Origin of the sequence: Mycobacterium sp. E3198, from assembly GCF_001667015.1 — a bacterium.
Lineage (GTDB): Bacteria > Actinomycetota > Actinomycetes > Mycobacteriales > Mycobacteriaceae > Mycobacterium.
Genome location: NZ_LZIS01000155.1, coordinates 55,486 through 100,210, shown reverse-complemented (window position 1 = coordinate 100,210; position 44,725 = coordinate 55,486). Strand labels below are relative to the sequence as shown.

The 44,725-nt window shown below is 69.7% G+C and carries 42 protein-coding genes (1 of these 42 cut by a window edge); 20 read left to right on the top strand and 22 right to left on the bottom strand.

Annotated features, from left to right (window positions below; genetic code table 11):
- Together A5673_RS17225 and A5673_RS17220 are read right to left on the bottom strand one after the other, a co-directional pair.
- Positions 1 to 969: AraC family transcriptional regulator (locus A5673_RS17225; RefSeq protein ID WP_068234786.1), on the bottom strand; the 969-nt coding region annotated here is incomplete at its 3' end.
- Positions 970 to 985: 16 nt separating this feature from the next.
- Positions 986 to 2,116, bottom strand: coding sequence for a glycosyltransferase (locus A5673_RS17220; protein WP_068234781.1), 1,131 nt, complete (start codon positions 2,114 to 2,116; stop codon positions 986 to 988).
- 169 nt (positions 2,117 to 2,285) lie between these two features.
- Here A5673_RS17220 and A5673_RS17215 point away from each other — a divergent pair, with 169 nt between their 5' ends.
- Positions 2,286 to 3,152 (top strand): chemotaxis protein CheB, encoded by an 867-nt coding sequence (locus tag A5673_RS17215; RefSeq protein ID WP_068234780.1) that lies wholly within the window; start codon positions 2,286 to 2,288, stop codon positions 3,150 to 3,152.
- A 1-nt stretch (position 3,153) separates the two neighbouring features.
- Here A5673_RS17215 and A5673_RS17210 read toward each other — a convergent pair whose 3' ends face one another.
- Genes A5673_RS17210 through A5673_RS17200 form a run of 3 tightly spaced genes read right to left on the bottom strand, consistent with a single transcriptional unit; the run spans position 3,154 to position 6,820 of the window.
- On the bottom strand, positions 3,154 to 4,995 hold the full coding sequence (locus tag A5673_RS17210) for a CheR family methyltransferase (RefSeq protein ID WP_068234776.1): 1,842 nt from the start codon (positions 4,993 to 4,995) through the stop codon (positions 3,154 to 3,156).
- A 54-nt stretch (positions 4,996 to 5,049) separates the two neighbouring features.
- Positions 5,050 to 5,811 carry an STAS domain-containing protein gene (locus A5673_RS17205; protein ID WP_068234829.1) on the bottom strand — a complete coding sequence of 254 codons (762 nt, stop codon included), beginning with the start codon at positions 5,809 to 5,811 and terminating at the stop codon, positions 5,050 to 5,052.
- Complete coding sequence (locus tag A5673_RS17200; protein ID WP_068234773.1) at positions 5,804 to 6,820, bottom strand: chemotaxis protein CheB; 1,017 nt, start codon at positions 6,818 to 6,820, stop codon at positions 5,804 to 5,806. The genes A5673_RS17205 and A5673_RS17200 overlap by 8 nt, the downstream gene beginning before the upstream one ends.
- 96 nt (positions 6,821 to 6,916) lie before the next feature.
- On the opposite strand from A5673_RS17200, the gene A5673_RS17195 reads away from it, so the two are divergent.
- Complete coding sequence (locus A5673_RS17195; RefSeq protein ID WP_068234770.1) at positions 6,917 to 9,037, top strand: catalase; 2,121 nt, start codon at positions 6,917 to 6,919, stop codon at positions 9,035 to 9,037.
- Positions 9,038 to 9,066: 29 nt separating this feature from the next.
- Positions 9,067 to 9,324, top strand: a complete 258-nt coding sequence (locus tag A5673_RS17190) for a Rho termination factor (protein WP_068234765.1) — start codon at positions 9,067 to 9,069, stop codon at positions 9,322 to 9,324.
- A gap of 7 nt (positions 9,325 to 9,331) precedes the next feature.
- Here A5673_RS17190 and A5673_RS17185 read toward each other — a convergent pair whose 3' ends face one another.
- Positions 9,332 to 9,919 carry a nucleotidyltransferase gene (locus A5673_RS17185; RefSeq protein ID WP_068234761.1) on the bottom strand — a complete coding sequence of 196 codons (588 nt, stop codon included), beginning with the start codon at positions 9,917 to 9,919 and terminating at the stop codon, positions 9,332 to 9,334.
- A gap of 178 nt (positions 9,920 to 10,097) precedes the next feature.
- On the opposite strand from A5673_RS17185, the gene A5673_RS17180 reads away from it, so the two are divergent.
- The 3 genes from A5673_RS17180 to A5673_RS17170 are packed head-to-tail and all read left to right on the top strand — an operon-like array spanning position 10,098 to position 12,601.
- The gene (locus A5673_RS17180) at positions 10,098 to 11,042 is read left to right on the top strand and encodes an acyl-CoA dehydrogenase family protein (RefSeq protein WP_068234759.1); all 945 of its coding nucleotides are present in this window, start codon (positions 10,098 to 10,100) and stop codon (positions 11,040 to 11,042) included.
- Positions 11,039 to 11,833: a PIG-L deacetylase family protein gene (locus A5673_RS17175; protein WP_068234757.1), complete on the top strand. Its 795-nt coding sequence runs from the start codon at positions 11,039 to 11,041 to the stop codon at positions 11,831 to 11,833. Before A5673_RS17180 ends, A5673_RS17175 begins: the two co-directional genes overlap by 4 nt.
- A 3-nt stretch (positions 11,834 to 11,836) precedes the next feature.
- Positions 11,837 to 12,601: an endonuclease/exonuclease/phosphatase family protein gene (locus A5673_RS17170; protein WP_068234754.1), complete on the top strand. Its 765-nt coding sequence runs from the start codon at positions 11,837 to 11,839 to the stop codon at positions 12,599 to 12,601.
- A gap of 9 nt (positions 12,602 to 12,610) precedes the next feature.
- Here A5673_RS17170 and A5673_RS17165 read toward each other — a convergent pair whose 3' ends face one another.
- Both A5673_RS17165 and A5673_RS17160 read right to left on the bottom strand, forming a co-directional pair.
- The gene (locus A5673_RS17165) at positions 12,611 to 12,898 is read right to left on the bottom strand and encodes a DUF3349 domain-containing protein (protein WP_068234752.1); all 288 of its coding nucleotides are present in this window, start codon (positions 12,896 to 12,898) and stop codon (positions 12,611 to 12,613) included.
- A 112-nt stretch (positions 12,899 to 13,010) separates the two neighbouring features.
- On the bottom strand, positions 13,011 to 13,247 hold the full coding sequence (locus A5673_RS17160; RefSeq protein WP_068234749.1) for a general stress protein CsbD: 237 nt from the start codon (positions 13,245 to 13,247) through the stop codon (positions 13,011 to 13,013).
- A gap of 176 nt (positions 13,248 to 13,423) precedes the next feature.
- On the opposite strand from A5673_RS17160, the gene A5673_RS17155 reads away from it, so the two are divergent.
- The 6 genes from A5673_RS17155 to A5673_RS17130 all read left to right on the top strand — a co-directional run bounded on the left by A5673_RS17155 (position 13,424) and on the right by A5673_RS17130 (position 21,763).
- Entirely contained in the window at positions 13,424 to 14,254 is an 831-nt protein-coding gene (locus A5673_RS17155) for an SDR family oxidoreductase (RefSeq protein ID WP_068234747.1), read from the top strand.
- Positions 14,255 to 14,443: 189 nt separating this feature from the next.
- The gene (locus A5673_RS17150; protein ID WP_082958793.1) at positions 14,444 to 14,917 is read left to right on the top strand and encodes an STAS domain-containing protein; all 474 of its coding nucleotides are present in this window, start codon (positions 14,444 to 14,446) and stop codon (positions 14,915 to 14,917) included.
- Positions 14,918 to 15,198: 281 nt separating this feature from the next.
- Positions 15,199 to 15,597, top strand: a complete 399-nt coding sequence (locus tag A5673_RS17145) for a heme-binding protein (protein ID WP_068234741.1) — start codon at positions 15,199 to 15,201, stop codon at positions 15,595 to 15,597.
- Positions 15,598 to 15,705: 108 nt separating this feature from the next.
- Positions 15,706 to 16,761 (top strand): DNA topoisomerase IB, encoded by a 1,056-nt coding sequence (locus tag A5673_RS17140; protein WP_068234737.1) that lies wholly within the window; start codon positions 15,706 to 15,708, stop codon positions 16,759 to 16,761.
- Between the two features lie 250 nt (positions 16,762 to 17,011).
- Positions 17,012 to 18,805 (top strand): thiamine pyrophosphate-requiring protein, encoded by a 1,794-nt coding sequence (locus tag A5673_RS17135; RefSeq protein WP_068234734.1) that lies wholly within the window; start codon positions 17,012 to 17,014, stop codon positions 18,803 to 18,805.
- Positions 18,806 to 18,811: 6 nt separating this feature from the next.
- Entirely contained in the window at positions 18,812 to 21,763 is a 2,952-nt protein-coding gene (locus tag A5673_RS17130) for an FAD-binding and (Fe-S)-binding domain-containing protein (RefSeq protein ID WP_068234731.1), read from the top strand.
- Here A5673_RS17130 and A5673_RS17125 read toward each other — a convergent pair.
- Positions 21,716 to 22,375 (bottom strand): UdgX family uracil-DNA binding protein, encoded by a 660-nt coding sequence (locus tag A5673_RS17125; protein WP_068234728.1) that lies wholly within the window; start codon positions 22,373 to 22,375, stop codon positions 21,716 to 21,718. The two genes, A5673_RS17130 and A5673_RS17125, sit on opposite strands and share 48 nt — an antisense overlap.
- A gap of 90 nt (positions 22,376 to 22,465) precedes the next feature.
- Positions 22,466 to 23,026 carry a hemerythrin domain-containing protein gene (locus A5673_RS17120; RefSeq protein WP_068234723.1) on the bottom strand — a complete coding sequence of 187 codons (561 nt, stop codon included), beginning with the start codon at positions 23,024 to 23,026 and terminating at the stop codon, positions 22,466 to 22,468.
- A gap of 189 nt (positions 23,027 to 23,215) precedes the next feature.
- Here A5673_RS17120 and A5673_RS17115 point away from each other — a divergent pair, with 189 nt between their 5' ends.
- Both A5673_RS17115 and A5673_RS17110 read left to right on the top strand, forming a co-directional pair.
- Complete coding sequence (locus tag A5673_RS17115) at positions 23,216 to 24,253, top strand: hypothetical protein (RefSeq protein ID WP_068234721.1); 1,038 nt, start codon at positions 23,216 to 23,218, stop codon at positions 24,251 to 24,253.
- Positions 24,254 to 24,280: 27 nt separating this feature from the next.
- Positions 24,281 to 24,643, top strand: a complete 363-nt coding sequence (locus tag A5673_RS17110) for a hypothetical protein (RefSeq protein ID WP_068234719.1) — start codon at positions 24,281 to 24,283, stop codon at positions 24,641 to 24,643.
- Between the two features lie 15 nt (positions 24,644 to 24,658).
- Here the strand turns inward: A5673_RS17110 and A5673_RS17105 are convergent, their stop codons facing one another.
- The gene (locus A5673_RS17105; protein ID WP_231971120.1) at positions 24,659 to 25,201 is read right to left on the bottom strand and encodes an oxidoreductase; all 543 of its coding nucleotides are present in this window, start codon (positions 25,199 to 25,201) and stop codon (positions 24,659 to 24,661) included.
- 95 nt (positions 25,202 to 25,296) lie between these two features.
- Here A5673_RS17105 and A5673_RS17100 point away from each other — a divergent pair, with 95 nt between their 5' ends.
- Both A5673_RS17100 and A5673_RS17095 read left to right on the top strand, forming a co-directional pair.
- Positions 25,297 to 26,292: a sensor domain-containing protein gene (locus A5673_RS17100; RefSeq protein WP_068234715.1), complete on the top strand. Its 996-nt coding sequence runs from the start codon at positions 25,297 to 25,299 to the stop codon at positions 26,290 to 26,292.
- A 23-nt stretch (positions 26,293 to 26,315) separates the two neighbouring features.
- A complete protein-coding gene (locus tag A5673_RS17095; RefSeq protein ID WP_068234821.1) occupies positions 26,316 to 27,287 on the top strand; it encodes an aldo/keto reductase in 972 nt (323 codons plus the stop codon).
- Between the two features lies 1 nt (position 27,288).
- Here A5673_RS17095 and A5673_RS17090 read toward each other — a convergent pair whose 3' ends face one another.
- The 5 genes from A5673_RS17090 to A5673_RS17070 form a co-directional block, all read right to left on the bottom strand.
- On the bottom strand, positions 27,289 to 28,059 hold the full coding sequence (locus A5673_RS17090) for an SDR family oxidoreductase (protein WP_082958792.1): 771 nt from the start codon (positions 28,057 to 28,059) through the stop codon (positions 27,289 to 27,291).
- Positions 28,060 to 28,150: 91 nt separating this feature from the next.
- Positions 28,151 to 29,905, bottom strand: a complete 1,755-nt coding sequence (locus tag A5673_RS17085; protein WP_156748317.1) for a GGDEF domain-containing protein — start codon at positions 29,903 to 29,905, stop codon at positions 28,151 to 28,153.
- 133 nt (positions 29,906 to 30,038) lie between these two features.
- Entirely contained in the window at positions 30,039 to 32,189 is a 2,151-nt protein-coding gene (glgX, locus tag A5673_RS17080) for a glycogen debranching protein GlgX (protein ID WP_068234819.1), read from the bottom strand.
- 69 nt (positions 32,190 to 32,258) lie between these two features.
- Positions 32,259 to 33,440, bottom strand: coding sequence for a zinc-dependent alcohol dehydrogenase (locus A5673_RS17075; protein ID WP_068234705.1), 1,182 nt, complete (start codon positions 33,438 to 33,440; stop codon positions 32,259 to 32,261).
- Positions 33,441 to 33,490: 50 nt separating this feature from the next.
- Positions 33,491 to 34,213: a GAF and ANTAR domain-containing protein gene (locus A5673_RS17070; RefSeq protein ID WP_068234703.1), complete on the bottom strand. Its 723-nt coding sequence runs from the start codon at positions 34,211 to 34,213 to the stop codon at positions 33,491 to 33,493.
- Positions 34,214 to 34,526: 313 nt separating this feature from the next.
- Between A5673_RS17070 and A5673_RS17065 the strand changes: the two genes are divergently transcribed.
- The gene (locus A5673_RS17065; protein WP_068234698.1) at positions 34,527 to 35,843 is read left to right on the top strand and encodes an NAD(P)/FAD-dependent oxidoreductase; all 1,317 of its coding nucleotides are present in this window, start codon (positions 34,527 to 34,529) and stop codon (positions 35,841 to 35,843) included.
- Here A5673_RS17065 and A5673_RS17060 read toward each other — a convergent pair.
- Positions 35,840 to 36,163 (bottom strand): helix-turn-helix transcriptional regulator, encoded by a 324-nt coding sequence (locus A5673_RS17060; RefSeq protein WP_068234695.1) that lies wholly within the window; start codon positions 36,161 to 36,163, stop codon positions 35,840 to 35,842. The genes A5673_RS17065 and A5673_RS17060 overlap by 4 nt on opposite strands.
- 144 nt (positions 36,164 to 36,307) lie before the next feature.
- On the opposite strand from A5673_RS17060, the gene A5673_RS17055 reads away from it, so the two are divergent.
- Both A5673_RS17055 and A5673_RS17050 read left to right on the top strand, forming a co-directional pair.
- Positions 36,308 to 36,757 (top strand): Hsp20/alpha crystallin family protein, encoded by a 450-nt coding sequence (locus tag A5673_RS17055; RefSeq protein WP_068234817.1) that lies wholly within the window; start codon positions 36,308 to 36,310, stop codon positions 36,755 to 36,757.
- Between the two features lie 59 nt (positions 36,758 to 36,816).
- Complete coding sequence (locus A5673_RS17050; RefSeq protein WP_068234691.1) at positions 36,817 to 37,509, top strand: PAS and ANTAR domain-containing protein; 693 nt, start codon at positions 36,817 to 36,819, stop codon at positions 37,507 to 37,509.
- On the opposite strand, the gene A5673_RS17045 is transcribed toward A5673_RS17050, so the two are convergent.
- Positions 37,499 to 38,902: a wax ester/triacylglycerol synthase family O-acyltransferase gene (locus A5673_RS17045; protein ID WP_068234688.1), complete on the bottom strand. Its 1,404-nt coding sequence runs from the start codon at positions 38,900 to 38,902 to the stop codon at positions 37,499 to 37,501. The genes A5673_RS17050 and A5673_RS17045 overlap by 11 nt on opposite strands.
- A 110-nt stretch (positions 38,903 to 39,012) precedes the next feature.
- Between A5673_RS17045 and ppsA the strand changes: the two genes are divergently transcribed.
- Positions 39,013 to 41,409, top strand: coding sequence for a phosphoenolpyruvate synthase (ppsA, locus tag A5673_RS17040; RefSeq protein WP_068234685.1), 2,397 nt, complete (start codon positions 39,013 to 39,015; stop codon positions 41,407 to 41,409).
- Between the two features lie 89 nt (positions 41,410 to 41,498).
- On the opposite strand, the gene A5673_RS17035 is transcribed toward ppsA, so the two are convergent.
- The 4 genes from A5673_RS17035 to A5673_RS17020 all read right to left on the bottom strand — a co-directional run.
- Entirely contained in the window at positions 41,499 to 42,386 is an 888-nt protein-coding gene (locus A5673_RS17035) for a 3-oxoacyl-[acyl-carrier-protein] synthase III C-terminal domain-containing protein (protein WP_068234682.1), read from the bottom strand.
- Complete coding sequence (locus A5673_RS17030) at positions 42,370 to 43,473, bottom strand: 3-oxoacyl-ACP synthase III family protein (RefSeq protein ID WP_068234814.1); 1,104 nt, start codon at positions 43,471 to 43,473, stop codon at positions 42,370 to 42,372. Before A5673_RS17030 ends, A5673_RS17035 begins: the two co-directional genes overlap by 17 nt.
- A 34-nt stretch (positions 43,474 to 43,507) precedes the next feature.
- Positions 43,508 to 44,497: an NAD(P)H nitroreductase gene (locus A5673_RS17025; protein ID WP_068234679.1), complete on the bottom strand. Its 990-nt coding sequence runs from the start codon at positions 44,495 to 44,497 to the stop codon at positions 43,508 to 43,510.
- Positions 44,498 to 44,592: 95 nt separating this feature from the next.
- On the bottom strand, positions 44,593 to 44,725 hold the end of the coding sequence (locus A5673_RS17020) for a bifunctional aminoglycoside phosphotransferase/ATP-binding protein (protein ID WP_082958794.1). Its footprint extends 1,277 nt past the window's final position; 133 of the gene's 1,410 nt are visible here — the last part of the coding sequence; the start codon falls outside the window, past its right edge; it ends in the stop codon at positions 44,593 to 44,595.

Sequence of the window (44,725 nt, the reverse complement as noted above, 5' to 3'; positions counted from 1 at the left end):
GACCTGCGCGACGGTCGTATGCGCCCGGTTGGCGGCGATCAGCTCGTCGTGCGCGCGGTGCAGCCGGACGCGCCGCACGTATTCGGTGGGCGTGGTGTCGAGCTGGCGCCGGAAGAGGTACTGCACCGCCCTGGGGGTGAGGTGGACGGCGGCGGCGATGTCGTTGATGCTCACGTCGCCGGCGGCATGCCGGTGGATGAAGGCCACGGCCTCCTTCAGCGCTGCCGGGAGCGCCGGATCACCGGCCAGGTCCTGCTCGGTGGCGTTGGAGGGGTAGCACTCGAGCAGCGCGCCGGCCAGCAGCGGGGCGAGCGCGGCCACGATCAGCGGCTGTTGCGCGGTGTCCGGCGCGGCCAGCGTCGCGGTCACGTAGTCCAGCGCGCGATGCCAGGCCCGCACGGCGCCGCGCGAGCGTGGCCGCCAGTTCAGGAACCGCACCTGGTGCGACAGCGGGGCATGCCCGTCCGCGGCGACCCTGTGCAGCGCGTCGGCGGCGACGGTCACCACATCGAACCGCGCGCCGCTCACCCGCAGCGCGCACGACATGCCGTGGGCGACCAGGATCGGGCAATCGACGTCGGGGAACGGGCCCCCCGTCACGGTGAGAGATCCCGCCCGGGGCTGGATCACGACGACGGTGTCGGCGGGCGGGATCTCGAAGTTCAGCTGGCCCTGGATGGACACCTCGTCGAGGACCATCGAAGCCGCTGCGCAGCGCCGGTGGGTGACGGCCGAGCGGCTCGTGATCCCGCTGACGCGCCAGCCCGGCGGGTAGGCGCCGGCATAGAACCGGCGGATCGCGTCGGGCTCGACGATGCGGAATTGCTCGTACCGAACCGCGGCGGGGCTCTGGGCGGGACCCAGGTCGGGTAGTTGAGTTACGCCGGTGGGACGCAGGTCGACTTGGATCGCGTCGGGCTCGCCGGCGACTCCGACGACGGAGCCCGCGGTGTCGGCGACGGCCGTCATCGGGGGCCCGGTCGCATCACCGGACGCCCGTCGACTCGAACTCCGCGAGCACCCGTTGTTGCGGCACGATCTGCCGATACACGTTCAGCGCGTCGAGTGCAATCCGGTCCCAGGCGAAGCGCGAGACGGCGCGGCTGCGGCCGGCCGCTCCCATGCTCTCGCAGTGGAAGCTTTGCGCCAGAAGGCTTCTCAAGGCCGTTGCCAGCGCCGCGGGGCCGCGCTGGGAGAGCACCTGCCCGGTGACCCCGTCCACCACGGCATCGCTCAGGACGCCGACGGGCAGCGCGACCACCGCCACGCCGCTGGCCATGGCCTGCAGCACCGGCGCCGCGCGCTCCGGCCGCCGGGGCGTGCACGCGACGATGTCGGCGGACCGCAACAGCGCCGGCAGATCGTCGTCGCCGACCGGGCCCGCGAAGCGGACGCGGTCGGACACGCCCAGCTCGGCGGCCAGGCCTTCGAGCTTGGCCCGCGCCCGGTCGCGGCCGGGATCGTCGACGGCGGTCTCGGCGACGACGAGCTCGGCGCCCCGTACCCTGGGCAGCGCCCGGATCGCGAAGTCAAAACCGTTGTATTCCAAGAGGTCCGGCGCCAGGCAGAGGACGCGATGAAGGCCACTGCGGGGGGCCGCTGCGCCGACCGGGCTGTACCGCTCGATATCGACGCCGCTGCACAGGTGCGACACCCGGGCCCGACCGTGCCGCCACCGGGCCAGCACGTCGATATCGGCCGCGCACTCGGCGGTCACCCACGCCGCACCGCGCGCCAGCAGCGGCTCGACGCGTTCGCGTTCGCTCTCGGGCGGCGTCCCCGACGCCGAACGTGACGTCACGGCCAGCCCCAGGAAACTCTGCACCGTCGGCAGCCCGTGGCGTCGCGCCGCCAGCTGGGCGGCCAGCCCGCCCAGCCAGCCGTAGGCGTGCACGACGTCGGGTGCATCCGACGACCAACGGCGCTCGAGGGCTTGCGCCCACTCCCCGACATACGGCAGCGCCGCGCGTGGACCGATGCGGATCACCTTCGCGGGGCGCCGGTCCGGCCGGCGCACGTAGATGGTGGCTTCGTGTCCCCGCTCCACGAGCGCGGCACACACCTGCTGCGGATCGTCGGCGACGAGGTCGTCACCGGTGACGATCGCGATCTTCACAATGGCCCCCTTCGGACGCGCTGCAGCCAACCGGCCCAAAGAAGGGCCTACCCGGCCCGACAGATGCGAAACGCCGCACTTCGCCCGCTTCGCCCACCGTCCCGGCGTTTCGCATATCGGACCGCGCCGCGACCTGGGACGGAGCCGCTTCGAAGGGGACACTGAAGTAATGAGCAACCGCAGCCGCCGACACGTTGACCTGGTGGTCCTCCTGGCGTCGGCCGGTGGACTGGACGCGTTGTCCATCGTCCTGCATGACCTGCCGCCCCAGTTTCCGGCGGCGGTCGTCGTGCAGCAGCACCTCGGCGGCATCAGCAGCGTGCTGCCGACGATCCTGGGCAGGCAGACGCCCCATCGGGTCGGTTGGGCGCGGGACGGTCAGGCCGTCGCGGCCGGCGAGGTGGCGGTCTGTCCGCCGGGAAGGCACCTGGAATTTACGCCCGACGGCCGCTGTCGCCTGCATGAAATGGCCGCCCTCGTCGAACGGCGCTTCGACGTCCTGCTGACATCGCTGGCCAAGTCGTACGGAGCGCGCGGCGTGGCGGTCCTGTTGTCGGGGTCCGGGCACGACGGCGCGGTCGGCACCGTCGCGATGAGGCGGGCCGGCGCCGTCGTCATCGCCCAGAGCCCGGACACCGCCCAGTACGCGTCGCTGCCGCTCGCGGCCATCCGAGCCGGCGCCGATCAGGTGTTGCCGATCCACGAGATCGGGCACGCCCTGGCCGAGATCGTCGCGGGTGGGACGCCCGCGTCCGCGGCGCCGCGCCCGGTCGAGGGCAACGGCGACAGACCGAGCGCGGCGTACGAGGAATCCCCTATGTCGCCGGACCGCACACCCAACAGCGCAACCGCCCGCGCCGAGTTGGCGAAACAGCGGGCCGCCGAGCTCAAGCGCAGACGCGAGGACCTGTCCGAAGGCTTCGGCGCCACCGCGCGGACCGTGGCGCTCGCGCGGCGCAGGGCGCAGGAGTCGGTGCGCCGGGCGCAACTCGCCCACCAGGCGGCGTCGGAGGCGGCCGCGCGGTGGGGCCGCTGACCTAACCGACGACCTCCATGAGCAGCAGCGCCCCGCCGACGGTTCCGTCGGCCGAGCGAAACGAGGTGCACGCGACCCGCACCCGCGCGGGCCGCCCGCGCCGGTTGACGGCGTCCACCACGGTTTCGCCCGCGCTGTCCGGATCGACGAAGGCGTTCCCGATCAACGGCCGCACGGTGTCCAGCGGCAGACCGATGTCCAGGCCCGTGAGGCGGCTTCCCGTCGTCTCGTCGGACCGCAGCCCCCAGAGGTCCTCGCAGCCGCGGTTCCACACCACCACCCGCATCTCGCGGTCCACCACGACCATCCCGAGCTGAACCGAGTTGATCAACGAATCGAGGAAGGTCTTGGCGTCGTCCAGCTCCACGCTGCGTTCGCGCAGCGTGTCGTTGATGGTGTGCAGTTCGTCGTTGGTGGACTGCAGCTCCTCGTTCATCGTCTCGAGCTCTTCGTTGGTGGACTGCAGCTCCTCGTTGGTGGTCTCGAGCTCCTCCACCGTGGACTGCAGCTCCTCGTTGGTGGTCTCGAGTTCCTCGTTGGTGGACTGCAGCTCCTCGTAGGCCGCCTCGAGCTGGCGGTTGGTCTGGACGACCTTGTCGAGCAGCGCGCGCGTCGCGGTGACGTCGAAGAACACGATCGACACGCCGAGCAGGCCGTTCTCGGCATCGACGAGCGGATTGACGTGAATCTCGAACCACACCGTCTCGGCGCCGGGCCGCTGCCATTTGACGTCCGGGATCCGCGTCGAGCGCCGCTCCACCTTGGCCTGCTCCAGGTAGGCGCGCAGCTCGACCGGCCGGTAGGACACCTCGAGGTCGCGCAGCAGCCGGCCGATGTCGCGGGCCGACAGGCCGAAGACACTCTCGGCCTGCTGGTTGATCATCGCGACGGTGTCCTCGCCGGTGATCACGATCTGGGCGACCGGGCTGGCACGAAAAGCCAGGTCGCGCACCGTCGTCAGGCCGGGCAGGTCGCCGTGGCGTTCGTAGAACGCGGCGGCCGGGTCGTAGCGGTCGGCCACGCCCTGGGACCCGGCGACCTTGCGGAAGATCCGGTTCTTGAGGTTCAGCGGCGCGAAACGGTCGCTGTGGCTCAGCAGCATCTCGGCGTGCCCGAGGAACAGCGTCCCCTGCGGTGCGAGCGCGAAATGCAAGCGCCCCACCACGTTTCGCTGCGTCTCGGCGTTGAGATACATCAACGTGTTGCGGCACACCAGCAGGTCGACGCGCGAAATCGGAGCGTCCTTCACCAGGTCGTTGCGGCCGAAGATGACCGCGCGGCGCAGGTCCTTGTGGAAGACGTAGCGGCTGTTGACCTGTTCGAAATAGCGCGCCAGCAGGTCGGCCGGGACCGACTCGACGGCCTTGGCGTCATACGACGCGGCGCGCGCCTCGGACAGCGCCTCCTCGTCGATGTCGGTGGCGTAGATCTTGACCCGCTGGCGGAAGGCGTCGGGACCCAGCGCCTCGGCCAACAGCATGGCCAGCGTGTAGGCCTCCTGCCCCGACGCGCATCCCGCGCTCCACACCCGGATCGGGTCGTCGGGTCCGCGCTCGGCCAGCATCCGCGGGATGACCTCGGCGGCGATGAATTCCCAGGCGTCCGGGTCCCGGAAGAACGCGGTGACGTTGATCAGGATGGTGTTGAACAGGGCCGCGAATTCGTCCGAGCTGGCCTGCAGCACGTCGAGGTACTCCTCGAAGGTGCTGTATCCTGCCTGATCCATGCGGTGGCGTACCCGGCGCATCAGCGACGTGCGCTTGTAGCCGGTGAAGTCGAACCCACGCGAGTCCCGCATGTAGCGCAACAAAGCCTCGAAGGCCTCGTCCGTCTTGCCGTCCATTAACGTCCCGTTCGAAAGCGCGTTCGCCGAAGGACTCGAACATTACTCGCTGCGCTACAGCTGATTTTCCCCACCGACCAGTGCCCACACCGTCTTGCCCGACGACGTCTGGGTGGCCCCCCACGCCCGGCACAGCGCCGACACGATGGCCAGGCCGGAGACGATCTCGGCGCCGCGATAGGCGTCTTCGTGCCGGCCCGGCAGGTGCTCGCTGCAGTCCTCGACCGCGACGGTGACGGTGTCGCGCTGGCTCTCGAGGATCAGCACCGGAGCGCTTTCGGTGTAGTCGAGGACGTTCTCCACGAACACGGTGCCCACCGTGGCCGCGACGGGAACGAGGTCGGCCTTGTCCCATTGGGTGAGCCAGTCGGTGATCATGGCGCGGGCCAGGCCGACGCCGACCTTGGTCGCGGGAAGCTCGCTGCGCGCGCGCCGGCGGAGGGGCAGCGGCTGGTTGCCGAGGGCTCCCAGCGCCAACTCCACGTTGGGATGCACCGGCACGTACCGCGTCACGCCGCCGGCGGCGATCGCCGTGCGCACCTGCGGCCGCGCACACACCAGCAGGATCGGAACGTCCGGCCAGATGCTGACGTGCCAGCGGGCGCTGGTGAACACCGTCCACGCCGACGCGGACGGCGCGGACAGGTGATTGACGTCCACGATCACCGCGCGCGGCTCGTCGAGCGCCGCCTTGATGACGGTGTCGCGGATGGTCCGATAGGTGGAGCTGTCCAGCACCCCGTCCATCACCAGGACGGGCACATCCCGCTGAGGTGCTGCTGCGTCGATTCGGACCGCCGACCGCGGTTTATCCATCGGCATCACCGCGATGGGGGGCGTTGGCCGCCAGCCGGTCGCCGAGCACGGCCAGCGCCCGTTCGCTTTCCTCGGCGAGGCCGGTGTAGCGCCGCGAGAGCAGGCCGGGGCCGGCCTTGTCGGCCAGTTGCCGCGCCAATTTGGCCTTCTCCCGGAGGCTGCGCAGGGCGACCCACAACGCGCCCTCCACCTCTGTATCGCGCGCGGCGAGCAGGGCATCGGCCGTCCACGCGTGACCGACCTGGCAGCGGAAGTGACCCTCGGTGATCGTGATCAGCGAGCCGTTGCAGTCCGGGCAGGTATAGCCGGACGGCGCACCCAGGTCCTGGGTATCGAAATCGGTCGAAAACCGGGCGGTCATCGCGATGCGGTTTTCCAGGTCCAGCGCTGCGTCAGGTTCCATGATCGGGTCCTCGATTTCTTTCTGAGAAAGCTCCTTGAGCACCGCCCCGATGTCGGCCGCCGCGGCCTGCCGGTCCAGCACGCCGGCATCCCGGGCGTTTGTCGGCAGGGCCGCGAACAGCGCGTCCCCCGGTGCCTGGCCGATGGTGGTGCCGCCGCGCGAGCGGATGGCGGCCAAACCCAGCACGCCGTCGTCGAGGACGCCCGAGAGCAACACGCCGATCGCTCGGTGGCCGAATGTCACGGCCACCGAGCGGAACAGCGCGTTGATCGCGGGCCGGTGCCCGTTCTCGGTCGGCCCTTGCGATAACAGCACGCGATGGTCGGCGACCAGCAGGTGGCGGTCCGGGGTGCCGACATAGATGTGGCCCGGCTCCAGCGGCGCGCCGTCTTGGGCCGCCCTCGCCGGCAGCGGTCCGCAGCGATCGATGATGCGCGCCAGGACGCTCGGCGCACCGGCGGGGACGTGCAGCACCATCAAGTAGGCGTAAGGCAGGTCGGGCGAGAGGCTGGCCGCCAAGCGTGAGAGCGCTTCGACGCCGCCCGCCGAGGCGCCTATCGCGACCACTCCGCGCAGGCCGTTTTCATTGGTCGCGTCAATCACCACCCTCAACTACCCCCACCAAGGGTACGTAACCGCAGGGCCGGTGGATAGGGACGCGCGGCTCTGTTTACCCCGGCTTAGCCGTGGTAACCGAAAGCCATGGACACCAATCACACGTCCGACGAAAAGCAGCACGATCTCGAGCCGTCACGGGTGCGCCGCGACACCGGGTACCTGACCACCCAGCAGGGCGTCCGGGTCGATGACACCGACGATTCGCTGACCGCCGGCGAGCGGGGGCCCACGTTGCTGGAGGACTTCCACGCCCGCGAGAAGATCACCCACTTCGATCACGAGCGCATCCCGGAGCGCGTGGTGCACGCGCGCGGATCGGGGGCCTACGGTTTCTTCGAACCCTACGACGATTCGCTGGCCGAATACACGGCCGCGCGGTTTCTGACCACCTCCGGCAAGCAGACGCCGGTGTTCGTCCGGTTCTCCACGGTGGCCGGCTTCCGCGGGTCCGCCGACACCGTGCGCGACGTGCGCGGGTTCGCCACCAAGTTCTACACCGATCAGGGCAACTACGACCTAGTGGGCAACAACTTTCCGGTCTTCTTCATCCAGGACGGCATCAAGTTCCCCGACTTCGTGCACGCGGTAAAACCCGAGCCGCACAACGAGATTCCGCAGGCGGCCTCGGCCCACGACACGCTGTGGGACTTCGTGGCGCTGCAGCCCGAGACGCTGCACACGATCATGTGGCTGATGTCGGATCGCGCCCTGCCGCGCAGCTACCGGATGATGCAGGGTTTCGGCGTGCATACGTTCCGCCTGGTAAACGACCGCGGCGAAGGCACTTTCGTGAAGTTTCACTGGACGCCGCGGCTGGGAACGCATTCCCTGATCTGGGACGAGGCGCAGAAGATCGCCGGCAAGGACCCCGACTTCAACCGGCGCGACCTGTGGGACGCCATCGAGTCCGGCCAGTATCCCGAGTGGGAACTCGGGGTCCAACTGGTGGCCGAGGAAGACGAGTTCAAGTTCGACTTCGACCTGCTCGACGCCACGAAAATCATTCCCGAGGAACAGGTTCCGGTGCGGCCGGTGGGTAAGATGGTGCTCAACCGCAACCCCGACAATTTCTTCGCCGAGACCGAACAGGTGGCCTTCCACACCGCCAACGTGGTGCCGGGGATCGACTTCACCAACGATCCGCTGCTGCAGTTCCGCAACTTCTCCTACCTCGACACGCAGTTGATCCGCCTGGGCGGCCCCAACTTCGCCCAACTGCCGGTCAACCGCCCGCTGGCCGAGGTCCGCAACAACCAGCAGGACGGCTATTCCCAGCACGCGATCCCGCAGGGCCGGTCCAGCTACTACAAGAACACTGTCGGCGGCGGCTGCCCGGCGCTGGCCGACGAGAACGTCTTTCGCCATTACACGCAGCGTGTCGACGGCGCCGCGATGCGCAAGCGGGCGAAATCGTTCGAGAATCACTACAGCCAGGCGCGGATGTTCTGGAAGAGCATGTCGCCGGTCGAGGCCGAACACATCGTCGCCGCGTTCGCCTTCGAACTCGGCAAGGTCGAAGTGCCCGACATCCGCTCGGCGGTGGTCGCCCAACTCGCCCGCGTCGATCACGAGCTGGCCACCCGGGTGGCCGCGAAGCTGGGACTGCCGGCGCCGCCCGACGAAGCGGTCGACGGCCAGGTGGCCGCCTCACCGGCGCTGTCCCAGATCGGCATCAGCGACAGCATCGCCACCCGCAAGATCGCGGTGCTGGCCGCCGATGGGGTGGATGTCGTTGGGACGCAGCGTTTCAAGGAGCTCATGGCCGAGCGCGGCGCGATGGTCGAGGTGCTGGCGCCCGTCGCCGGCGGCACCCTGCGCGGTGGGTCCGGCGGCGAACTGCCCGTCGACCGGGCGTTCACGACGATGGCGTCGGTGCTCTACGACGCGGTGGTGGTGGCGTGCGGACCGGATTCGGTCCAGACGCTGTCCCACGACGGTTATGCCGTGCACTTCCTGGTCGAGGCCTACAAGCACCTCAAGCCGATCGGCGCGTACGGCGCGGGGATCAAGCTGCTGCGCGCCGCGCACATCGAGGCCCGCCTCGCCGCCGACAGCGAGCCGGCCACCGACGTCGTCAGCGACCGGGCGGTGGTGACCACCACCGCGGCGGCCGACGAGTTACCCGACGAGTTCGCCGCGGAAGTCGCCGCCGCGCTGGGCGGGCACCGTTGCTGGGAACGCCAAACCGACCCGGTGCCGGCCTAGCCACCGGGGTTTGCAAAGGAGGATCAACCATGCCGCGTTCGTCGATCAAGAACGAAAAGATGTATCAGGATCTGCGCAAGAAGGGCGACTCCAAGGAGAAGGCGGCACGGATTTCCAATGCGGCCGCCGGCCGGGGCAAGTCGTCGGTCAGCCGCAAGGGCGGCAAATCCGGCTCGTATGAGGACTGGACGGTTCCGCAACTGAAGAAGAGGGCCAAAGAGCTTGGCATGTCGGGCTATTCGAGCCTGACCAAGGACAAGCTGGTCGCCAAGCTGCGCAACCACTGACCGGCACTCAACCGGTGATGCCGAGCCGGTCGGCCAGCACCAAAAACGCGACCGCGTAGTCGTTGTCGGCGGTCTGGGCCCGAATGTGCGCCCAGTCCAGCCGTTCGCGCACCGCCCGCACCGCCGGCAGCAGCTTCGCGAAGTCGCAGTGATGTTCGTTGAGCGAGCGCAGCTTCTGGATGACCACCATGGTGGGCGGCAGCACCGGCATCGCGATCGCCAACACGTCGCGCGGCTCGGCGCGGTCCAAGGTCGCGGGTTCCACGCGTTCGCCGTTGATGCGATGCAGAACGTCGACGACCGTATCGCCGGTGCGCGCCTTGAACAGCCAATCCTCCGGGGGATGCTCGATGGCGAATCCGGCCTCGGCCAGCGTGGCCTCGGCGCTGGCCACGTCCGCCTCGGCCACCACCACGTCGACGTCGTGGCTGGGCTCGGGCGCGCCGAACGCCCACAGGGCATACGTGCCGGCCAACGCGAAACGCGGCCCGTTCTCCTTGAGCGCCGACGCGGCGCTGCGCAACGCCTCGCGCAGGTGCGCGCAGGAAACGGGCAGATCCGTGGGCGTTTCGGCCGGTGTCTGGGTGGGTGTCATGGTGCATAGGTCATACCCCGCCGCCGGGGTATGCAACCTGGCCGACAGGCGCGCGACATCGGTTGTCGACCGTTTAGCCGGCCTCCAGACTGGCAAACCTTTGTGTTATGTCAGCCGCCCTGTCCCACGCTCACCGTGCCCACGCGGCCCTCAAGAGATCGGCGGCAGGTGATCACGAGTGACGGCGGGGTTGGTCAAGCACTGGCTGGAGTCGGGACGACTCGAGTTGACCCTGCCCGCGTCGGGGCGTACCGCCGAACGCTGGCAGCGCCTGGCGCGGCTGGCCGAGGACGACATCGTGGCGGCGCGGATCGCCGAGTCGCACGTTGACGCCGTCGCGATCCTGCACGAATTGGGCGGCAAGCCGCCCGATTCCGATCAGCTGTGGGGCGTGTGGGCCGCGGAGTCGCCCGACGCCGCGCTGATCGCCACCAGGGTCAGCGGCGGCGCCGTCGTCCTCAACGGCACCAAGGTGTGGTGTTCGGGCGCCGGGTTCTGCACCCACGCGCTGGTGACCGCCCGACTCGACGACGGAACGCGCGGCCTGTTCGCGGTGTCGGTCGCCGAGCCCGCCGTCAAGGCGTTGCCCACCACGTGGTGGAACGTCGGAATGGCCGGCAGCGACACCAGGGCGGTGCAGTTCACCAACGCCCAAACCGTCGCCGTCGGCGATCCCGACGAGTACTTCCGTCGGCCGGGATTCTGGCACGGCACGATCGGCGTGGCCGCGTGCTGGCTGGGTGGCGCGCGCAGGGTCGCCGAGCCGCTGTATCGCTGCGCCACAAGCAAATCGGCCGACGCGTATTCGCTGGCCCACCTCGGCGCCGTGGACGCCGCGCTCGCGGCGGGCGACGCGATCCTGGCCGCGGCGGCCATGCAGATCGACTCGGACCCCTTCGACCGGTCCGACACCGCCCAGCTGCTGGCCCGCAGAGCCCGCACGGTGGTGGAACACGCGGCCGACGAGGCCATCACGCGCACCGGCCGCGCCCTGGGGCCCGGCCCGCTGTGCCAGGACGGCCGGCACGCCCAGCGGGTCGCCGACCTGACCATCTACATCCGGCAGAGCCACGCCGAGCGGGATCTGGCCGAGCTCGGCAGGCTCGTCGGGCGGCCGCAATGACCACCATCGAGCGCCCCCGCGCCACCCTTCCCGCGAGCAATGCCGCCAAGTTCGCTGCCAAGCCGCTGACCCGCGGCGGCACCCCGGTTCCGCTGTGGCTGGCGGCCCTCGACGGCCGACGGCCGCCGCCGCTGGACCTGAGCGCCTGCCCCGGGCTGGTCGTCGTGGCGCCCCACCCCGACGACGAGACGCTGGGCCTCGGCGCGACGATTGCGCAACTGGTCGCCGCGGGCGTCGACGTCCGGGTGATCACGGTCAGCGACGGCGGTGCCGCGCGGCCCGGCGCCACACCCCAGGAGCGGACGCGCGCGGAAATCACCCGCCGGTACGAACTGCGCAGGGCTGCAGCGGTTTTGGGTGTCCCGGCGCCGGTGTCGCTGGGTCTGCCCGACGGCGAGCTGGCCGACCATGAGGGCACGGTCGCCGAGCTGCTCACCGGGATCCTCGCGGACGCCGCGCCCGGGACCTGGTGCGCGGCCACCTGGCGGAGCGACGGGCACCCCGACCACGAAGCGGTGGGGCGTGCGGCGGCCGAGGCCTGCGAGCGCGCCGGCGCGCCGCTTTTCGAATACCCGGTGTGGATGTGGCACTGGGCCAGCCCGGCCGATCCCGCGGTGCCGTGGGACCGGGCCCGCTCGGTCCGTGTCCCCGGCTGGGCGCTCGAGCGCAAACGCGCTGCGGCGCAATGCTTTCGCAGCCAGCTCGAGCCGGGCGGCGTGGGCGCCCCACCCGTGTTGCCGGCCTTCGTCCTGCAGCGCCTGCTCGCGGTGGGCGAAGTGGTGTTCAGCTAGCCGATGCGCGTCGCCACCTTCAACATCTTGCACGGCCGCACCCTCGGTAACGGGGTGCATCCGGCGCGGCTGACGGACTGCGTGCGCCGCCTGGATCCCGACGTGCTTTCCCTGCAGGAGGTCGACTGCGACCAGCCGCGCTCCTCGCTCGCCGACCTCACCGCGGTGGCGGCCGAGGCGATGGGAGCGGTGGAGCACCGGTTCGTGGCCGCCATCTCCGGCACCCCGGGGGCGACCTGGATGGCCGCCACCGGGCAAGAACAGCCCGGGACCGCCGCCTATGGGATCGCGCTGCTGTCCCGGTTTCCGGCGGCCAGCTGGCAGGTGGTGCGGCTACCCCGGATTCCGATGCGGTTTCCCATGTATCTGCCGGGGCCGAATCGGGTGATGGTCGTCGACGAGGAGCCGCGGGCGGCGGTGATCGCGCAGCTGCACACTCCGTGCGGCGGGCTGACGGTGGCCAACACGCACCTGTCCTTCGTGCCCGGCTGGAACAGGCGCCAGCTGCGCCGGCTGGTCCACGACCTGCGCGGCTTTCCCGGTCCCCGGCTGCTGACCGGCGACCTCAACATGACGCCGGACGCGGTGCACCGCTGGTCGGGCATGCGACCGCTGGCCGTGGCCGCGACGTTTCCCGCGGAGGCCCCCCACCGCCAGCTCGACCACATCCTGACCGACGACGCCGGCCTGCGCGGCGGCGCGGTCGAGTCCGACCTGATGTCGATCTCCGATCACCGGCCGCTGGTCGTCGATCTGGAACGGGCGTGAGTCGCGCGCCTACCCGCCGGCCCGCCCCGTCGCGTCCAGCCGGCGCTGAACGCGATCGATGTCCTCGAGTGAGGGCATCTCGTCGGTGACGCGGGTGATCGCCACTCCGACATCCGCGTTCTCGATGGGCCGGCGCCGGCGAGAAATCAACGCACTAGCGATCATCGCGACCTCGTCGTTGCAGACCCGCCGCGGCATCAGCGCCAACAGCGGCGCGTAGCCGAGGGCGGGCGCGCGGCTCGGGTAACCGGCGCGCAGGAACGCCACGATGCTCGACACGCCGCCGCGCAAGCCCATCGTCCGCCTCCCGCCACCGAATCCTTGCCAGGGATAACCCGCCGCGCCGGTTTGAAACCAAACGAAAAGGGGCCCGGCCCGACATGCGGACCGGACCCCCGGGTGAATCGAGCTACTGGTTTTCCTTCTGGCGCTCTTCGGCGGCCTCCGCGCCGGCGCGCGCCGACTCCGCCTCGGCTTCCTTCTTGCCCGCGTCGCGCTGGGCGTCGGCCTTGTCCTGCTGCGCCTGGCCCTCTTCGACGAGGTCGTCGCGGCCGGTGACGGTTCCGCCAACCTCCTTGACTTTGCCCTTGACGCCCTCGACGGCGCCCTTGACGGCTTCCTGCGGTCCGCTCTTGTCGTCCCCCATGGGTCGACCTCCCTTTCGGTGGTTACGTCGTGATTCGCAACTACCGGCTTCCCGCCCGGGGCGCGGCCAAACGCCCCCGCGCCGATCCTGTGCGCATGATCACGCCGGCGCTTCGCCATGCGAACGACCTTGTTTGAAAACGCGATTCCCGGGTAGTGCCGTCGACCAGGAAGGGGGTGGAGTCACTGAGCACCATCGCTGTCATCGGGGCGACCGGCACGGCCGGATCCCGCGTCGTCGCCAGGCTCAGGGCCCGCGAGGTCGGGATCGTCGAGATCTCCCGCACCCACGGCGTCGACGTGGTGTCCGGGCGGGGGCTGTTCGAGGCGCTGGCGGGCGTGGATGTCGTCATCGACGTCTGCGACCCGTTGCCGGGGCGTTCCGGCATCACCGAGACGGTGGCCACCGCAACCCGCAACGTCGTGGGCGCGTGCGCCGCGCGGGATGTCCAGCGACTGGTCGTGTCGACGGTCGCCGGCGTGGAAGATCCCGTGTTCAACGGGTTTCCGTACTACGAGGCCAAGCGGGCCGCGAAGGCCATCGTGCTCGACGGCCCGGTTCCGGCGACGCTCGTGAAATCGACCCAGTGGTACGAGTTCGCCACCAATCCCGTCGCGGTGAATTCCGACGACGGCGAGGTGAGGGTCCAGGACTGGCTGATCCAGCCCATCGCCGCCGACACCGTCGCCGATGTGCTCGTCGAGGCGGCCACGGGGCAGACGCATCCGCCGCGCACCATCACCGGCCCCGAAGCCGTCCGCCTGCCGGAGCTCACGTCAAAACTGCTTGCCCGGCAAGGCGACAACCGTCGCGTCCGCGCCGTGCAGCCGGCGCTCGGCGCGCTCGCGTCGGGGGCGTTGCTGGCGTCCGACGGCGCGGTGGTCGTCGGACCCGACGTCGACACCTGGCTGCACAACCTGGCCCCGGCCGCCGTTGACGGCGATTCCGCCGACGGCGACGGCACCGCGTCGACGAGGCCGCGACTGCGGGACTTGTCCAAGACGTGAAGGGCGGGAACCCTAGCCGCGAAACGAACGCTTGGCGGCGCGAGCCGCCGCGGATAACGGCCTTCGCGCTGCCTGCCTAGGCCGGGCCAGCTAGGCTGGTGTCCAGTTGAGTTCACAGCTGCCGTTTCGAGCGGCGTGTAGGACACCGCGATCGCTCGCCCTGCTCACCACATTGAGGGGCGTACCCACATGACTTCTTCACCCGACCTCAGACCCGACGCCTGCGGGCAACCGCGCAATCGCTACGTGATCGATTGTGCCGGGGCGCAGATACACGTTCACGCGCGCAGCCTGGCTACCGTGCTGCGCATCGACGGGGAGATCGACGCCTCCAACGCCGAGCTCGTCGCCCAGGTGGTGCGCCGCTTCGCGCGGCTCAAGGCCCCGCTGGTCCTGGACGTCAGCGAGCTGGACTTCCTCGGCAGCGCCGGGCTGCGGGTGCTGCTGCTGCTCGACGAGGAGCACCGCGAGGCCCAACTGCACAACAACGTCGTCAGCGGGGCGGCCCTGCGCCGGCTGACCCGCGTGGTCACCGACCACGGCCTGCCCGTGGTCGATTCGGTGCCCGAGGCCCTGCAGAACACCCACGACTTCATCCATGCGCGGCGCCGGCTCCTCACCGGGCTGGCCCGCCAGGGCGAGCCGCAGCGCAAGGCGCGTTAGCGGCCCGTATCGCCGGCGATCGAGGTCACGGTTTCGTCACGATCCGGATCACGATTGCTTAAGATCCGGTGCCGTTCTCTAAGAATTCTCAGCAATGCCGGGCAAATTTGGTTGCCCGCTTAGCGAAAAGCCGCCCTCGGGCGGCCTCGGGCCGCGCGCGGCGCGGATGGCGCTGTTCGGGTCCGGCGGCGGCACTGTTGTCTTCCGCTACTTTGGTTTTCGAGGGCTCGGGAACCTTCATTGGCAAGTCATGCACATGTATTTCGAAGGAAACACCAATCATGAAAAACAGCAGTATCGGCGCGCGCCGGCGAGTCGCCGGCATCAGCGCGGGCTTCCTGCTCGGGGGACTGACCATGGGCGTCATCGGCGCCCCTTCGGCGGCGGCAGCACCCGACTGCAGCCCGGGCGGCGTGAACGCGACCGTTTCCTCGGCGCAGGGCGCGGCGCAGCAATACCTGGCCGCTCACCCGGACGCCAACGAGGCGGTCACGGCCGCCTTCGGCCAGCCGCGGCCGGAGGCCGCGTCCAGCCTGCGAGGCTACTTCACCGCCCACCCGCAGCAGTACTACGACCTGCGCGGCATCCTGGCGCCGATCGGCGACACCGAGCGGCAGTGCAACGTCAAGGCGCTGCCGCCTACCCTCGAGTCCGCCTACCAGGAGTTCATGGCCGGCTGATCTCCGCTGACAATCGGGTGAACGACCCGCCACAGCGCCGTGGCGGGTCGTTTCGCGTTGCGGAGCCGCGGGTAATTGTCCAGTCAACCAACGGGACTGGAGGTCAGGGTGCGGCTGCGACGCAGCGATCTCGGCAAGCCCGGGATCGCCCGCAAGCGCCGGGGCAAGGGCTTCGCCTACTACGACCCCGGGGGCAACCTGCTGTCCGACCCGGAAACCCTGGCGCGCATCAAGGATCTCGTCATTCCGCCCGCCTGGAAGAAGGTATGGATCTCGCCGCACCCGAATGGCCACATTCAGGCGGTCGGCACCGACGCGGCCGGCCGCCGGCAGTACATCTACCACGACGCCTGGCAGCAAGAGCGCGCCGAGGAGAAGTTCGACCGGGTGCTGGAGCTGTCCGTGCAGTTGCCGCTGTGGCGGGCGCGCATCGCCAAAGACCTGTCGCGCCGCGGCCTTACGCGCGAGCGGGTGCTCGCGGTCGCGCTGCGCCTGCTCGACCGCGGCTACTTTCGCGCCGGCGGCGAGCAGTACGCCGAGGAGAACGAGTCGTACGGCATGGCGACCCTGTTGTGCAGTCACGTGACGGTGCACCGCAACGCGGTCGAATTCGACTACCCGGCCAAGAGCGGGGTGCGGCGCACGGTGGAAATCGAGGACGCCGACATCGTTCGGGCGGTGCGCGCGCTGATGCGGCGTCCCGGGCGCACCGACCGATTGCTGGCGTGCCGCAAGGATTCCGGCTGGGTCGACATCCGCTCCGATGATCTCAACGCCCGATTCAAGGAAATGGTGGGCGACGAGTACTCCGTCAAGGACCTGCGGACCTGGCACGGCACCGTACTGGCCGCCGCGGCGTTCGTCGACGCGGACCCGCCCGTCTCGCAGCGGGTGATCAAGCGCGTGGAGTCCGCCGTCATGAAGGAGGTCGCCGAGGAACTCGGTAACACCCCGGCCGTGGCGCGCGGGTCCTATGTGGATCCCCGCGTCGTCACCGGTTACGAGCGGGGCCTGACGATCGAAGCGGCGGCGCGTCGCGCCGGGCGCGCCCGCCGTCCCGAGGCCGCCCAGGAGATCCTGGAGAAGGCGACCCGCATGCTGATTCGCCGAGTCGCCAAGGGGCACAGCGCATCCGGGATGGACTCACTGGCAAGGAGCGCGTGAGCCAGTAGTGGGAGGCGCGGAGCCCGGCAACCGGCTCCGCGATGCCGCGGCGGCTGGTCAAACCTGGCGGCCGATCCACGAATAAGGATCGCGAATTCGGGTATGCGGAAATTTGTGCGCCGACGCACGCGCGCGAGTGCTGCTCGCAAGGCTGCCCGGAACGTCGAACCCATGGCGATCCGAGTTCTGGTTCGGCAGGGCGACCACTGACGCCCATCGTCACCGCAACTTCTGACTAGGAGGGCAATCAATGTCAAAGCAAGAGGTCTCGGACTACCTGCTGGAGCGGCTGCGGACCTGGGGCGTCGAGCACGTGTTCGGGTATCCCGGTGACGGCATCAACGGCATCCTCGCCGCGTTCGGGCGTGCCGACAACAAGCCGATGTTCATCCAGTCGCGGCACGAGGAGATGAGCGCCTTCGAGGCGGTGGGGTACGCCAAGTTCACCGACCGGGTCGGCATCTGCATGGCCACGTCGGGCCCCGGCGCGATCCACCTGCTCAACGGCCTCTACGACGCCAAACTCGACCACGTTCCGGTGGTGGCGATCGTCGGTCAGACCAACCGCAGCGCGATGGGCGGCTCGTATCAGCAGGAGGTCGACCTGATCAGCCTGTACAAGGACGTGGCCAGCGACTACGTCCAAATGGTCACGGTCCCAGAGCAATTGCCCAACGTGCTGGACCGCGCGATCCGGGTGGCCCTGGCTCAGCGCGCGCCGACGGCGCTGATCATCCCGTCCGACGTGCAGGAGCTGGAGTACTCACCGCCCACCCACGCCTTCAAGATGGTGCCCTCCAGCCTGGGCATCGAGTGGCCCGCGGTTTCTCCCGACGATGAGGCGATCCGGCGCGCGGCCGAGGTGCTCAACGCGGGCAAACGGGTCGCGATGCTCGTCGGCAACGGCGCCAGCGGGGCCCGCGACGAGCTGATCGAGGTCGCCGACCTGCTCGGGGCCGGGGCCGCCAAGGCGTTGTTGGGCAAGGACGTGTTGAGCGACGAATTGCCATGGGTCACCGGCTCGATCGGGTTGCTGGGCACCCGGCCCAGCTACGAGTTGATGCGCGACTGCGACACCCTGCTCACGGTGGGGTCCAGCTTCCCCTACACGCAGTTCCTGCCGGAGTTCGGGCAGTGCCGCGCCGTGCAGATCGACGTCGACGGCCGCTTCATCGGGATGCGCTACCCGTACGAGGTCAACCTGGTTTCCGACGCGAAGGCCGCGCTGCGGGCCCTGATTCCGCACCTGCGCCGCAAGGAAGACCGCGATTGGCGCGACACCATCGAGTCCAACGTGGCGCGCTGGTGGGAGACGATGGACATGGAGGCGAAGGTCAGCGCCGACCCGATCAACCCCATGCGGTTGTTCTCCGAGCTGTCCCCGCAGCTGCCCGACAACGCCATCGTCACTGCCGATTCCGGGTCGTCGGCGAACTGGTATGCGCGAAACCTGCGGTTCCGCGGCAACATGCGGGGCTCGCTGTCGGGCACCCTGGCGACGATGGGACCCGGTGTCCCGTACGGCATCGGCGCGAAGTTCGCGCACCCGGACCGCCCCGTCATCGTGTTCGCCGGCGACGGCGCCATGCAGATGAACGGGATGGCCGAACTCATCACGATCAAGCGATACTGGCAGGAGTGGGGTGACCCCCGCCTGATCGTGGCGATCCTGCACAACAACGACCTCAACCAGGTCACGTGGGAGATGCGCGCGATGGCGAACTCCCCGAAGTTTGCGGAGTCGCAGAACCTTCCCGACATCGACTTCGCCGGGTTCGCGGCCAGCCTGGGGCTCAACGCGATGGCGATCAAGGACCCCGACGAACTCTCCGACGCCTGGCGCAGCGCGCTGTCCGCGGACCGTCCCACGGTGCTGGACGTCTACACCGATCCCGACATGCCACCGATTCCGCCGCACGCCACGTGGGATCAGTTCAAGTCGGCCACCACCGCGGTGCTCTCCGGCGACGAGGATCGCGTCGGCTTCATCAAGGTGGGGCTGAAGACCAAGGCGCAGGAGTTCTTGCCGCACAAGAAGAGCTGACGGGCCATGACCGGAAGTCGAACACCGACGTTGTTCGAGGCGCTGGCGGCCGACCTGCGTGCCCGCGTCGACGGCGAGATTCGATTCGATCCCGGCTCCCGCGCGACCTACTCGACCGACGCCTCCAACTACCGGCAGGTGCCCATCGGGGTGGTCGTGCCGCGCACCCCGGAGGCCGCGGCCGCGGCGATCGACGTCTGCCGCGGCCACGACGTGCCGGTCCTGTCGCGCGGCGGGGGCACCAGCCTCGCGGGGCAGTGCTGCAACGCCGCGGTCGTCATCGACTGGAGCAAGTACTGCACCCGGGTGGAGTCCGTCGACGTCGACAACGGCGTCGCCGTGGTGCAGCCGGGGATCAAGCTCGACGCGCTCAACGATCACCTGCACGCGGCGGGCTGGATGGTGGGTCCCAAGCCGTCGACCCACGTCAGCTGCACGATCGGCGGCATGATCGGGAACAACTCCTGCGGATCCAGCGCCCAGGCGTACGGCAAGATGGTCGATTCGGTGCGCCGGCTGGAGGTGCTGACGTACGACGGCCTGCGCATGTGGGTGGGCCCCACCGACGACGACGAGTTCGCCCGGATCGTGGGTCAGGGCGGCCGGCGGGCCGAGATCTACCGCGGATTGAAGGACCTGGCCGACACCTACGCCGACGATATCCGGTCGTCCTACCCGAAGATCCCCCGCCGGGTGTCCGGCTACAACCTGGACTCGCTGTTGGGAGACAACGGCTTTCACGTCGCCAAGGCGCTGGTCGGCTCCGAGAGCACCCTCGTCACGGTGCTGCGCGCGGAGCTGGCGCTGGTGCGGGTGCCGCCGGCCAGCGCGCTGGCGGTCCTGGGCTTCGACGACGTCTTCGCCGCGGCCGACGCCGTGCCCGCCGTGCTGGAGCACGATCCGGCCGCGCTGGAGGGCCTGGATCACCGCCTGGTGGAGCTGGAGCACTCGCGCCGGCTCGCCGAAAAGGCCCTGCGCCAGCTGCCCGACGGAAAAGCCTGGCTGATGGTGCAATTCGACGGTGACGACCAGGACGAGGCGGACCGCAAGGCCAAGTCGATGATCGACGCGGTGCAGCAGCGCTGCACCGACACCACCGTGCTGGACGACCCGAAGCGAAAGAAGGAAGTATGGGCCGCCCGGGAGGCCGGGCTGGGCGCCACCGCGTATCCGCCCGACGGGCCCGAAACCCACGAGGGGTGGGAGGACGCGGCGGTACCCCCGGACCGGCTGGGCGACTACCTGCGCGATTTCCGCGACCTGCTCGACCGTTACGACTACGGAAGCGCCTCGCTGTACGGGCATTTCGGTCAGGGCTGCGTGCACACCCGCATCCCGTTCGTGTTGTGGACCGCCGAAGGGGTCGCGAAATACCGTGCGTTCGCGGAGGATTCGGCGCGGCTGGTGGTGAAGTACGGCGGCTCGCTGTCCGGCGAGCACGGCGACGGCCAGTCCCGCGGTGAGCTGCTTCCGATCATGTTCGGCGACCGCGTCGTCGGGGCGTTCGAGCGGACCAAGGCGCTCCTGGACCCGCGCAACCGGATGAACCCGGGCAAGGTGGTGCACCCCTACAAATTGGACGAGAACCTGCGAGAGGGGGCGAATTACCGCCCGGCCCAGCCCGCGACCATGTTCGCCTACCCCCACGACGAGCACCGTTTCTCCCGCGCGGCTGATCGCTGCGTCGGCGTCGGGAAGTGCCGCGGCGAGGAATCGGGCGTGATGTGCCCGAGTTACCGGGCCACCCAGGAAGAGGAGCACTCCACCCGCGGGCGCGCGCGGCTGCTGTTCGAGATGGTGCAGGGTGACGTCATCACCGACGGCTGGCGCTCCACCGCGGTCCGCGACGCGCTGGATCTGTGCCTGGCGTGCAAGGGCTGCCGCAGCGACTGCCCGGTCAACGTGGACATGGCCACCTATAAGGCCGAGTTCCTGTTCCACCACTATCGGGGGCGCCTGCGGCCGATGGCGCACTACTCGATGGGCTGGATCCCGTTGTGGGCCCGCCTGGCCGCGGTGGCGCCGCGCACGCTCAACGCCGTCGCGCACGCGCCCGGCTCGTCGACGCTGCTCAAGAAGGTCGGGGGCATCGCCGCGCAGCGCGAGCTGCCGCGCTTCGCCGACGAGAGGTTCACCGCGTGGTTCCGGCAGCGGCCCGCGGCCGCCACCGCGCCGCGGCGGGGGCGGGTGGTGCTGTGGCCGGACTCCTTCGTCAACAACTTCGAACCCGAGGTCGGCAAGGCCGCCGTCGCCGTTCTTGAGGCGGCCGGCTTCGAGGTCGAGGTGCCCCGCCGCACCCTGTGCTGCGGGCTGACCTGGATCTCGACCGGGCAACTCCGCGTCGCCAAACGCGTTCTGCGGCGCACCCTTTCGGCGCTGAGTCCGGCGCTGCGGACCAGCACGCCGGTCGTGGTGCTGGAACCCAGCTGCGCCGCCGTGTTCCGATCCGACCTGCCGGAACTGCTCTACGGGGACGAGGACGCACACCGGTTGGCCGACCAGACCTACACCCTCGGCGAACTGCTGGCGGCCAAGGCGCCGGACTGGAAGCCCGCCCCGCTCAGCGGCGGTGATGCCACCCAAGCCGTCGTCCAGCAGCACTGCCATCAGCACGCGATACTGGGCTACACCCACGAACGCCAACTGCTCGCCGACGCGGGCGTGGAAACGGAGCTGCTCGACGCCGGATGTTGCGGTTTGGCAGGGAATTTCGGCTTCGAGAAGGGTCACTACGACGTGTCGGTGGCGTGCGCCGAGGACAAGCTGATGCCGGCGCTGCGCGAGGCCGATGACGACACGCTGGTGCTGGCCGACGGATTCAGCTGCCGCACCCAGATCCGCAGCCTGGCCGACGACCGTCGGCCGATGCATGTCGCACAGGTTTTGGCGCAAACGATCCGGGCGCCCGGCTCACTGCGCGCAGGCGGCCCGGGCGCTACGCAGGTCGTCGACGAATGACTTGTAGGCCTCGTCGTGGGCATCGCTGCGATCGCGCAGCACCGACGACGGGTGCACGGTCGCGAACACGATCGGCTCCGGCTCCAGCCGGACGTCGAGGGTGCCGGGCAATCCGATCGCCTCACCGCGCTGAGTGGACACCCGAAACGCCGCTCCGAGAAGCGATTGCGCGGCGGTCGCGCCGAGGCAGACGATCACCCGCGGGCGCACCGCCTCGATCTCGGCGATCAGCCACGGCCGGCACGCGACCACCTCGGTGCGGCTCGGCTTCTGGTGTATCCGCCGCTTGCCGCCCTTGCGGGTGAACTTGAAATGCTTGACCGCGTTGGTCTGAAAGGTCAGCGCCGGGTCGATGCCGGCGTCATCGAGCGCCCGCGCCAGCAACCGGCCCGCGGGCCCGACGAACGGCAGGCCGGCGCGGTCCTCCTGGTCCCCCGGCTGCTCGCCCACCAGCATGAGCGGCGCCCCCCGGTGCCCGTGGCCGAAAACCGTTTGGGTGGCGTCGGCGTACAGGGGGCAGCCGTGGCACCCGGCGGCCGCGTCCCGCAGCGCCTCGAGCCCCCGGTCATCCGGCACATAGCGCGCGGCGCTGAGCTTGCTGGTCGCCACGATTCAGGCCCGCCTCCCGACCCGGGAACGGGCGTAGCCCGGGGACGTCATGTCCCCGGGCATACCCCTGCGGGTCGGCGCGAAAACGCCGTGTCAGCCCTTCCCCATGATGGCGTCGCGCGCCCGGTCGAGCATCGCCGCGAAGGGCCCGGCGGTCAGGTTGGCCAGCGGTGACTCGACGCCGGCGTGCGGGCGGGTGGGCGCGATCGCCTCGGCGAGCTTGGCGGCCCGGCCCATCCTCCGCAGCTCGTCGTCGCTCAATTCCTGCCCCAGCTTGGCGAACTCGTCGGATTCCTCGTGCTCGGCGTGGTCGATGACGGCATCGCGGAGCTCCGTCAGGTGCCGGGTGAACTCCTCGCTGTCGACGTCGAGCTTCTCCAGCTTCTGCAACACCGTCTTGGCCTCGTGCTCTTCGGCCAACCGCTTGTCGACCACCGCGGCGCCGTCGCCCAGCTTCCGCTTGGCGCGCGGGTGAACGATCTCCTCCTCGGCCGTCTCGTGCACGGCGAGCATCCGCCGAAGTTCGACGAAGGCCTTCTCCCGTTCCTTTCCGGTGGCCGCCAGCGTGTCGGCGAACATGGATTTGATCTGCTCGTGCTGGTTGACGAGGAAGTCGACCACATCGGTGGGCGACTTGATGGCGGACTGAGCCATGATGTCCCTCCCATTTAAGCCATTGGGTTCTGGTGCAGCGCGCGGGCTGTCGCGCGCTCCTTAGCGGCTACCCGGGCTATTCGGCGACCAAACGGGCTGCGGCCCGCAGCGCTCACAGCAGGGAAAACACGTGTGATCGGCCGGCGTTGGGGTAGTCCCCCAAGTATCCGGGCGAAAGGACGGTGAACGATGGGGCCACGGCTGCGGCGTCTGCTGATGATTGGCGCGGCCGTCACCGCGGCGGCCGGCTGCGCGACGCCCGGATCGACGCTAGAGAGCGCGCCCGCGGTGGCGGTGTGGTCGGTGGGCGCGGCGCTGCATGAGCCGGTGTGGTCGTATCGCACGCACGCGCTCGTCGCGATCACCGACGATCACCGGCTCGCCGAAGTCACCGCCGGCTCGCGCCCCGGCGATGCGAAGACGCGGTTGTCCGCGCCCATGGCGGTGGGGCGCAACCTGCAGATCAGTCAGAAGAATGACCGGCTGGTCTTCGTTCCGCAACCCGAGCGCGGCAGGGTCGCCTCCGTCGACCTCGAAAGCCTGCGCCAGGTCAACGATTTCGGCGCCGGCCCGGCCCCGGCATACCTGTCCGAAGACGCCGGGATGCGCGTGTTGCTCGCCCTCTCGGCGGACGGCACGGCGGTGACCCCGGTGGACCAGTACGGTTTCCGCCAGCTGCCGACCGCGCGGATCGCCGACGCCGCGGACAGCATCGACGGAGCCAACCGCGGGCGAGGCATCGACTACCACCTCTACGGCGCGTCGGGAATCCGCTATTACAAAGGCTTTTCATCGCCGCCCCGGCAACGCGCCGCGCTGGACATGGATGTCGCGGTGTCGGCCGGCGACGGCACCGCAGTAACCCGCGCCTATGTGGCCGGCCACGACAGCGACACGCTGTATGCCGTCGACTCGCGCCGCGGCGGCCACGGGATGGAGGTGTTGGCGAGCGCAAAACTGCCCTCGCCCATCCGCGAACTCGGCACCGATGACACCCGGATCTACGCCGCCACCGACCACGAGGTGGTGGTGCTCGAGACGTCGAGCTTCACCGGCTTTCCCGACCACAAGGTCCCGGTGATCCGCACCATCGACTACCGGTCCGGCCTGCCCGACGGCCCCGCCCGGTCGGCCGGCCTCTCGGGCATGGCCATCGGGCCGCACCGCGTCTACCTCACGTTGGCCGGCACGCCGTACGTGGTCGGCGTCGCCAAGCCACGGCTGTGAGGCGTCGGTGGGGCAGAGGAGGAATCGATGAGCGCAACACGACATCGCACCCGAGCGGTCGACATCGACCACGACGTCGAACTGATCACCCAACAGATCACCGCCCTCAGGGAGCTTGCCAAAAGGGACGACGAACAGGCGATCAGCGAAGGCCAGCGGTACGACTTCAGCATCAGGTGGGGCACCGTGTTGGCCGGGCGGCTGCGCCGGCTGACGCACTACAGCTCGCTGGGCCACCTCGATGAGGCGGACGAGCGGCGATTTCACGCGTTGCGGGACGAACTGTGCACGCTGTCGCATGTGATCGAGCGGTTCCGCCTCGCCACGCCGAACTTCGCCGACGAACCGCCCACCGCGAAGCGGTGTTCTCCCCGGAAGCAGCGCGGCTGAAGGCGCGCCGCCCGCTCAGTCCTCCCAGTGCCGCTGTCGCGGATAGGCGACATTGATGCCCAGCAGCACCGATCCGTGCAACCCGACGAAGGCGCCCGCGAAGGCGAGCGCAAAGGTCGCCGGAGCGACGTCCCAGTGTCCGGTGACGGCGGGCATGCCCGGTACGCCGGCGATCCGGGTGGCGACGTCGATGCCGAGAATAGCGCACGAAAGCAGGCTGCCGAAATACCAACCCGCTTGTGCCACAGCGGGTTTCCTGCCATATGCCATGGCGGCGGCCGCCGCCAGGCACGCCGCGATGACCGCGGCGGCGTACCCGACGAAGGCCGCGGGCAGCGCGCCCTGGTCGGCCACCACGTACAGCAGGTAGCCGTGCACGGCGGCGATCCCGGCGAGCAGCGCGGCACCCAAACCCGTTACCAGCCTGGGTAAGTCGAAGGCGACGTAGCCGCCCAGGCTCAGAACTCGAAATACCCGGCTGCGGTGCCATTTTTCCGGCCACGACCCGACAAGAAAACCCACGTCGCGCACGTACCCGATGCCGAATTGGTCAAACATCGACGCGCAGGAACCGCCGTTTTCGTTTCCTTTCAGTTGCGGCCGGAAACGACTACATTCGCGGCAGGGTCGCAGGCGAAGGAGGAGGCCGCCGCGTGCATCCGCAGGATCCGCTCGGGTATGGCCCGTTCAGTTACGATCCGCTCGGCCGCGTGCCGCCGGCGGAGCCGCCGGTCGTGCCGCCACCGGTCCCCGCGGCACCGCCGCCGCCGCACCGCCCGCCCGTCAACGCGCAAGCGACGCAGTCGCTGGTGTTCGCGTTCCTGTCCCCGCCCGTCGGCGCGATCCTGGGACACCTGGCGCTGGCGCGGATTCGCCGCACCGGCGAGCCCGGCCGAAACCGCGCGGTGGCGGGGGTGGCGCTGTCGTATGCGTTCGTCACGCTCGCGGTCCTCGCGCTGCTCGGGTGGGCGACCCTGGCCGCGTTTCGGTCCACCCCGACGCGGACGGCGGCGCCGGCCAGCACCGCCGCGCTGCCGCCGGGTCCCACCGTCGCGCCGGGCGCCGTGGCCGCGTTATTGCCCAGCGTCGGCGACCTGAAGACGATCGCCGATGACCAGAACCTCGACGCCGGCCAGACGTGGGACCATCCGGCCCGCTCCGATCGGGAGGGCACCATCGACCGTCCGGAGTGCTGGGGGGCCATCGCCCCGGGGACCCCGGACGCCTACAGCGTCGACGCCCTGTTCGGGTACCACGCGGCGGAATTCTCCGACACCCGCAGCCTGCTGAAGTCGGTCCAGGTGATCGATGCCGCGGCCGCGTTCCGCGATGCGCCCGCGGCCCAATCGCAACTGCAGAAGCTGCTGGACGGGTGGCGCCAGTGCGGCGGAACGACCGTGAGCGTGACCATCCCCGAGGCCGGGGCCATCCCGTTCGCGGTGAGCGCCCCCGCCGACGCCGGCAACGGCATCACCACGTTGGGCCTGACCCCCAAGGGGCTGCAGGTGCGCTCCGCCCGCGCGATCGCGGCCAAGGCCAACGTCGTCGTCGACCTGTACGTGTCCTATAGCGGCAGCACCGACGCCGACCGCCCCCGGGCCACGGCCGTGAGCATCGCCAACTTCGTGCTCGACAAGATCCCCGGCTGAGGCGCCCCAGTAGGGTGGGCCGCATGAAATATCTGGACGTCGACGGGGTCGGGCGGGTCAGCCGAATCGGCCTGGGCACCTGGCAGTTCGGGTCGCGGGAGTGGGGCTACGGGGAGGGCTACGCCGCCGGCGCCGCGCACGACATCGTGCGCCGGGCCCGCGCCCTGGGTGTCACGCTGTTCGACACCGCCGAGGTGTACGGCCTGGGCAAGAGCGAGCGGATCCTCGGCGAGGCGCTCGGCGACGAGCGCGCCGAGGTCGCGGTCGCCAGCAAGGTGTTCCCGGTCGCCCCCTTCCCGGCGGTGGTCAAGCAGCGCGAGCGCGCCAGCGCGCGCCGGCTGGGCCTGGACCGCATCCCGCTCTACCAGATCCACCAGCCCAACCCCGTGGTGCCGGACTCGGTGATCATGCCGGGAATGCGCGAGTTGCTCGACGACGGGAAGATCGGGGCGGCCGGCGTCTCGAACTACTCGCTGGCCCGCTGGCGCAAGGCCGACGCGGCGCTGGGGCGGCCGGTCATCAGCAACCAGGTGCATTTCTCGCTCGCCCACGCCGGCGCGCTCGAGGACCTAGTGCCCTTCGCCGAGCGCGAGAATCGCGTCGTGATCGCCTACAGCCCGCTGGCCCAGGGGCTGCTGGGCGGCAAATACGGCCTGGACAACCGCCCCGGGGGCGTGCGCGCGGTGAACCCGTTGTTCGGCACCGAGAACCTGCGCCGCATCGAGCCGCTGCTGCGGACGCTGCGCGACGTCGCGACCACGGTCGGCGCCAAGCCCGCGCAGGTGGCGCTGGCCTGGCTGATCCACCTGCCGGGCGTCGTCGCCATCCCCGGCGCGTCCAGCGTCGAGCAGCTCGAGTTCAACGTCGCCGCCGCGGACATCGAGCTGCCCGCGGATTCCCGCGACGCGCTCACCGACGCCGCGCGCGCCTTCCGGCCCGCGTCGGCCGGCCGCTTCCTGACCGACCTGGTCCGGGAGCGGGTGGGGCTGGGCTGAGCTAGGACTGGGCGGCGGAGTCGGCGAACGCCGCGGGGGCGGCGGGCGCGCCCCTGGCGACCACGACCGGCATCGACGTCGACGCGTTGGTGCGCAGGATGGTGTGGACCACGTCGACGAGGTCCTCGACCGGCATCAGCTTGCCGGGCATGCAGCCACGGGAGGCCCACAACGGGACGGCCTGCATGGCGAGGTCCATGTCCCAGCCGATGTTCATCCCCGTTTGGCTGTCGCCCTCGCCGCCCGCGCATTCGCCCACGATCAGGTTGGTGAAGCCGACGTCCGGGTGTTCGGCCCGCCAGGCTTCCACCAATCGTTCGAGGGCCGCCTTGCTGACGCCGTACGCGCCGAGCCCCGGCCAGGGCGGCCCGAAGGTACCGGCATCGGAGGCCAGGTAGACCACCTTGCCCGCCGACTCGGTCAGGTGCGGCATCGCCGCCGCGGTGACCAGCGCGGCGCCGATCACGTTCGTGTCGAAGACGCGCCGCCAGGTTTCGGCGTCGGTGTCGACCAGGCGGACCAGCGGGCCGATGGCCGGCGTGTACACCAGGTTGTCGATGCCGCCGAGCGCGTCGGCAACGGCAGCCATGGCCGACCGGCACGAGGCCTCGTCGGTGACGTCGCATTCGATGGCGAGAGCGCCCGGTCCCGCCTCCTGCGCGGCGGCCTCGATGCGCTCGCGGCGCCGCGCCAACAGCGCGACGTGGTCGCCCCGCCGGGCGAGGCCGACACCGATGCAGCGACCGAGTCCGCTCGAGGCACCCACCACCACTGTCCTTGACATATTTGCCCTCTCTTGTAACGAGCTGCCGTCGGCAAAAACCTACCGGATGTCGCCCGTCGCAGGGCGAGACCTCGGCTGGTTAGTTGGCCACGACGGTGTTCCGGTCCCCCAACTTGGCCCGGTACATGGCCGCGTCCGCGCGGGCCGTGATCGTGTCCTCGGAGTCGCCGGGAAGGGCAAGCGTGGCGCCGATGCTCAGGGTCGCAGCCAACGTCTTGCCGGAGACGTGGATGGGCGCGGCGGCGTGGCAGCGAATCTTCTCAGCGATCTGGCCGAGCTCGTCGACGCTGCGCACGCCCGGCAGCAGGACGAGGAGCTCGTCACCACCCGTCCGCCCGACGGTGTCCCCGCGGCGAACGCTCCCCCGGATCCGTGCCGCCAGGGTCGCGAGCACGAAGTCGCCGATGCCGTGTCCCCAGGTGTCGTTGATGTCCTTGAAATGGTCGACGTCGCAGAACAACACGCCGACATACGTTCCGGCCGGTTGCGTCTGCTCCAGCGCGCAGGCGAGCCGGCTCATCGCCTCGGCGCGGTTCACCAGGCCGGTCAGGGTGTCGAACCGCGCCAGCCGTTCGAGTCGCTGCTCCGCCTCGACCTGGTCGTCGACGATACGCACCGCGGCAATCAGACCGTCGGTGTTGCCCTCGGCGTCGACGTACGGTTTTCCGTGGCCCTCGACCCAGTGATAGTTCCCGTCGTCGGAGCGGACGCGGAACCGTTGCAGGACCGCTTCGCCGGCCGCGACCCGCCGCAGCGCGGCGAGCACCGTCTCGCGGTCCCGCGGATGGATGTGGCGGTCGAAGTCCGAGCCACGCCAAACGTGCGGTGGCCGGCCCAGCGCGGCCTGAACGGAGGGCGAGATCCAGGCGACCTCGCCGTCGCGAATGTGCACGATGATGTCGACCGCGTTTTCCGCGAGGATGCGGTAGCGCATCTCGGCGTCAGCGCGTTCCTTGCTGACCAGCTCCTTTTCGATCAGCAGTTTCTGCGCACGCTGGCTCAGGTAGAACGTGACCGCCCCGACGACGAGGGTCCCCAGCAGGACGGAAAAGGTCCACTCGGCGTGCTCGCCCAGCCCGAGCCCCAGGAAGATCGGCCGCGACAGCGCGACGACGACCGGAAAGGCGGCGAGGATCCCCATCAACCTCAGCAGCGACGTCCGATCGGGCCGGGCGAGCAGCCAGGCGACCGGGAACCGGTCGGGGCGCGCCAGCGACGTCGCGGCGGCGAGCAGTAATAGAGCGCAGGCCGTCATGAGCGCCTGGCCGGTCGAAGGCGAGTAGCCCACCAGCGCCAGCGCGTTGAACAGGTAGGCCCCGACCGTGACGAACGGGATGGCGGCGCCGGCCGCCATCAATGCCGGCGAGATCACGCGGGTGCGCCGATCCACTCGGATCAGGGCGGCGGCGGCCGCGAGGAACAGGGTCGATGCCGCCGTCTGTGGGCTCGGGCGCCCCGGCCAGCTCTGTTGCGAGGCGCGCACCGCGTCGCCGAACCACAGCTGGTCCAGGCCCGACGACGGCCCGCCCGTCGCGTATTCCGTCAGGGTTATGCCGGCGAGGGCACCCACCATCAGGGCGAACCCGCGCCCCGCCCAGACGCCGCGCCGCGACGGCTCACCCGACTGCGCCAGGATGGCCGCACCGAGCGCCGCCAGCCACCACGCGGTCCACGGCATCATCTGCGGCCAGCTCGGATCGACCCGGGTCAGCCGGTCGGCACCGGTCGCCCACCCCACCCACGTCGCGGCGGCGAGGGCGAACACCGCCAGCTCGGCTCCCCGTCGGCACCAGGCCACGTCATTCAGGCACGCGTCGGACCCCGGCCGGTCCATCGGCTGCCTTTTCCTCTCCCGCGGCCGCACAACCGACATTGTGAGCGGACGGGTCACCGATGTCTGGGGCACAAGGTAATCAGTCCCGGGGCGAAAGGTCACCGATGCGTCGCCGGGCGACCGCCAGGGCCGCTCAGCCGGCGTCGGGGGCCCGCAGCACCACCGCGGTGTGCGCGTCCACGGTGAGCTCGCCTCCCCCCGGCACCTCCTCCGCCGGCGTCTCCTCGTCGGGCCCGGTGAAGACCACGAGCTGCCAGGAGGCGCCGAATTCCTTTGGCGGCAGCGTGAACTCGATCGGCTCGTGGTGGGCGTTGAAGCACAACAGGAACGAGTCGTCGAGGACCCGCTGCCCCCGTGCGTCCCGGTCGGGGATGCCGTGCCCGTTGAGGAACACCGCGACCGACTTCGCGAAGCCCGCGCCCCAGTCCTCCTCGGTCATCTCGGCGCCCTCGGGGGTGAACCAGGCGATGTCGGGCAGCCCGTCCTGGCCGCGGCGGCCCAGCGGCTTGCCGGAAAAGAACCGGCGCCGCCGGAACACCGGATGGTTCGCGCGCAGCGCCGACACGGCGCGGGTGAACTCCAGCAGCCCGGTGTCCGCATTTGCCCAGTCGATCCAGGTGATCTCGTTGTCCTGGCAGTAGCCGTTGTTGTTGCCCTCCTGGGTGCGGCCGAGCTCGTCGCCGTGGCAGATCATCGGCACGCCCTGGGAGAGCAGCAGCGTGGTGAGGAAGTTGCGCTGCTGGCGGGCCCGCAGCGCGTTGACGTCCGGGTCGTCGGTCGGCCCCTCCGCGCCGCAGTTCCAGGACCGGTTGTGGCTCTCGCCGTCGTTGTTGTCCTCGCCGTTGGCCTCGTTGTGTTTTTCGTTGTAGGACACCAGGTCCCGCAGCGTGAAACCGTCGTGCGCGATGACGAAGTTGATCGACGCCACCGGGCGGCGCGCCGTGTGCTCGTAGAGGTCGGCCGATCCCGACAACCGGTAGGCGAACTCGTCGAGGGTGGCCGGCTCGCCGCGCCAGAAGTCGCGGACGGTGTCCCGGTACTTGCCGTTCCACTCCGTCCACTGCGGCGGGAAGTTGCCCACCTGGTAGCCGCCCGGGCCGACGTCCCACGGTTCGGCGATCAGCTTGACCTGGCTGATCGTCGGATCCTGTTGCACCAGTTCGAAAAACGTCGCCAGCCGGTCGACGTCGTAGAACTCGCGGGCCAGCGTGGCGGCCAGGTCGAAGCGGAAGCCGTCGACGTGCATGTCGAGCACCCAGTAGCGCAACGAGTCCATGATCAGCTGCAGGGCGTGCGGATGCCCGACGTTGAGGCTGTTGCCCGTGCCGGTGTAGTCCATGTAGTAGCGCTTGTCGTCGTCGACCAGCCGGTAGTAGGCCGCGTTGTCGATCCCCCGCATCGACAGCGTCGGGCCCAGGTGGTTGCCCTCCGCCGTGTGGTTGTAGACGACGTCGAGGATCACCTCGATGCCGGCCTCGTGCAGGGCCCGGACCATCGCCTTGAACTCCTGCACCTGCCCGCCCGGGGAGGTCGCGCTGGAGTACTTGAAGTCGGGCGCGAAGAACCCGATCGTGTTGTAGCCCCAGTAATTCGAGAGGCCCTTGTCCACCAGGGTCGAGTCGTTGGCGAAGTGGTGCACCGGCATCAGCTCGATGGCGGTGACGCCGAGGCTCTTGAGGTGCTCGATGATCACCGGGTGCGCCACGGCCGAGTACGTGCCGCGCAGCTGTTCGGGGATGTCGGGGTGGGTCTGGGTCAGGCCCTTGACGTGCGCCTCGTAGACGACGGTGTCGGCGTACTGGTGGTCCGGCGGCCGGTCGTTGCCCCAGTCGAAGTAGGGGCTGATCACCACCGACTTGGGCATGCTGGGGGCGGAGTCGTCGTCGTTGCGGCTGTCGGGGTCGCCGAAGTTGTAGCTGAACAGCGACTGGTTCCACTCGAAGCTGCCGTCGATGGCCTTCGAGTACGGGTCCACCAGCAGCTTGGTCGGGTTGCACCGCAGGCCGTTCGCCGGCTCGTACGGGCCGTGCACCCGGTAGCCGTAGCGCTGGCCGGGTTCGATGCCGGGGATGTAGGCGTGCCAGACGAACCCGTCGACCTCGGGCAACGCGACCCGGGTCTCCGTCCCGTCGGCGTCGAACAGGCACAGCTCCACCCGCTCGGCCACCTCGCTGAACACCGCGAAGTTGGTGCCCGCGCCGTCGTACGTCGCGCCCAGCGGATAGGCCCTGCCCGGCCACACCTCACCGGTCGGCGTGGGCGCGGTGGTTTCTGCGGATGTCATGGCGCTTTCCATACCCTACCGGGGCCTTCCCCAAACGGCGGTCCGGAAGGCCTTGCGGCGGAGCGGTTTTCATGGATTTAACATGACCTTGACCGCGCCATCCTGCTTTTTCTGGAAGATCTCATACCCGTGCGGCGCCTCGTCGAGGGGCAGCACGTGAGTGGCGAACGTTTCGACGCCGAGCGGGTCGTCGTCGGTCAGCAATCCCATGATGTCATCGACCCAGCGCTTCACGTTGGCCTGCCCCATCCGCAGGGTCACCTGCTTGTCGAAGAGGGTCAGCATGGGCAGCGGATCCGCCATCCCGCCGTAGACCCCGATCAGGGAGATGGTGCCCCCGCGCCGCACGATGTCGATGGCGGAATACAGGGCGGTGAGCCGGTCGACGCCGGCGGTTTGCATGACCCGCTTGCCGATGAAATCCGGCAACATCCCGCTGGCCTGCTGCGCCAGTCGCGCGGCCGGCGAACCGTGCGATTCCATCCCCACGGCGTCGATCACCGAGTCGGTGCCGCGGCCGTCGGTCAGGTCGCGGATCGCGTCGCCGAGCGGCGCGTCGAGCCGGCCCAGATCGATCGTGTGGATGCCGCGCTTCGCGGCCCGGGCCAGGCGTTCGGGCACCAGGTCGACGGCGATCACCCGGTGGCCGAGGTGATCGGCGATGCGCGCGGCCATGTCCCCGATGGGTCCCAGCCCCAGCACGGTGACCGAACCGCCGTCCGGGACGTCGGCATAATTGACCGCCTGCCAGGCGGTCGGCAGCACGTCGGAGAGGTAGACGAAGCGCGAATCCGGCGGCCCCTCAGGGACTTTGATGTGCGTGAACTGCGCCTGCGGGACGCGTAACAGTTCGGCTTGGCCGCCGGGGACCTCGCCGTAGAGCTCCGAGTAGCCGAACAGCGCCGCACCCATGCCCTGGTCGCGCACCTGGGTGGTCTCGCACTGGGTATAGAGCCGCTTGTCGCACATGTAGCAACGGCCGCAAGAGATCTGGAACGGGATGACGACCCGGTCGCCGACGCGCAGGTCGCCGGTCTCGGGGCCGACCTCGCGCACGATCCCCATCGGTTCGTGACCCAGGATGTCCCCGGGATTCATGAAGGCGCCGAGGATTTCGTACAGGTGCAGGTCGGACCCGCAGATGTTGGTCGACGTCACCTCGATGATGGCGTCGGTGGGGCGTTCGATCTTCGGGTCGGGCACCGATTCCACGCGAACGTCGCGTTTGCCCTGCCAGGTGACAGCTTTCATGTGGCTGGCGCATACCCGTGCCGCGCCGGATGAAACGGCGCGGGCGGGGCTTACCGACCGGCTTCGCTCTGGTGGCGAAGCTTGAGCGGGTGCTCGCTGTCGATCAGCGACCGGGCGATCTCGATCAGCTTGGTGTTGGACTGCTGGGACAGCCGGGAGAGCAGTTCGAACGCCTCGACGGCGTCGAGGTTGAAGCGTTCCATGATCACGCCCTTGGCCTGGCCGATGATGTCGCGTGATGCCAAGGCGTTGCGAAACTGGTCCTGGCGGCGCATCATCGACCACGCCAAGCCGATGTGGGTGGCGAAAACGGCTCCGATTTCGAGTGATTCGTCGCCGAACGCGTGCGGGTGTTCGGCGTAGAAGTTCAACGCGGCCATGCTGCCGCTGTCGGCGAACAACTCGTACGACAGGATCGAGCGGATCGGCGTCTCCTCCAGCGCGTGTCGCTGATAGGTCGGCCAGCGCTGCTCGACGTTGAGGTCCTCCACGTGCATTATGTGGTGCCGCCACGCCGCCGACAGGCAGGGCCCCTCCCCGTACCGGTTCTGGATCGCGTCCAGGACCATCGGGTAGCGATGGGTGGCGGCCACGTTGGTGACGGTCCTGGTCTTGTCGGCCAGGGTGATGCCCGCGTACTGCGAGCCCGCCACGTGGCGGGCGCCGCTGGCGATGAGTTCGAGCAACCCGACGCTCGTCTCCATCTCCTGGCGCTCGAGGTCGGCGATCAGAGCCGTCAACTGGGCTACCACGGTGGTTGAATCGTTCGGCACAGCGTCACCCCCTCCAACGTTCTTCTGGTGCGCATACCCCGCCCGGAGGCCGCTCACCCGTGCCGGGGTGGCCGCGACGAACCACGTGTCGACGCACGTAACGAAGTCTATGGTCCATGAAACGAAGTGCAAAGCGCCTAACGAACCGGATATGCCCGCCTGGACAAACCCCACCACCGAAGGCGAAGCGTCTTTCGCGCGTGCCGCTCGCACCGCAATCGCGAAAACCGTTGCCGCTCAACCGGTTGCGAAGGCCGGCCGGGCGCCCCGGCTTCGCCTGGCTAACTCGTCGGCACCGGTTACACTCGCGTCAATGACCTCGATCGTGATCGTCGGCAGCGGCTTCACCGGATTCACCTGCGCGCACCGCCTGGCCCGAATCCTCGGCCGGCAGCGCGCCCCCGTCGACATCACGGTGATTTCGCCGGTCGACTACATGCTGTACACGCCGCTTTTGCCGGACGTGGCCGGCGGGGTCGTCGACGCCCGCTTCGTCGCGGTGCCCCTGGCCAACACGCTCAAGGGGGTCCGGTCGGTGCGCGGCCGCGTCGACGGCGTGGACTTCGCGCGCCGGACGCTGACGTATTGCGATCCCGAGGAGCGCAGCCACGACATGGCCTGGGATCGGCTGGTGCTGACGCCGGGGTCGGTGACGCGGCTCTTCGACGTGCCCGGGCTCGCCGCCCACGCGCGCGGGCTGAAGACCACCGCCGAGGCCCTCTACCTGCGCGACCACTTCGTCGAGCAGCTCGAGCTGGCCAACATCGAGGACGACCCGGCCGGCAAGAAGGCCCAGGCCCGCCGCACCGTCGTCGTGGTGGGTGCGTCGTATTCGGGCACCGAACTGGTCGCCCAACTGCGGGCGCTGGCCGACGCGGCGGCCACACAGATGGGCTTTCCGGCCGGCGACGCCAGGTTCCTGCTGCTGGATACGGCCGAGCAGGTCATGCCCGAGGTGGGACGCAAGCTCGGCGAAGCGGCCCTGAAGGTGCTGCGTCGCCGTGGCATCGACGTCCGGCTGGGCACCACGCTCAAGGAGGCGCACGCGGATCACGTTGTGCTCAGCGATGATTCGCGGATCGACACCCATACCGTCGCCTGGGTGACCGGGGTGACCGGCGCGCCGCTGATTTCGGAGCTGGGACTGCCGACCGAGCGGGGACGGCTCAAGGTCCGGCCCGATCTGCAGGTGCCCGACCACCCCGCCGTCTTCGCGGCCGGCGACGCGGCGGCGGTCCCCGACCTGACGCGACCGGGAAAGATCACCCCGCCCACCGCACAGCACGCGACCCGTCAGGGCAAGGTGCTCGCCCGCAACGTGGCCGCCAGCCTCGGGTATGGCACACCCAAGCAATACAAACACCGCAACCTTGGCCTCGTGGTGGACCTCGGTCCCCGCTACGCCGTCGCCAACCCGCTGGGCGTGCACCTGTCGGGGCTGCCGGCGAAGGCCGTGACGCGGGGCTACCACCTCGCTGCGGTGCCCCGAGCCGTCAACCGGTGGGCCGTTGCGCTGGCGTGGCTGACCGACGCGCTGTTCGACCGTTCGGTGGTGTCGATCGGGCTGTCCTCGGAACAGGACGCGCAATTCGCGGCCAGCGAGGGCATCCCGATGCCGAAGACGAGTTAGCCGCTGGTCGCCTTCTTGGAGCGCAGGTCGGAGTTGGCCGCCGACAACGCGGCGTTGTCGTCTTCGAGGTTCAGGATGCGCGCGATGCCGGCCAGGTTGACCCCGGCGTCCACCAGCGCGCTGATCCGCCGCAGCCGGGCCAGGTCGTCGGCGCTGTAGCGCCGCGTTCCGCCGTGGCTGCGGGCCGGCGTCAACAGCCCGTAGCGCTCGTACAGGCGCAGCGATTGCACCGGTACGCCGGAAAGCTCGGCGGCCACGGAGATTCCGTACACCCCCCGATCGGGCGCCGGTGCACCCCCGTCGCCGGTGTTCTCGGTCATCGGCCATCCCCTTAACGAACTCTCGCAGAAAATCTGTTTAGCACACTTGCGCTGAACTGTCGATAGTGTTATATCAAATCTATGTCACTGGACATAGCAAATAACCCGCTTCAGAGTTAGAGATTGGAGTGAGAGGTGGCCGCCATGCTGATGCGTACCGACCCGTTCCGTGACCTGGACCGCTTCACCCAACACGTGTTCGGCACGGCCGCACGTCCCGCCGTGATGCCGATGGACGCGTGGCGCGAGGGTGAGCAATTCGTCGTGGAGTTCGACCTGCCGGGCATCGACGCCGACTCCCTGGACATCGACATCGAGCGCAACGTCGTGACCGTCCGCGCCGAGCGGCCGGCCGTCGACCCCAACCGCGAGATGCTGGCCACCGAGCGGCCCCGCGGCGTGTTCAGCCGCCAGCTCGTGCTGGGCGAAAACCTCGACACCGACAGGATCGAGGCGAACTACGCCGAGGGCGTCCTGCGGCTGCACATCCCGGTGGCCGAGAAGGCCAAGCCGCGCAAGATCTCCGTCGGTCGCGGCAACGGACAGAGATCCATCGACGAAGGCGCAGGCAAGCGCGAGGTTATCGACGCCTGATCGATCGGCGGGCAAAGGGCGGCCGGCGCCGCCCTTTGCCCGGGGAGGCGAGGTCCGAGATGAGCTGGCATTTAAACGGCCAGACGCCGCACGTCGAGCAGGCCTTGGCGGGCGGCCTGCCGCAACGGGTGGGATGGTTCCGGTTCTACTTCGCCGACCAGCGCTGGGAATGGTCCGAAGAGGTGCAGCGCATCCACGGCTACGAACCGGGCAGCGTCACCCCGACCACCGATCTGGTGCTCGAGCACAAGCACCCCGACGACCGCGGACAGATCGCGGCGACGATCGATCAGATCCTCAACACCCACGAGGCGTTCAGCACCCGCTACCGGATCATCGACACCACTGGGCACGTGCGCCACATCGTCGTCGTCGGCGACCAACTCTTCGACGAGCACGGCGAGGTGGTCGGGACGCACGGGTTCTACATCGACGTCTCCCCCGACGCCGAGCGCGCACAGGAGGAACTCGTCACCGCGCGGCTGGCCGAGATCAGCGAGCACCGCGCCAGCATCGAGCAGGCCAAGGGCATGCTGATGCTGATCTACAACATCGACGACCACGCCGCGTTCAACCTGCTGAAGTGGTTGTCCCAGGAGGCAAACGTCAAGCTGCGGCTGCTGGCCGAGCGGATTTGCGAAGACTTCCGCCGGGCCGGCCTGGCCCTCAACTCCCAATCGGAGTTCGACCACGTGCTGCTGACGGCGCACCGGCGCATCAGCCGCGCCGACGACCAAGCGGTCAACGGGTGACGGCTTGGCGCGCGGCCCTCGCCTGTTTGCGGCTGGCCTTCACCAGCTGAGCGACGCCGTTCTCGATTCCCGCGGCGAGCGCCTCGACGTCGGGCGCGGTGTCGTAGTCGGCGGTGATGCCGAAGATAAAGGAGTCGGCGTAGCTGAGCATCGCGATGCCGGTGCGCAGCTGGAGCGCGATCGGGGGCACCGGCAGGATCTCCAGCACCCGCCGGCCCATCAGCGTCTGCTGCTTTCGCGGACCCGGGACGTTGGTCGCCAGCGCCACCACCGCCCGCTGGGGCAGCCGCGCCAGCAAGCGAATCGCCCACGCGGTCAACGCAAAGGGGACGTTCTTGGCCGCCGACACCAGCGCGCTGCCCCCCTCGCGCTGACCGCTGGCCTTGGCCCGGGTGAGCCGCTCGTGCACCAGGCGCAGCTGCTCCACCGGGTCGGCCTCGTCGACGGGAAGCAGCGGCAGCATCGCCGAGACCTGGTTATCGGTCGTGCCGAAGTGGTTCGTCGGGCGAACCGAAACCGGAACGAGCGTGCGCAGCGAGTTGCGGCCGGGCCGCTCCCCGCGCTCGAGCAGCATCTTGCGGTAACTGTCCGTGATGGCCGCCAGCGCCACGTCGTTGAGGGTCACGTCGAACGCCCGGGCGACCCGCTGCAGGTCGGCCAGCCGGACGCGGGCCGCGCTGAAGCGCCGCATAGTGGTGACGGGTCCGTTCAACGACGATTCCGGCGCGACGCTGAACAGGCTTGCCGTGAGTTCGGCCGCGCCGATCGCGACGTGTTCGGCCACCGACGCGGCGGCGAGCGCGCTGCGCCCGATGCCGCTCACCCAGTTCAGCGGGTTGAAGCCCAGCCTGGGCATGCTCAGTCCGGAACCGTCCGGCTGTTTGGCGGCGCGGATGTCGGTGGCAAAGGTGTCGCCGCGATCCTCCGCGGCGTCGCTGAACCTCGCCAACAGCTGCGTCGTCGCGATGCCGTCGGCGATGCAGTGGTGGATCTTGGTCAGCACGGCCCACCGGCCGCCGCTGAGGCCCTCGATGAGGTAGCACTCCCACAGCGGGCGCTCGCGGTCGAGCCGTCGTTCCATGACGTTCGCGATCGTCTCGAACAGCTCGACATCGCCCCCCGGATGCGGCAGCGCGAGGCGGTGCACGTGGCGGCTGACGTCGAAATGCGGGTCGTCCACCCATTCGGGCGCCCCGAGATCGAGGGGGTGGGTCCGCAGCACCTGCCTACACCGCGGAATGGTCGGCGCGCGGTCGGCGAAGGCGGAGACGAACTCGTCGTAGCCGGGAGCGGGCCCCTCCATGATCGACACGCCGCCGACCGCAAGGCTCACGTGCGGATCGGAGTCCTCGACTTCGAGGAAGGTGGCATCGAGCGCGGTTAATTGCTCCATCTCGCTACTTTCCGCCCCCGCGCGCCCGCGCGGTCAGAGCCAGAAGTCCTCAACTTTCGGGGCCTAATGACGGCAGCGCGGCGGCATCGGCGGGCCATATCGTGAGCTTCATGAGCGGGTTCACCTACATTCGGTTCTTCGAAGAAATCGGCATCGACGACGTGCCGGTGGTCGGCGGCAAGAACGCCTCGCTCGGCGAGATGTACCAGAAGCTGTCCGGGCAGGGCATCCGCGTCCCGCACGGGTTCGCCACCACGGCGCAGGCGTACCGGCACATCTTGGACCGGGCCGGCGCCTGGGACGCGCTGCACGCCGAGCTCGACGACCTCGACCCGGACGACGTCGCCGCGCTGGCGCGCAAGGGCAAACGCGCCCGCGAGATCGTCTACGGCGCGGGGCTTCCCGACGACCTGGCCGCCGAAATCGTCGCCGCCTACCGGATGCTGCAGGCCGAGTACGGCGAGGACGTGAGCCTGGCGGTGCGCAGCTCGGCGACCGCCGAGGACCTGCCGACGGCCAGCTTCGCCGGCCAGCAGGAGACGTTCCTCAACATCACCGGCGCCGAGAGCCTGCTGGACGCGTGCCGGCGTTGTTACGCCAGCCTGTTCACCGACCGGGCCATCCACTATCGCATCGACCAGGGCTTCGACCATTTCAAGGTCTCGCTGTCGATCGGCATCATGAAGATGGTCCGCTCCGACCTCGCCTCGTCCGGGGTGATGTTCACCCTGGACACCGAATCCGGTTTCAACGACGTCGTTTTCATCACCGGCGCCTACGGCCTGGGCGAGAACGTGGTGCAGGGCGCCGTCGACCCCGACGAGTTCTACGTCCACAAGCCGACGTATGCGGCCGGCCACCGCGCCGTGCTGCGCCGGCTGGTCGGCGACAAGGCCGTGAAGATGGTCTTCGTCGAGGGCGGCACCAAGCAGACGACGCGCAACGTCCCGACCCCCAAGGCCGACCGCGCCCGGTTCTGCGTCACCGACTCCGACGTCCTGGAGCTGGCCGGGTATGCGTGCACCATCGAGCGGCACTACGGGCGTCCGATGGACATCGAGTGGGCCAAGGACGGCCTCGACGGGCGGCTCTACATCGTCCAGGCCCGCCCCGAAACGGCGGCTTCCCAGCGCAGCCTGACGACGGTGGAGAGCTACGTCTTGGAGGGCAGGGGCGAGATCCTCACCGAAGGCCGGTCCGTCGGCGAGAAAGTCGCGTCGGGCGTGGCGAAACGAATCGATCACCTCGAGCACCTGTCGGACTTCCAGCCCGGCCAGGTGCTGGTCGCGGATACCACGACGCCGGACTGGGAGCCGGTGATGAAGATCGCCGCCGCGATCGTCACCAACCGCGGCGGGCGCACCTGCCACGCGGCGATCATCGCGCGCGAACTGGGCATCCCGGCCGTGGTCGGCGCCGGCGACGCCACCACGAGCGTCCCCGACGGCGAGGTCGTCACCGTGTCCTGCGTCGAGGGCGACACCGGGCGCGTCTACCGCGGCGAGGTCGGCTTCCACGTCGATCGCACGGAAGTGGCCGGCCTGGCGCGGCCGCGGACCCAGATCATGGTGAACCTCGGCAACCCGGACCTCGCCTTCAAGACGTCGTTTTTGCCGAACGACGGCGTGGGACTGGCCCGGATGGAGTTCATCGTCAGCGAGTACATCAAGGTCCACCCGATGGCCCTGCTGCACCCCGAAAAGGTCGGCGACGCCGAGGCGCTGCGGACGATCGAGCGCCTCACCCGCGGTTACCCGGACGGCGGAGCCTTCTTCGTGGAGCGCCTCGCCGAGGGAATCGGCACGATCGCGGCCGCGTTCTGGCCCAAGCCCGTGGTGGTGCGGATGTCGGACTTCAAGTCCAACGAATACGCAAGCCTGGTGGGGGGCAACGCCTTCGAGCCCACCGAAAGCAACCCGATGATCGGCTTCCGGGGCGCCTCGCGCTACGCGCACCCGGCCTACGCCGAGGGCTTCGCGCTGGAATGCCGCGCGATGAAGCGGGTCCGCGAGGAGATGGGCCTGACAAACGTCATCATCATGCTGCCGTTCGTGCGCCGGGTGGCCGAGGCCGACCTGGTGCTGCAGACGATGGCCGACCTGGGCCTGCGCCGCGGCCAGGATGGGCTGCAGGTGTACGCGATGTGCGAGATCCCGAACAACGTGATCCTGCTAGATCAGTTCGCCCAGCGCTTCGACGGCTTCTCGATCGGTTCCAACGACCTGACCCAGCTCACCCTCGGCGTCGACCGTGACAGCGAGATCGTGGCCTTCGACTACGACGAACGCGACGACGGCGTCAAGGAGATGATCCGCCTGGCGGTGGAAGGCTGCCGCCGCAACGGAATTCACTCGGGACTGTGCGGGCAGGCGCCGTCGGACTACCCGGACATGGCCGAGTTTTTGGTCCGCGCCGGCATCGACTCGATCAGCCTGAACCCCGACGTGGTGGTGAAGACCACCCGCCAGATTCTCGAGCTGGAACGCCAGGCCGTGCCGCTGCAGTGAGCGCTGCGGTCCGTGCGCCGAGCGTCACGCTGGCGTGACCGTGGAGTTCGGGCGTCACGCTGGCGTGACGTTCGCGGCGTCTAGAAGGTCTAGGCGGAGCCCGCCCGCGGCGGCTGGCGGTACAGCGCCGCCCCGGCGGTGACGCCCGCGCCGGCGGCGACGAACAGGACCCGCGCGCCGGCCGGGAGTCTGCCGGCCTCCGGCTCGAACGCCGCCGCCAGCGCGGCGGTGTGCATGCGCTGATCGTCCGCGACGCGGACCTTGTCGATGGGCACCCCGAGCGCCTCGCTCAGCGCGGCGCGGTACCCGGGCCGGGCCGGGGCGGCGACGACCAGGTCGAGGTCCGCCGGCCGCACGGATTGCGCGTCCAGGCAGGCCCGCGCCGCCGACGCGGCCGCCGCGGCGAATCGCTCGTCCATCCCCTCCGACTCATTGAACCGCAACACGTTACGCGCGTCGGCGAATCCGACTGTGGCCGAGAATGCCTCGGGTTCGTCGGTGTTCACCCAGAACACCCGGCTCAGGCCATGGTCGTCGTCGGTCCAGCGGCACAGCAACGCCGCCCCGGCGGCCGAAAACGGAAAGTGCTCGCTCATCCCGTGACCGGGGTCGGCGTCGCTGGCCACCACCAGCGCGCGCTGCACGCTGTGCGTTCGCAAGAACCCGTCGACGATGTGCAGCGCGGTCAAGACCCCGCACGCGCCGTTGGCGACGTCGAACGAAAAGGTGCCGTGCGCGCCGGCGTGGGGGTCCTCGGGATTGGCACCGATGTCGTCCTGGATGAGCGCGGCCAGCGCCGGCTCCCCCAGGTTGCGGTCGCGGTAGATCCCGGCGTTGACCACCAGGTCCAGGTCGCCGGGGTCACATCCGGCCCGATGCAGGCAGTCCTTCGCGGCGCTCACCGCGAGGTGCAGCGCGCTGTGCCGGCCCCGCAGCCGCGGGTGCGCGAGGTCGACTCGATCAATGACCGTGCCCATAGCGGTTCACCAAATCCTCATCCAGGGTCAGCAAGACCACGCCGATCTCCAATCCCGAGGCCAGCGCCAGCAGCGCGACCGTTTCCCCCGGCTCGATGCGTCCCGCCTCGAGCTCCTCGACCAGGGCCACCGTGTGGGTCGTCGACGCGGTGTTGCCGTACCGGTCGACGGTGATCACGGCGTCGTGGCGGGGGCTGTCGCCGAACGCCTCCGACATCCGCGCCATCCCCTTGCGGATCGCGCGCGCCGAGGTCTGGTGGGTGATCACATGGTCGATGTCGTGGACCGAAATGCCCACGGCATCAAGGACTTCGCTCAGCAGCAGCGGCGTGTTGGCGATCGCGGCCTTCTGGATGGCGCGGGAGTTGGTGAACATCCGGGCGCCCGGGTCGTGGCCCTCCGGGTAGGCCAGGCAGAGCCGGCTGTAGTCGGCCACCGTGGTGAATCCGGCGAGGCTGATCCCGGCCGAGCCCACGGGTGCCCGCTCGAGCAGCAGCGCCGCGCCGGCGTCGCCGAGGGTGAGGCAGGCGAGCTCCTTGCTCATGATGTTGCGGATGTGGCGGGCCGCGTTGTGGCTGAGCTGCGAGATGTACTCGCCGCTGACGACCAGCCCCCGCTCGACGATGCCCTGCCGGATCCAGTTGTTCAAAATGGTTACCCCGGTGAGCATCCCGGCGCACGCGTTGGACACGTCGAAGGTCATCGCCTGTGGCGCCCCGATCGCGTGGGCCACGGCGCTGCTCATCGTCGGCTCCAGCCACTGGGTGAGCCCGCCGCGGAATTTCGTGATGCTGCAGCTGATCACCACGTCAAGCGCGGCCGGATCCTGCTGCGCGGTCGCCAGACAGTTCAGCGCGGCGGAGGTGGCCAGGCTGTAGGAATCCTCGTCGCCCACCGAGACGCGGCGCTCGCGAATCCCGGTCAACCGCTCCAGGTCGATGTGGGTGCGGTGCCGCGTGGTCGCCATCAATTCGTCTGTGGTGAGCCGAGTCTCGGGCAGCTGCCGGCCGGCGCCAGCCAGCCGGGCGACGAACGGAGCGGGAGCGCCCTCCCCAGCGGTCTCCATCACCAGCCAGTGCCGAGTCATCCGCACCACCTCCTCGTTCGTTGCGGGCCGCCCGTCATGCGCGAAACTCGAGGACCTCGGTCACCAGGCGCCGGGCGGTGGATTCCACGTGGTGGCCGCCCAGCGTCGACGCGCCGACCCGGATCAGCAGCTGCGGCGCTCCGGCGGTCCCGGTGAGCTGCCTGACGGTGTCGCGGCTCATGGCCATTTCGGTCATGTGGGTCAGGGTGCAGGTGGCCAGCCCGACCATGGTGCACTCGAGCAACACCGCCGAGAGCGCCTCACCGCAGCGCAGCACGTCGAGCCGGCCGTCGCCGTCGAGGGTGGAAAGCGCCAGGATCGTGGAGCGGTCGTGGTCGAGGTTGGAGCGGTGCGGGTCCTCGCCCGCCGGGGGAAAGGCGCGGGCGACGTCCACCGTCGCGGCCTCCGCGCCGGACACCAGCGCGCTGTCGGGCACATGGGTGGCGTCGGACTCGAACGGCGATGTCCACCAGCGCAGTTCGGACAGGTAGGACGTGTCGTAGCGGCGCAGCTGCTCGGTGAGCCGCGACGCCTCCGCCAGGGCCGGCCGCGCGTCGTCAGCCACCACGTCCAGCAGCACGCCGTACGGAAGAACCGCGCGACGCAGCGCCGGCTCCAGGGATGCCCAACCGGACGGTGCCGCGAACGGCAATCGATCGGTGCGCCGCCGGCGGATCGCGGCGGCCCGCTGCCGCTGCGCCTCCGTCACGGCGTCGTTGGGCTGGAATTCGACGGCGGCGAGCAGGTCCGGCTCGGCCGGATCGGGGAGGCGGGTGGTTTCGGAGTCCCACCCGGCGGCGGCCATGGCGACCCTGAGGTGGTCTAGCACGGCGCCACAACTCAGGATCAGTTCGCGGCCGGCGCGGTCGGTCGCCGGCATCGACCGGCGGGGGTCGGCCCACAGCTGCAAGCCCACGCCGTGGACGACCCACCGCCAGGGCTGGCTGTTGTGCAGCGACGGCGCGCGGCTCGCCAGCATGACCGCGTCCCGGATGACCTCGGACCCCGGCGCCTGCACCGGCATGTCAACCACCCCACTTAGCTTTGGGTTCGACACTAAGAATTGGGTTCGCCGAGTTGACAGGGCCGTTAGTCCCGAACGGCCGGGGCGTTCGGCTCCTAGGGGGAGCGCCAGATGGCCAGGGCCTGGCGTGCCGAGTCCTCGGGGCGCCCCGAGGTGTCGATCCGGTGCGCGGTGTCCCAGTCGGCTTGCTTGGCGGCCATCGCGGCGGCGATCTCCGGGGTCACCTCG

Excerpts from the sequence above, each read along its gene's own strand:
- A5673_RS17215 (WP_068234780.1), top strand. The coding sequence starts at position 2,286 with ATGAGCAACCGCAGCCGCCGACACGTTGACCTGGTGGTCCTCCTGGCG.
- A5673_RS17210 (WP_068234776.1), bottom strand. The coding sequence starts at position 4,995 with ATGGACGGCAAGACGGACGAGGCCTTCGAGGCTTTGTTGCGCTACATG.
- A5673_RS17205 (WP_068234829.1), bottom strand. The coding sequence starts at position 5,811 with ATGGATAAACCGCGGTCGGCGGTCCGAATCGACGCAGCAGCACCTCAG.
- A5673_RS17195 (WP_068234770.1), top strand. The coding sequence starts at position 6,917 with ATGGACACCAATCACACGTCCGACGAAAAGCAGCACGATCTCGAGCCG.
- A5673_RS17190 (WP_068234765.1), top strand. The coding sequence starts at position 9,067 with ATGCCGCGTTCGTCGATCAAGAACGAAAAGATGTATCAGGATCTGCGC.
- A5673_RS17185 (WP_068234761.1), bottom strand. The coding sequence starts at position 9,919 with ATGACACCCACCCAGACACCGGCCGAAACGCCCACGGATCTGCCCGTT.
- A5673_RS17175 (WP_068234757.1), top strand. The coding sequence starts at position 11,039 with ATGACCACCATCGAGCGCCCCCGCGCCACCCTTCCCGCGAGCAATGCC.
- A5673_RS17170 (WP_068234754.1), top strand. The coding sequence starts at position 11,837 with ATGCGCGTCGCCACCTTCAACATCTTGCACGGCCGCACCCTCGGTAAC.
- A5673_RS17165 (WP_068234752.1), bottom strand. The coding sequence starts at position 12,898 with ATGGGCTTGCGCGGCGGCGTGTCGAGCATCGTGGCGTTCCTGCGCGCC.
- A5673_RS17160 (WP_068234749.1), bottom strand. The coding sequence starts at position 13,247 with ATGGGGGACGACAAGAGCGGACCGCAGGAAGCCGTCAAGGGCGCCGTC.
- A5673_RS17150 (WP_082958793.1), top strand. The coding sequence starts at position 14,444 with ATGACTTCTTCACCCGACCTCAGACCCGACGCCTGCGGGCAACCGCGC.
- A5673_RS17145 (WP_068234741.1), top strand. The coding sequence starts at position 15,199 with ATGAAAAACAGCAGTATCGGCGCGCGCCGGCGAGTCGCCGGCATCAGC.
- A5673_RS17135 (WP_068234734.1), top strand. The coding sequence starts at position 17,012 with ATGTCAAAGCAAGAGGTCTCGGACTACCTGCTGGAGCGGCTGCGGACC.
- A5673_RS17130 (WP_068234731.1), top strand. The coding sequence starts at position 18,812 with ATGACCGGAAGTCGAACACCGACGTTGTTCGAGGCGCTGGCGGCCGAC.
- A5673_RS17120 (WP_068234723.1), bottom strand. The coding sequence starts at position 23,026 with ATGGCTCAGTCCGCCATCAAGTCGCCCACCGATGTGGTCGACTTCCTC.
- A5673_RS17115 (WP_068234721.1), top strand. The coding sequence starts at position 23,216 with ATGGGGCCACGGCTGCGGCGTCTGCTGATGATTGGCGCGGCCGTCACC.
- A5673_RS17110 (WP_068234719.1), top strand. The coding sequence starts at position 24,281 with ATGAGCGCAACACGACATCGCACCCGAGCGGTCGACATCGACCACGAC.
- A5673_RS17105 (WP_231971120.1), bottom strand. The coding sequence starts at position 25,201 with ATGTTTGACCAATTCGGCATCGGGTACGTGCGCGACGTGGGTTTTCTT.
- A5673_RS17095 (WP_068234821.1), top strand. The coding sequence starts at position 26,316 with ATGAAATATCTGGACGTCGACGGGGTCGGGCGGGTCAGCCGAATCGGC.
- A5673_RS17085 (WP_156748317.1), bottom strand. The coding sequence starts at position 29,905 with ATGGACCGGCCGGGGTCCGACGCGTGCCTGAATGACGTGGCCTGGTGC.
- glgX (WP_068234819.1), bottom strand. The coding sequence starts at position 32,189 with ATGACATCCGCAGAAACCACCGCGCCCACGCCGACCGGTGAGGTGTGG.
- A5673_RS17075 (WP_068234705.1), bottom strand. The coding sequence starts at position 33,440 with ATGAAAGCTGTCACCTGGCAGGGCAAACGCGACGTTCGCGTGGAATCG.
- A5673_RS17065 (WP_068234698.1), top strand. The coding sequence starts at position 34,527 with ATGACCTCGATCGTGATCGTCGGCAGCGGCTTCACCGGATTCACCTGC.
- A5673_RS17060 (WP_068234695.1), bottom strand. The coding sequence starts at position 36,163 with ATGACCGAGAACACCGGCGACGGGGGTGCACCGGCGCCCGATCGGGGG.
- A5673_RS17055 (WP_068234817.1), top strand. The coding sequence starts at position 36,308 with ATGCTGATGCGTACCGACCCGTTCCGTGACCTGGACCGCTTCACCCAA.
- A5673_RS17050 (WP_068234691.1), top strand. The coding sequence starts at position 36,817 with ATGAGCTGGCATTTAAACGGCCAGACGCCGCACGTCGAGCAGGCCTTG.
- A5673_RS17045 (WP_068234688.1), bottom strand. The coding sequence starts at position 38,902 with ATGGAGCAATTAACCGCGCTCGATGCCACCTTCCTCGAAGTCGAGGAC.
- ppsA (WP_068234685.1), top strand. The coding sequence starts at position 39,013 with ATGAGCGGGTTCACCTACATTCGGTTCTTCGAAGAAATCGGCATCGAC.
- A5673_RS17035 (WP_068234682.1), bottom strand. The coding sequence starts at position 42,386 with ATGGGCACGGTCATTGATCGAGTCGACCTCGCGCACCCGCGGCTGCGG.
- A5673_RS17030 (WP_068234814.1), bottom strand. The coding sequence starts at position 43,473 with ATGACTCGGCACTGGCTGGTGATGGAGACCGCTGGGGAGGGCGCTCCC.
- A5673_RS17025 (WP_068234679.1), bottom strand. The coding sequence starts at position 44,497 with ATGCCGGTGCAGGCGCCGGGGTCCGAGGTCATCCGGGACGCGGTCATG.